The following is a 57,671-nucleotide window of genomic DNA, read 5'->3' on the forward strand; positions in this document are numbered from 1 at the left end:
TGAACCCCTAATTTAATACCTAAAGCCGCGTTTTGGTGTCAGCGGCTTTTTCTATGTTAAAATTAAATCTGTTAATTTATGGGCACTGTATAGTTGTTTTACATATTTTAATACTAACTTTATTCCTGTGGGAGGTGCCATATGAAAAAGGCATTCCGGGCTTTGTTTGTTTTGTTGTTTTTCTGGGTATCTCTCGGTTTGTATTTTACAAACCGTCTGATGTATATGAAAAAGAAGGACGAGGAATTAATTTTAAGGCGGGAAAAGGAAGCTGGCAGATATAATCCAGAAGAATTTGAGTCACTTCCAAAGCGTGATGTCGACATTTCCTCTCCATTTGGATATACCATTAAAGCTCTGCTTGTTGAACCGCACGATACGAATCGTTATGTGATTATTTCCCATGGTGTAACGGAGACCAAAATTAACTCGATTAAATATGCAAACCTTTTCTTAGAGCGCGGCTTTAACACCTTAATATACGACCACCGCCGCCACGGAGAATCGGGTGGAAAAACAACTAGTTTTGGCCACTATGAAAAGTTCGATTTAAAAACCGTTGTTGATTGGCTAAAAACGGAGATAGGCCCTCGCCTTGAACTTGGGATTCACGGTGAATCCATGGGTGCGGCAACAATGCTTTTGTATGCCGGACTATTAGAGGACGGGGCCGATTTTTACATTGCGGATTGTCCATTTTCTGATTTCAAGGATCAGCTTGCCTATCTTATTAAAAAAGACTTTAAAATCATCCCGGGCCTCTTACTGCCAATTGGGGATGCATTTTTACGCCTGCGCGACAAATATTCGATACGGCATGTTTCTCCGATTGCGGTCATCGAAAATATTAAACACCCCGTATTGTTTATCCATAGTAAAAAAGATGATTTTATTTTGCCTTCTATGTCAAAGGATTTATTTGAGCAAAAAAAGGGCCCAAAAATGCTTTATATTGCGGAAAATGGACGTCATGCCCAGTCTTTCAATGAAAATCGCGCTGATTATGAACGTGCGATTGATGAATTTTTGCAAAAATATGTGGACCATGCACTTCCAAGCTAAAATTTCTGATTATATTCTGGTTGCTTTTCCTTGTAATTCCATTTATTCTCATTGTTAAGACGAATTTTTATAAGGGGTGCTTAACATGTCAAAGGTCCAAATAAAGGTTAATGATAATGGTTCACTGAGAATTACCGGAGATGTGGAATTACTTGATGGCGAAGGCAATGTTTATTCTACTAAGCCATCCTTTTCTCTCTGCCGCTGTGGTTTGTCTAATAATAAACCATTCTGCGACGGCTCTCACAAAGGAAAGTTTGAATCACAAGTTAGAGTGAATAAGGAAGAATAGATAATTTGGGCGGCTTTCAGCTAAGCCGCTCTTTTTATATGTTACATATCAGTTAACCGAATATCAGCAATATCGGGAATCCGTATCTGGTGCACCTCTTCAAAACGGTCTACCACATGAAGCTTTTGCGTTAATTCATCCCAATAATGAATTTTACCAATTACCATTTCATAGTTTTGATTCCGATAATGAGTAATTGTAACAAACTGGTTAAACTCAATTGCTTCGGACAAGGTTTCGTTCATAAGCTCTAGCTGCTGCTCATCCATTTCCCTTTTCTGCTCGTATCGATCTTCTTTTACCCAATCCCTAAGTAATTTGACGTGTTCAGGAAGCATCATGGACGTCCATTTGATTTTTCCACGGTCACGAATCATAGGTATTTCCTTCTTTCATTACATTTTATGTCCCCCAACCAATGTCGCTCGATGTTTAGCGGTTCCGGCAGCCGTATAGGAAACAGCCCGGAGCAAAGAACCTGACCCAAAACGCCTGCGGATTGAATCAACCACATACCCAAGCTCCCGCCGCTTAGACGCCCCCATGTCAAACAAATCAAGCTGCAGTTCCCGGTCGTCGACAATATTTCCAATCGCGATTGAAATTTGCCTTACCGTTTTTCCACTATAATGTTCGTTAAATAATTCGAGGCAGACACGGTAAAGCTCCATTGTTACATTTGTTGGCTGTCCGATCGTTCGGGAACGATGAAAGCCGCCGCCAAATTCATCTTGACTATAGCCCACTCCTAGACTAATCGTTCTTCCCGCTTTTCGATGGGTACGTGCTCTTCTGGCGACCTCTTCACATATTTCTAACATGACGGCCTTAATCTCTTCTTCCTGTTTATAATCTCTTAACAAAATTTGACTCTTTCCAAAGCTGATTTGCCCTTCGATAATGGGTGCTCCTAAATCAGATAGGTCTACTCCCCAAGCATGATAATAAAGCTGGTTTCCCATAATCCCGAATTTCTTTTCCAGCTTTTTTAAATCATAACGGGCTAATTGGCCAACGGTGAAAATGCCCATGCTATTTAAAGTTTTTTCAACACGTCTGCCGATTCCCCACATTTCTCGAAGTGGTGACACGTTCCAAAGTTTTGTCTGAACATCCTCATATGTCCATTCCGCCACCCCTTTTTTCTTAGCATCAAGGTCAAGGCAAAGCTTTGCTAATAACATATTAGGTCCAATTCCAATGGCAGATGGCAGCTGGAATTCCCGCTCAATATCCTTTTTTATTTTTTTGGCAATGGTACAGGCATCGCCCCACAAATGAGCGGCACCATCCACTCTAATAAAGCTTTCATCAACACTATAGACGTGGATGGCTTCTTTTGGAACATAGCGGTTAAATACACGGGTAATTTCAGTTGAAATCCGTAAATAAGTGGCCATTTTTGGCTCGACAATTTTAATCTTGGGGTCATCTGGTATTTCAAACAGACGTGAACCCGTCTTAATGCCAAATTCCTTTTTTAAGCGAGGCGAAGCCGCAAGCACGATACTCCCTTGCCGCTTTTTCTCACCCACAACGGCTAAATAACAATTCAAAGGGTCAAGACCTTCCATAACAGCGGAACAGCTTGCATAAAAACTCTTCATGTCCACACATAAAATTTTATTTTTCGGCATTGCGCTGTAATCAATCATGACTTTTCCCTCACAATTTAAATATCGAACGTTTGTTCTTTAGTCTATTCATATTTTAAGCGAATATGCGTTCGTATTCAATGGAAATTTTTTGAGCGGTTTCCAATAGCGAAAAGCGTTATAATGAGGTGAGGTGTCGTTGATGGAGAAAAAATTAGTCGTCAAAATGATAAAAAATTGTTTTAAGCAATATTACGAAACGGATTCCAGCCCGATTAGCGAACAGGATATGGAGCTGTTAACAAAACGGATCCTTCAATTGAAAGAGGGAGAGCCCAAAGCGGATTTATATGAGGTTGTAAATGATGTGGTTTATGAATTTTTAACTAATTAAAATGAAGCCTCTTTAAAAAAGGGGCTTCAAATCATTTGTATATTAAGAAAGGATCTCACGGATATCCTCCTCGGTTAAAAGAGAAGTGTCCTTTTCGTCAGAAGAATGAATAATTTCTTCAATCAGGTGCCGCTTTTTATCCTGGAGTTCACTGATTTTTTCCTCGATTGTCCCACGAGTAACAAGTTTAATCACTTGGACAACATTTTTTTGACCAATGCGATGGGCCCGGTCGGCTGCTTGGTCCTCAACGGCAGGATTCCACCAAATATCATACAGGATGACGGTATCAGCTCCTGTCAAATTAAGGCCTGTCCCGCCGGCTTTCAATGAAATCAAGAAAAAGTCCCGTTCACCTTGGTTAAAGCGGCGGCAGATTTCTACTCTATCTTGAGAGGGAGTTTGACCATCCAGATAGAAAAAAGGCAGTCCCATCATGCTCAAATTTCGTCCGATTAATCCAAGCATTTTAGTAAACTGTGAAAAAATCAGGACCCTGCGCCCGGACATCCTGGACTCTTCCACAATTCTGAGCAGCATATCCAATTTTGCAGAGCTCCCTTTATAACCGTCAACAAACAGGCCTGGATGGCAGCAAATCTGCCGCAAACGGGTTAAACCAGCGAGAATTTTTATCCGATTTTTCCTAATCGTCTCCTTATCAAGATGCTTCAACGTATCCTCCCTTAATTTCGCCAAATAAGCTGCATATAGCTTCTTTTGGTCTGGAAGAAGCTCTGCCATTTCTAGGGATTCGAGCTTTTCAGGAAGCTCAGAAGCTACATCCTCTTTCATCCTCCGCAGCAAAAAGGGGCGCACTCTACGAGCGATCTTCTTCTTGGAAAGATGGCTAAATTCTCTTAATCCCTTAAATAATTCAGGAAAGACAACATGAAAAATAGACCACAATTCTTCTGGTGCATTCTCAACCGGTGTGCCGGTGAGAGCGAAGCGATAGTCAGACCTAAGTCTTTTTGCACTCCTTGCCGTTTGCGTGATCGGGTTTTTAAAGGCCTGTGCCTCATCAAAAAAGATGGTATGAAAGGATTGTTTCTCATACCATTGAATATCCCGCCGCAGCAGTGGATAGGAGGTGATGACTACATCCATTTCCATGGCCTCACCCTGAATCCTGTACCTTTCCCGCTGATTTCCGTCAACAACAATGGCTTGCAGTTCCGGAGCAAATTTCATTATTTCATTTAACCAGTTATAGGATAAAGAGGACGGACAAACGATTAGAACCGGCTGTTTTCGATTCCGAATAGAGATAAGCTCCGATAAAATAAACGTAATACTCTGCAGTGTTTTCCCAAGTCCCATATCATCCGCAAGAATTCCGCCAAAACCATAATGGGCAAGGGTCTTCATCCATCGATAACCGTGTTTTTGATAGTCACGCAGAATAGACTCCAAACTAACCGGCACCTCAAAGCTTAGATTGTTGGGATTTCTTAATGTCTCAAGAAACTGTTGAAAAGATTCCTCCAGCCTTAGCACCTTACTGTCATCCACCGAATCAAACAGCGAGAGTCCCTGCATAATGGAAACCTCAAAGATGTTTTCAATCTCATCCCTCTGGACAGGAAGTTCTTTTAAGAAACGCTGAATTTCTTCAAACTCTCTTGTCTCTAACGAGAGAAGACTGCCGCGCGGCAGACGGTAATATTTACGCTTTTCTTCTAATGCCATTAATACCTCTTTGATTTGCTGCTGAGAAATGCCATCGAGCTCGAATTTAAATTCCAGCCAATTTGTTCGTTCTTTTTTCAAGCTTACCCTGAGAGCTGGGGGGGCGGATCCTCTAAAGATTCGATTTCTTACTGCAGTCGTCGCATAAATTTGTACCTGCTTTTGCAGCTTTGGGACAACATGGTAAAGAAATTCATATTCTAATTCTTCATTGTGTAAAAAATAACCGCTGTCCGTTTTAACAAAGGAGCTTTCCTCCATTACTTCTAAAATTTGCTCTTCCTTTTCTTTATCCCTGATAATCCGAACGCCTGCAAAGACAGTGTTATCTTCCAAAGGATTAATCACGAGATTTTCATAATGAAACTCCAGCCCGGCCAGCAGACGATTTTTTACCCGATCTAAGTATAGTTTCGCTGTCAACGGCGTTTTCATAAACTTTCTAGCAAGGGCAGTTGATAACTGGACATGACCTAATCTTCTCAGACCTGGAACAACCTTTTCGAAAAAGGGCGCTATTTGCTCTTGGTGAATAAAAATTTGGTTCGTTCCTGAGATATCCAGCATCTTTTTAATCTCTTCCAAATGCTGACAATCCTCAGCATTTAAGTTAATTATTTTACCAGCAGACAATACGGAACCATAGGCATTTAAAACAACCATACGCGATAGCCCTTTTACCTTTAACCAATAGCCAGTGGTTTCAGCCTCCAAAAATTCAAACTGTAAGGGCGGCAATTCTTCTGTTATTTGTAAAGGATTAAAAGTAAACCCGTCATGTTCTAACTTTACGAGGGGCGCCCTCGTTAACAAATTTTGCAGCTGCTTCCAAGAAGACGGTGGAATCGGCAGCAGTTCTGCGTTGTTAAAAACGGAAGAATCTGCCCCATCATGGATTAGCTGAATGAGATGCTGAATAACCGAATCTGCCTCTGATTGAAAACAATGCAGGCTCGGATCATACAAAAACACGCTAGAAAGCTTGCATGACTGACCTGATTGGACTCCTTCAAGGAAACTCCTGATATGCTGTACTTTAGTCCGTTCAATAAACAGCTCAACTCCAAGTGAAGGATATCCCATATTATCGATGATAGGTTTAATAATAAACTCCAAATCAAGAACTGCTCTATTTTCAAAATGAAGCTGATGACCGCTCGGTCGTCTTTGTTTGCTTTGAAAAATATTCAGCATACCTTCAGCCAATTCCCCTTGGTTCACCTCAGCAGATCTAACCGGGCTGGTTCCTTTTATTTGAAAATCATGAATGGCTAACAAAACGGCGGCAATATGCTGACAATCCTTTTGAAAAGATGCGAGCTTAGGGCAACTGCATCTAGAAAGAAAATGCTCATCGTTTTCCTTTTCAATCACCACGTAAAAATTCTCTGTTCCGGAGACGGTTGCTTTATACCGCTCAGGTCCATATTGTTCAAACAATACTTTATTAGAGCGAAAAAATGCCTCCCCTCTTTTAAAGGAGACAGCCCCGCACAATTCTTTAATCATTTTTTGATTTATTTTAATACTCAAATCCCTGACTCCTTCCCGAAGACAGTTCAATCTATCTAAGAATTAATTCATTATACCATTTCTAAAAAAGAGAAATAAGAAAAGCGCAAGCGCCTTGGTCAGCCCCGATATAGGGCGACTTGTCGACTGGCCGGCGAAAGCAGGTCAAAGACTAGTCGCCCTTAATGCGTACAGAAAGCGATAGCTTTCTGTAGCCAAGCATAAGACGAGCCGGCCAAAAGGTTGCTTTTTAACCTTTTGGACGGATTGACCTAAATGTGGAGGCGACTGCCCTGGGACTCTAGGCTAAGACGGCCCCTGTAAGAAGGCTCTTTTTGCCTTCTTTAGGGGATGGCTTAGACTTGCGTCCCAAGGAGCCGCAACTGGATATGCTTATGACCTCGAGGGGCTAGGCGCTGGAGCTAGACAATTCTCAAAGTCAAAACTTTTATACTTTCTTATATCATGAAAAAGCTGCCTTCTTTTTCAAAAAGCAGCTTAATACAACTCTCTATTTAGAATTAAGCACTCGTTTTCCAATTCGCTCAAACAGCCGTGGGAATAGAACATAAACAACGCTTCCCATGTTCATCCAACGCGGTAGATTGATTTCCCTTGTTTTAGTCAGCATGCTATCAACTACTTTTTGAGCCACATAGCCAGGCTCCAGCATGAACTTCTGTACATTTTTCACGTAAGTGCCTTGTTTATCAGCAATATTAAAAAAGTTAGTCGCTATCGGTCCCGGATTTACCGATGTCACATGAACATTATAATCATCAAGCTCCATTCTTAGGGCATTTGTATAGCCGAGAACAGCATGCTTTGTAGCCGAATAAACACTCGACTTTGGCGTCGCCAGCTTTCCTGCCTGAGAGGCAATATTAATAATATGGCCAAAGCGGCGTTCCCTCATCTTCGGCAAGACCATGCTGGTACATGCCATTAAGCCAATGACATTAACATTAAACATCCCTTTCATTTCGTCCATCGTGGCTTCATGGGCTTCACGAAACACCCCAAATCCCGCATTATTAACGAGAATATCAATGTTACCTATTTGTTCAAAGATTTGTTCAAAGACCTCTTTAATTTGATCTGTATCTGATACATCAAGCTTGAACACATCCACTCGTATGTGATGGTGTTCCTCTAAGTTTACTTGAAGCTGCTCGAGTTTATCCACACTCCGTGCCAACAGAACAAGATTAGCGCCACTCTCAGCACAAAGCTTGGCAATTTCTGCGCCAATTCCGCCGGAAGCACCTGTAATGACAATATTTTTACCTTTCAATTGTTCCCTCACCATTTTAACACCTCATCAGAGTTACAGCCCTAACTACCTATACCCTTGCTTGATAGAAAACAGGCTTACTAGTACTACTAATAATTTCCTCGATAGATGATAAATAGTCAAGCTGGGCCACACTTTCCGATATCGTTAACATCAATTCACGCTGATAGACCGTTGGAAAAAGACGTTTACAGATTTCAAAGACTGTGAGCGGTTCTTCCTTTAGCCAGCTATACACTGTCATTGCACGTTCATGCTGCCGGGTGAGTCTCTTGTCAATTAGCTCGGCTAATTGAGTGACCTCCTCCCCATGACCTGTATAAACACATTGAATTGGGTAGGATAACAGTTTTTTCATAGAATCATTATGCTGGAGCTGCGGTTTCGGCCTTTCTGTTTCACCAGGCAGAGGGGGCTCTAGTAAGGGATTAGGTGAAATATGAGCTAAAATCAAATCACCAGCAATCAGGATTCCATCCTTTTCTCGAAAGAGCGCAATTTGACTTTGGGCATGGCCTGGTGTTTCTAAAATCCGCCATTCACTAAGTCCGATAGGATTCATTCCCTCGACTAAATGGCCTGTCAACGAGCGGTTACACGAATATTTAAAAGTATTACGCAGCTTAGATAGAAAAGGCAAAAATTCATCAGGTAAACCAAACTCTCTGTATGTTGCTTTAAAAAATTCTTCTTGTAATTGAAAAAAATCTTCGGTTGGATGGATCCATCGTTCATTTAGGGGGTGTCCGAATACCTCCAATGAATCAGAAAAAAATTCAAGCATCCCAACATGATCAGGATGATGATGGGTAAGAACAACTTGCTCAATATCCCTGGGGCTTAAATCTAATTCAGCAAGCTGCTCTTTAAAGGAATTCCAGCACTCATCTGTTTTTACTCCGGCATCCACAAGTGTTAAGCGCTCACCCTTTATCAAATAGACATTAACATCTCCCACTGGAAACGGCGTTGGCAATGTGATCTTCGCAATTCCATCTTTCCATTCTGTCATATAAATAAACTCCTTATTTTGGTTAAAAAATATATTTTAAAATAATGAACATTATGTGTCATTTAGTTTATTAATTAAATTTTAGCCATTTTTTTACTTAATGTCACTTTTAAAGAACCTTTATTGGAAAAAATGAAAAATTCTTATAATTAACCTTGACAAACAGGCTGTCTTCAAGCATAATCACTTCATTTCAATAGGAGGAGTAACAATGAAAAAGATTGCGATTATAGGTGCTGGATCCATGGCGGAAGCCCTCATCTCAGGCATCATTGAGAATGAACTAATTGATAAGAAACACATTTGGGTGACAAATCATGGCAATAAAAATAGATTGCAGCTCCTTGAGGAACGATATGGCATCTCTAGTACGTATGAGTTGAACACTCTTTTTGAAGGCGCAGATATCGTTATGCTTGCGATGAAGCCAAAGGATGCTGATAGCGCGGTTGACAAGATTCGCGAATATTTAACAGAGGACATGCTTATTGTTTCGGTTTTAGCAGGTGTATCAATGAGTACAATTGAAACACTAGCAAGAAAACCACTTTCAATAGCCCGGTCGATGCCTAACACATCGGCAGCAGTTGGAAAATCAGCTACTGCTATTGCCGTAAATGAACGGGTAACGAATGAGCAGTTAGAAACCATTAAGAGTCTTTTTGAAACGGTTGGTTTAGCAAAATTGGTTGAGGAAGAGCAGCTCGATGCTGTGACAGGATTGTCTGGAAGTGGTCCGGCCTATATTTATTATCTTATCGAAGCAATGGAAAATAGCGCAGATGAGATTGGCCTCGATAAGCAAATAGCCCAAGAACTAATCGTTCAAACTCTTATCGGTGCTGCTGAAATGGTGAAGAATTCCTCTAAATCACCTGAACAGCTGAGGCGCGAAGTGACAAGCCCTGGCGGAACAACTGAAGCGGGCATCCATGTTCTAGAGGAATACGGGGTACAGCAAGCATTTATTTCTTGTATAAAGGCTGCTACAGAGCAATCAAAAAAAATGGGAAAAGCATTAAGCTCGGAACTAAATGTAGGAAAATCCCTATAGAAAGGGGATTTTTTTAATATGAAAAGCACTAACCGAATTTTCGGTAGTGCTTTTTATTACTTAGACGGGATATTAAATTCTTTAAAATCCTCGGCAATGTCGGTCTCCGGAAAAACCTCTCGTGCTTCGCCAACAAGTTCGAGCCATGCCTGCCGGTCATACCTGGAGCTTATATGGGTGAGACACAATCGTTTGCAGTCAGCTTGAATAGCAATCTCTGCTGCCTGTCTTGTTGTCGAATGAAAATAGTCAAATGCAAGCTGCTCCTCCCCTTTTGCAAAGGTAGCTTCGTGTACTAAGAAATCAGCATCCTGAGCCAGCCACCGCGAATTTTCACAATAACGGGTGTCACCAAGGATGGTGACGATACGCCCCTTTTGGGAAGGTCCAAGAAACTTGTCCGGTTCAATGACCCTGCCGTCTTCGAGTGTGACCGTTTCACCATTTTTTATTTTTCTAAATATAGGTCCTGGCTGTACCCCCGCTTCCTTCAATTTGTCTGCAAGCAGTGTACCAGGTCTGTCCCTCTCAACAATCCGATAGCCGTAGGAAGGAATTCCGTGGTCTAACCGCCGTGCTTCCACTGTGAATTGCTCATCCTCGAAAATAATACCTTCGGAAATTTCAATTACAGATAATGGGTATTTCAAATACGTTTGACTTAAAGAAAGACTAATCTGAATATATTCTTTAATGCCTTTTGGTCCATAAACGGTAACTTCCGTTTCTCCACCTTGGAATGAGCGGCTAGATAATAACCCCGGAAGCCCATAGATATGATCGCCGTGAAGGTGGGTAATAAATATTTTTTCAATCCGCCGTGGTTTAATGGAGGTATGTAATATTTGGTGCTGTGTTGCTTCGCCAACATCAAATAGCCAGACCGCCCCCCGCTCTTCAAGTAATTTGAGGGCTATGGACGTAACATTTCGTAGTTTTGCCGGCATCCCAGCGCCTGTTCCTAAGAAAAATAAATCCAAATAAAAAGCTCCTCTCTTCTCCATTTTTCGTTATGAATAACTATATCACAAACTCTTTTTTTATGCTTACTTAGGACTAACTTCATTATCCGAAACAAAATATTTTGTTACATGCAATTCAATATATTTGCGAAACCTAAAAAAAACAGATAAATTATATAAAAGCAAAAAAATACATAACTAGGCTATGAGAAAAGAGGTTACAAAACGTGGAACAAAACATGACATCATTAATAATGATATTTGGAGCAACTGGAGATTTGGCCAAACGAAAATTATTCCCTTCACTTTACCGATTGTTTTCACGGAATAAGCTAGACAAATTTGCCGTGATTGGTGTTGCTAGAAGATCACTGTCCAATGACGAATTTCAGCAATCCGTTAGGGAATCGGTGATTTCGGCATTAGGGAACAAAGAGAACTTGGATGAGTTTGCTTCCCATTTTTACTACCAATCACATGATGTTGCAGACTCAAATTCATACGTATCATTAAAAAAGTTTGCAGATCAAATTGATGAGACTTATGACCTTGAGGGGAATCGAATCTTTTACTTGGCGATGGCTCCGGAATTCTTTGGTCCAATTGCCTTGCATTTAAAATCAGATGGGCTGACAGATGTAAAAGGTTATAAGCGCCTTGTGATCGAAAAACCATTTGGGCATGACTTAGAATCAGCCAAAACGTTAAATAAACAAATCAGAAGCGCCTTTTCCGAAAAAGAGGTCTACCGAATTGACCATTATTTAGGAAAAGAAATGGTACGGAACATAGAGGTAATTCGTTTTGCCAACGCTATTTTCGAACCGCTTTGGAATAACCGATATATTTCGAATATTCAAATTACGTCAAGTGAGACACTTGGGGTCGAAGAGCGCGGACGTTATTATGAAACAAGTGGTGCTCTTCGGGATATGCTGCAAAATCATATGATGCAAATGGTGGCATTGCTTGCAATGGAACCGCCAATCAGTCTTACCACCGACGAAGTAAGGTCTGAAAAGGTTAGAGTGTTTAGATCCCTAAGAACCGTCGAGGGTGAAGAAGTAAAGCAATATTTTGTCCGCGGCCAGTATGGTGAAGGAACCATTGATGATGTTAAAGTTCCTAAATACCGTGATGAAACAATGGTTGATAAAGAATCCAATACCGAAACCTTTGTAGCTGGAAAGATTATGATTGATAACTTCCGTTGGGCGGGTGTACCATTTTATATCCGTACGGGTAAAAGGATGGCTGCTAAATCAACGAAAATTGTTGTACAATTTAAAGACATCCCGATGAATTTATATTATCAACCTGAAAAAATGTTGAATCCGAATCTCCTAGTTATCCACATTCAGCCGGAAGAAGGTATCACGCTGCATCTAAATGCTAAAAAAGCGGGTGGACATCTTGATGCCCAAGAAGTAAAATTAAGCTTTGCCAATACGGGCATTCATGCGATGAATACTCCGGAAGGATATGAGAAACTCTTATACGATTGTATGAGAGGGGATGCCACCAATTTCACACATTGGGATGAAGTAGCATACTCTTGGGCTTTTGTAGATAAGATTTCAGCTGATTGGGAAAAAACGAAAGCAGAATTTCCTAATTATGAATCCGGAACGATGGGTCCTAAGGCAGCAGATGAACTACTCGAAAAAGACGGCTTCTTCTGGTGGCCTGTTACTGATTTAGAGGTTGATATTTGTAAATAATGCAAGATACGAAAAAAGCTCCCTTTGTTATGAGCAAAGTGGAGCTTTTTAGTGTTTGTCCTTCTTTTTTTCGGGAAACGAACGTAAAAAATCCTTATTAAAGCTGGTCCCCGTTCCAATATTTTCAGCTTGTTCATTATTATTGGAACCGGCACTTTCAATAATATTTTTTCCGTATTTTTCACGCAGGCTGGAAAGGGTTTTTAAGAGCGGCTCTTTCTTGGCATCTTTTTCAAAAGAAAATAAATCCAACTGTTTATAGGCATGATCCTGTTCCACCAGGTCATTCCCAGTTATCCCCAACAAACGGACAGGGTCGCCATTCCAAGCTTTTAAAAACAGCTGCTTCGCAATCGTGGAAATATCATTCTGATGATTAATCGGGTTAAGGAGTTTCATACTTTTGCTAATTGTCTTCCGGTCTTTATAACGGATCGTAATTGCCAAAGCCGATGCCATAACTGTTTTGCGCCTTAATCTCGTCGAAACAGTCTCCGACAATCCCTCAAGCACCTGGAACAGTTCTTGTTGATTGCTAATATCTCTAGGCAGTGTCGTGGAGTTTCCGATACTTTTAAATTCTGATACTGATTCAGGATCAACAAGTCGAAAGTCAATTCCATTAGCCCTTTCTTTTATCCGTAACCCATTAATTCCGAGCAGTGATTTTAGTTGGATTTCATTTCCTTTAGCTAGGTCTCCAATCGTATGGATTCCAATTGTTTGTAATTTTTCAGCAGTCTTTTTACCAACCCCATGCATTTCATTCGTATTCAAGGGCCACAGTACTGTAGGAATATCACGTTTCCGCATGATAGTTATTCCAAGCGGTTTTTTCATATCAGAAGCGGTTTTTGCTAAAAATTTATTCGGGGCAATCCCGATACTGCACGGTAAATCCAGTTGCTTTAAGATTCTTTTTTGGATACTTTCAGCAATTTCAATTGGACTTCCTAATGAAAAACTTTCGGTAATATCCATGTAACCTTCATCAATCGAGACAGGTTCTACAAGCTCCGTATATTGTCTAAGTATTTCAAACATGGCGGTCGATGCAGCCCGGTATCGTTCGAAATTCGGTTTCATCACCACTAGTTGCGGGCAAAGCTTTTTCGCTTCCCAAAGCGGCATGGTTGTTTTTACACCAAACTTCCTCGCTTCGTAGCTGCAGGTGACAATAATTCCTCTTCGCTCCTCAACGTTTCCCGCAATGGCAAGCGGTTTTCCCTTCAGTTCAGGATCATAAGCCATTTCAACAGAAGCGTAAAAGCTATTCATATCTACATGTAAAATAACTCGTCCGTTTTTCGGATACATTTCCTTCATGACGAACACACCCTTAAAACATTTGTTCTATTTTTTTATTATACCAAAAAAGGAGGCCGGTTGGCTCTCCTTCTGTTAGCTAGATTATTGATTCGTCACTTCGTCGATAATGGCAATAGTCATTTCAGCAAGCTTATATAATTCTTCAACCGACATACGCTCATTTGTTGTGTGAATTTCCTCATAACCAACAGCCAGGTTTACGGTTGGAATATTAAAGCCATTAAATACATTAGCATCACTACCCCCGCCGCTATGTTGAAGTTCACAGCTGCGGCCAATCTTTGCTGCCGCCTTGCGTGCGATTTCCACCACTTGGTCACCTTCGCCAAATTTGAAACCTGGATACATGACTTCGACATCGACTTCTGCCCTGCCGCCCATTTCCTCTGCAACGGTTTCAAATGCTTCCTTCATTTTGTTGACTTGGGCCTGCATCTTTTCAGGGATAAGCGAACGAGCTTCCGCTAAAATATCCACACGGTCGGCAACGATATTTGTAGCTTGACCACCTTCAAAACGGCCAATATTGGCAGTGGTTTCATGGTCGATTCTTCCTAATGGCATCCTCGCAATTGATTTCGCAGCTATCGTAATCGCAGAAACTCCTTTTTCAGGAGCTACACCGGCATGAGCAGTTTTTCCGTAGACGACCGCTTTTACTTTTGCTTGTGTAGGAGCTGCTACAACTACGTTTCCGACCAAGCCATCGCTGTCAAGGGCATAGCCATATTTTGCTTTTATTAATGATGGATCCATTGCTTTTGCACCATGTAAGCCCGACTCTTCACCGACAGAGATGACAAATTGAATTAAACCATGTGGAATATTTTGTTCTTTTAGCAGACGGACCGTTTCAAGCATCACAGCTATACCCGTTTTATCATCAGCACCAAGAATCGTCGTACCATCTGTAACAACATAGCCGTCCTTTATGGAAGGTTTAACTCCCTTTGCAGGTGTAACGGTATCCATATGACAGGAGAAATAAATAGGGTCTACTCCTTCTTTCACAGCAGGCAGTGTACAAATCAAGTTACCTGCTCCATGCCCCGTAATAGCCGTTGTATCATCCTCAAAAACATCGAGACCTAATTCAGTAAACTTTTCCTTTAACACTTTCGCAATTTCAGTCTCAAATTTTGTTTCTGAATCAATTTGGACAAGTTCCAAAAATTCATTCAAAAGACGTTCCTGATTAACCATTTATGACCCTCCAATTATGTACTCAATAAATCTAGCTGGAGCCCCTGGTCAAGGAGCTTCCGCTATTCTTATATCAGTATACCTCTTTATTTGTTATATCATCAAATGAAAGAGATAAGTGTTAATTTAGAGCGGGATATTACCATGCTTTTTGGCTGGCCGGGACTCTTGTTTTGTTTTTAGCATTTCCAATGCTTGAATAATTTTTATTCTGGTATCTCGGGGATCAATCACATCATCGACCATACCTCTGCTTGCGGCGACATAGGGGTTCGCAAATTTTTGACGGTACTCTTCAATTTTTTGCTGCCTTGTTAGCTCAGGATTTTTACTACTGCTAATTTCTTTTGCGAATATAATATTAGCTGCCCCTTGTGGACCCATTACGGCGATTTCGGCATTTGGCCAAGCAAATACTAGGTCTGCACCAATTGATTTACTATTTAACGCCACATATGCACCGCCATAGGCTTTTCTTAAAATAACTGTCAATTTTGGTACAGTTGCTTCGGAGTAGGCGAATAAAATTTTGGCCCCATGGCGAATGATTCCGCCGTGTTCCTGTTTTACCCCGGGGAAGAAACCGGTTACATCCTCGAATGTAATTATGGGGATATTAAAAGAATCACAGGTCCTAATAAACCTTGCCGCTTTATCGGATGAATCAATATCCAGGCCCCCCGCCATTACTTTTGGCTGATTGCAGACAAGTCCGACTGTTTCACCTTTAATACGTGCAAATCCAACAACAATATTTTTTGCAAAGTTTTGATGAATCTCCATAAAAGAGCCCCCATCAACTACTTGCTCTATCACCTTTCTAACATCATAAGGGCGGACGGCATCAAATGGCACAACATCCATTAAATCAGGACGGTAATCGTTCTCTTCCTCCACTTCTAGCACAGGCGGCTTTTCTCCATTATTCTGTGGAAGATAGCTCAAGACTCTGCGTACATTTTCCAAGACCTCTGCTTCTGTAGCGGCTTGAAAATGGGCGTTTCCACTAATAGAATTATGAACATTTGCCCCCCCGAGGTCTTCTGGGGAAATCTTTTCTCCCGTTACTGTTTCAATTACCTTTGGACCTGTAATAAACATTTGACTTGTTTTCTCAACCATAAAGACAAAATCAGTAATCGCTGGTGAATAGACAGCACCACCTGCGCAAGGTCCCATGATGACAGAAATTTGTGGAATCACCCCTGAGTATATGGCATTCCGATAAAAAATATGTCCATACCCATCAAGTGATACAACACCTTCTTGTATGCGCGCCCCGCCGGAATCATTTAAGCCCACAAAGGGTGTACCGTTTTTAGCTGCTAAATCCATAACTGCAGCAATTTTTTTGGCATGCATTTCCCCTAATGCACCGCCGAAAACAGTGAAGTCCTGTGAGAATAAATAGATCGGTCTGCCATTTACTTTTCCAAAGCCTGTCACAACCCCATCGCCTGGACCTTTTTGTTCATCCAAGCCAAAGTCGTTGGTTCGGTGTTCAATAAAAGGATTTAATTCGATGAAACTGCCTTTATCAACTAGCAGGTCGATTCTTTCGCGCGCTGTCAATTTCCCTTTTTCATGCTGCTTATCAATTCTTTCATCCCCGCCGCCAAGCTCTACTTCCCTGCGTTTATCATACAATTCATTGATTTTTTCATAAATGTCTATCATTACCCCTTCATCCCCTTTTTCTCGCAAAGCTCAAATAGTACACCAGCGGTGGATTTTGGGTGCATAAAAGCAATTTGTGCCCCTCTAGCCCCCAGTCTCGGCTGGTCATCAATCATCTTGATCCCATGTTCTTTTATATCAGCTATTCTTTCTTCAATGGACGTCACACCAAGAGCTATATGGTGAATTCCTTCACCACGTTTGGCAATAAATGCTGCAACCGGGCTTTCCTCTGTGGTTGGCTCTAGAAGCTCTATTTTGGTTTCACCTGCTTTTAGAAAAGCCACTTTGACTTTTTGGCTGTCAACCTCCTCGATCCCTAACAACGAAAGCTTTAGCACATCCGTATAAAATGGCAGCGTTTGCTCAAGAGACTTTACAGCAATTCCAATATGGTCGACTTTTTTAATCATGTTTTCCCCTCTGTTCCAAAATTAAAATAAATCAGACAATTACTTTATTCGTTACATATTTCATAAATCCTTCCTATTTTGCTTAGTAGTTCCGTTGTTCATTTGGGCTTTTCCTAGTAAAATAAGAATAAAGCTTATGAAAGTAAGAAAAGCGCAAGCGCCTTGGTCAGCCCCGACAAGCATAAGACGAGCCGGCCGAAAGGTTGCTTTTTAACCTTTTGGCCGGATTGGCTGTAGTCCATCGAGGGGCTAGGCGCTGGAGCCAGACAATTCTCAAAGTCAAAAACTTTTATACTTTCTTATCTCATAAAGAAGGAGGTTCTTAAATTGTCTAAAAAGAAAACAAGAAAAATTATCGTCTATCTAATGCTTTTTGCCATGTTGGCCTCAACCCTCCTATTAGGTATTGCAAGTTATTTATCCTAATAAAATAAGAAGGGACTGTTCGAATTTGAACAGTCCCTTCTCTTATTTTATTGCTCCATTTTCTTTTGCTAAAACTTCAAATGATTTATTTGAGGAAGTAACCAATATTTTTGTTCCAAGCGGGATTAATGGGAAAAGTGAGGATACCACCTCATTTTGGGTGCGGATACAACCTTGGGAGACATATTTACCGATGGAAGCTGGTCGATTGGTTCCATGGATACCATACGTACGGCCGTCTGTTCCTTTTGCATCAAACCCAATCCATCTAGATCCAAGTGGATTTTGGGGATCTCCTCCTAGAATATTTTTCTTACGATAATATGGATTCTTCGCCTTTACTGTAATCGTAAAAAGCCCCTCCGGCGTTAATTCTTGCGTTTTACCGGTGCCAACACTGACAATCGTTTGAACTTTATTATCACTGATAAGCGCTAGTTCATTTTTTGTTTTATTTACAATTAGGAAGGGGTCACCAGGCATAGGATTGGGCCCCAATGGCCAAAGTGGTGAGAGAAAAAAAGTCATGAGGAGAGGCGATAATAGTTTAATCAATCCAACCACCTGCTTTTTTTCCCTAGTTTGCCTCTGCCTTCTTCGTTTCATGCAGTTTTATTTTTTTTACATAAAAAGAGCTTTTGATAATAAGATACTCATTCATTTCATTGACTAATTGCAAGAGTGCTGCCCGAACTTCAAATTCCTCTCTTGTTTTAGGCAGTTCCATTTCTTCAAATTGTTTTTTCATCACTCTTAACTTATCGATATAAATATACGCTGTGTTCCCGGGATGGATATTTTCTGATAATTCCTCAAGAAAAGCTGCCACCATCATTCCCTGCTCCACAGTACTTGTGAGTGAAGTAACAATTGGTAAAACGCGTTCAATAATTTCAAATTGCTTTTCTCTCATTTTAAAATACTGATAATAAAGGTTGTCTTCACGGAGTATACGGTTTTCAAAATCTCTTAACGCAATCATTTTTGCCTCATCAAGCAGCTTGGCACTTTCAGTAATTTCTTTTCCATCCCAACTGCTTTCACCTTTTCTTAAGTAGCTTACCATTTCACATAAGATAATTTTAAAATTCCCCTCAATCTTCACTTGATATTCTCTTAGTTTTTTATCAGCACTCGGCATGTAAAGGTTAATGAGTAGTGCAACACCTATACCAACTGTAATAACTCCTAATTCATTAAAAAATAGCGTCCATGAAATATGGTGAGCCATAAAAATGTGTAAAATAATGACACTGCTGGTTACTACTCCGTCAGGCGCCTTCAACATAACGATTATCGGAATAAAGAAGAGCAGCATTACCCCAATAACAATCGGATGATAACCAATTCCCTCGAAAAAAAGTGCCGAAAAAGGCATTGCTAATACGCATGCTAAAAAACGATCCCACGCAGTACGAAGTGACCTTCTTTTTGTTACTTGGATACATAAAATTGTTAAAATACCTGCCGACGCGAAGTTGTTTAATCCCAGCTGATGTGCAATTAAGATTGAAACAGCTGTTCCTACTGCAGTTTTAATAGTCCGATAACCGATGCGAAATTTCATAAATTATCTCCTAGATTAGAATAAGAAAAGCGCAAGCGCCTTGGTCAGCCCCGATATAGGGCGACTTGTCGACTGGCTAGTGAAAGCAGGGTCAAAGACTAGACGCCCTTAATGCGTACAGAAAGCGATAGCTTTCTGTAGCCAAGCACAAGACAAGCCGGCCGAAAGGTTGCCTTTTAACCTTTTGGACGGATTGACCTAAATGTGGAGGCGACTGCCCTGGGACTCTAGACTAAGACGCACCCTGCAAGAAGGCGCTTTTTGCCTTCTTCAGGGGGTGGCTTAGGCTTCGAGTCCCAAGGAGCCGCAACTGGATATGCTTGTGACCTCGAGGGGCTAGGCGCTGGAGCTAGACAATTCTCAAAGTCAAAAACTTTTATACTTTCTTATCTAAAAATAAAAAGATGATCATAAAGACCATCTTTAGCATATCCCTATTAAAACATGTATTTCAAGAAAAATTGCTTTTAAAAGACCGATGTAAGGTTAACTTTTTACAATACTTTCTCTAAAAAGTCCTTTGCTCTGCTTGTACGAGGATCATTAAAAAATTCATTCGGTGAGCCTTCTTCTAATAATTTTCCTTCATCAAGGAAGATTATACGGTCAGAAACCTCACGAGCAAACCCCATTTCATGTGTGACGATAGCCATCGTCATTCCTGATTGGGCTAGGTCCTTCATAACGGTTAATACTTCCTTTACCATTTCTGGGTCAAGAGCTGATGTAGGCTCATCAAATAACATTAACTTTGGTTCCATTGCAAGAGCACGTGCGATCGCTACACGCTGCTTCTGACCACCTGATAGGTTATTTGGATAAGCAGCTTCTTTTTCAGTAAGACCCACTCTAGCAAGCAATTCCCGAGCTTTTGCTTCAGCTGTATCACGGGATTCCCCTTTAACTTTCATGGGGGCGTATGTTAAGTTCTCTAAAACAGTCAGATGCGGGAATAAATAAAAGTGCTGAAAAACCATTCCGATTTGTTCTCGAACTTTCATAATGTTCGTTTTTTTATCGGTAATCTCTTGATTATTAATCCATACTTTTCCTTTCGTCGGTGTCTCTAACAAATTTAAACAACGAAGAAAAGTTGACTTGCCCGAACCTGAAGGTCCAATGATAGAAACTACTTCGCCGCTATCTATACTGGTAGAAATATTTTTTAGGACTTCATTTTCCCCGAATTGTTTATAGAGGTTTTCAACTTTAATCACTGAATTTCATCCTCCTTTCAACCCATTTACCAGCCAGTGTAAGCACCATTACTAAAATCCAATAGATTAATCCAACAAATATAAGTGGTTCAAAATTTCGATAAGTATCAGCTCCCACCACTTGCGCACGGCGCATCAAATCTAAATATCCAATCGTCGATACAAGTGCCGATTCTTTCGTTAGGGTAATAAATTCGTTCATAAGAGCTGGTAAAATATTTTTTAATGCTTGAGGCAATATAAGGTCCTTCATCATAAGACGATAAGGAACTCCCAGCGCTTGGGCCGCTTCAGTTTGACCTTTATCAACTGCTTGAATTCCTGCCCTGATGATTTCTGAAACATAGGCTGATGAATTCAAACCAAATGCTAAAATTGAAGATAAAAATGGTGATATGTCATAACCTGTTAATTGCGGAATCGCAAAATAGATTAGCATTAATTGCAAAATTAATGGTGTACCACGAAAAATAGATGTATAAGCGTCACCAAACCAATTTAAAGCCTTTATACGTGAAATTTTAAATAACGCTAGAATAGTACCAAGGATAAAACCTAAAATAATGGAAATAATAACAAATTTTAATGTAACCCATATTCCTTCTAAAATAAAAGGAATATAAGGCACAATTTGGCTAAAATCCAAATTCATGCCTTACACCTCACTTCAATATTTTCTTTACCTTCATCAAGACGAACTAATGAATTGGGTCTTTACTAATTATTTTTGATCCTTTAACCATTTATCCTTCAATTCTTGAAGTTTTCCGTTCTCTTCAAGTTTTTGAAGTGCTTTATTTACATCACCAACTAAGTTGCTGCCTTTTGGAAAAGCTACAGCCATCCCTGGAGAACTAGATGTTGGATCATCAAAACCAGCCAATCCCTGTTCCTTCATGTATCCTGTTGCGACTGATTTATCTAAGTACGCTACTTGAACACGATCCGTTACTAGTTCTTGAATCAATGTTGTTGAATTATCTAAAGGCTTAAGCGTAAAATCAACTTTTTTCTGAAGAGTTTTAGCTCCTTCTTCCTGAATAGTTCCTAGCTGTACTGCAACGGTTTTTCCTTTTAGATCATCAATTGTTTTAATTGTAGAACCTTTTTTCGTTAAGAACATTTCACCAGAATGGTTATAAGCTGTAGAAAAATCAACATTTTTTTTGCGCTTTTCAGTTGCCGACATACCAGCAAGTACCATATCAACCCGCTTCGCTTGCAATGCACCGATTAGACCATCGAACTTCATATCTTTGATTTCTAGTTTATAACCTAATTCATCTGCAATGGCATTAGCAAGGTCAATATCAAATCCAATAACCTTTCCTGATGGATCTCTTGATTCAAATGGAGCAAAATCAGCTGATGTTGCCATTGTTAATACTTTCTTGTCAGCTGTTTTTTCCCCATTTGCCCCGTCCTTATTACTCTGACCGCAAGCAGACATAACAACTAAAGTAAGAATTAATGTTAAAAATAAAATAGTTCTTTTCATAGTGGAACCCCCTGTGTTATATAAATATTTGGTTATTTAAGATTGGATTTTTATTCAACAAAATGAATAATAACACACCCTGATTATTTTGAAAAGATGTTTTTCTAATATAAAAATATTCAAAAAATTTGGTATGCGAATATTATTTTATCCACCAAAAAAGCACCTCTCAAAGAAGAGGCACTTCAGAGGTCAGGTTTCCATTATCTATGCCTGACGAAATTCATTTTTCATTTTTTCAAGTACTTCTTTATTTGTGATTAAATCATATCCCGTAAGCGCAAGGGCCAAAGCACCTCTAGCTAGAATTTTGTGAGAGTTGTCAGTGATTGTTAGGTCGGCAAATTCTCTCGTATGTGCAATCAGCCCAGGCGAATCAAGACCAATATAAGGATGAATGGCTGGAACGACGTGACTAACATTTCCCATATCAATGGAACCATAAGATTCCTTCGCTTTCTCCACTTGCTTAACACCCGTTGTTAATAGATTGCTTGTAAATAATTGGGATAAGGTTTGATTCGTAACCATATTGTCATAGCTTAGCTCATAGTTTTCAATGTGAACATCTGCACCTGTCATTGACGATGCACCTTCTGCAATACTAATTACCTTTTGAACAACCTCGTTTAGGTAGTTTCGGTCTTTTGCTCGAACATAAAATTGAGCTATTGCTTTGTCTGGAACAATGTTGGCAGCTACACCGCCTTCTTTAATAATCCCATGGATTCTAACATCTGAAGTAACGTGTTGACGCAGAGCATTGATCCCGTTAAATAATTGAATAACGGCATCCAATGCATTAATTCCCTTTTCTGGCGATGCCGCTGCATGACTCGTTCTGCCACGGAAGTCAAATTGAATAGCGTCCATTGCTAACGAATCACCACTCTCATAGGATTCATCTGCAGGGTGTAAAATCATCGCTGCATCAATGTCGTCAAATACTCCTTGTTTAGCCATCGGTACTTTAGCGCCATTTGTTTCTTCTGCAGGTGTACCTAATACGATCACACGGCCGCCAATTTCATCCACGACTTTACTTAAGAGAACTCCTGCACCAGCACTCATAGTTCCAATCATATTATGACCGCACCCATGTCCAACCTCCGGCAAGGCATCATATTCAGACAAATAGGCAATAGTAGGTCCCTCTTTCTTACTATCATAAACTGCTTTAAAGGCAGTAGGACGGCCAACGATACCTGTTTCGACTGAAAATTGATGTTGCTCAAGGAATTCCACTAAAAGTTTCATAGATTCAAATTCTTCATCACCCAGCTCTGGTTGATAATACAAGATATCATTAATCTCCCATAATCTGTTTTGTATAGCTTCTAATTTATTTTTCAATAATTCCTTCATATGAAAACACCTCGGATTTTATGATTAAATTTACAAAACAATTAATAAATATACACTAAAAATTGTATTTAGACAATAAAAAAAGATCAAATCATTTCACGATTTGACCTTAATTTATTTACTCCTTATACTTCTTCACAATACTGATCAAATTCACTTTGAAGCTTTGCTACTACTGTTGCAGGATCAAAGCCCTCAATTTGATGTCTTTCAATCATAGTCAGTATCTTACCGTCTTTTAACAATGCAAAAGATGGAGAGGAAGGTGGATAACCTGTGAAATAGCTTCTAGCTGTTTCGGTTGCCTCCTTATCCTGCCCAGCAAATACTGTAACCAGATGGTCAGGGCGTTTATCATTATGAAGCGCATGTGCTGCTGCTGGGCGTGCAATGCCTCCTGCACATCCGCACACTGAATTAATCATCACTAATGTGGTTCCTTTTTGAGCAAAGGCATCCTCTACTTCTGCAGGTGTTTTAAGTTCTTTATACCCAGCAGACGCAATTTCTTGACGTGCCTGGTTAACTACATCATTCATGAAAAAGTTAAAATTCATACTCATCAAAACACACTCCTTATATTCCGTATATAACTATATAATAACAGTTAAAATGTGTTTTCTCCAAATGAAATGAAATCTGCTGAGCCAAAGCGTCTCCACGATTTGCACTCACCAATGCCCGTGTCCAGAATTTTCTTCACTAGTAAAGTTAACTTTTTGTTTCTGAAAAAAAGGTTTTAAATAATGTCTCTACAGCTGCAGCTACAGTCATTTCCCCAGAAATCACTTCATTTTCAAGCTTAGGAAGAGCACTTTTAACCTCTTTATGATGGTAAAAGAGAAATTGGAGCTGATCCGTTATCATTGAATAAAACCATTCCCTGGCTTGTATTCTTCTCCTTTCCTCAAAAACTCCTGAAGATTTTCCGGTTTTTGCAAAGGATTGAACAACACCCCAGATTTCGTTAATTCCCTCAAGAGTTATCGAAGAGCAAGTATAGGCCTTTGTATTCCAACCTTTTGTAGCTGGCTGAAGGAAGCGGAGAATTCGATTGTATTCCTGTCTAGTTTGTTCAGCTATCTGTTTATTCGCTCCATCAGCCTTATGAACAAGGATAATATCAGCTAGTTCCATAATCCCCTTCTTCATTCCTTGAAGTTCATCGCCTGCTCCTGTCAAAACAAGCAAAATGAAAAGATCAACCATATCTCTGATAATTACTTCGCTTTGGCCCACACCAACCGTTTCAACTATAATAATATCAAATCCGGCCGACTCACAAATTAACATTGCTTCTCTTGTTTTTCTGTGTACACCGCCCAGTTTTCCTCCTGTTGGCGACGGGCGAATAAAGGCGTTCTCATTTCTTGATAACTGTTCCATTCTAGTCTTGTCGCCCAGAATACTGCCGCCCGAGATACTTGAACTTGGATCAATAGCCAATACAGCAACCCGATACCCTAGGTTGCACAAATGTATACCAAAAGCCTCAATAAAGGTGCTCTTTCCTGCACCTGGAACACCGGTTATTCCGATACGAATTGATTTACCAGTTTTGGGCAGGAGCATCTTCAACAGCTGCTGAGCTTTTTGAAAATGCTGATCAGCATTACTTTCTACAAGTGTAATCGCTCGAGCAAGCAGGCTTCGGTCACCCTTTAGCACCCCATCATAAAGAACGTCAATGGACGGTTCTGTGGAATTTCGTTTTTGAAAGCGTACATTTTTTTCAAAAGAGACAGTTTGACTTTCAAGCTCCTTGCCTCGTCGCACGATGCTTAGACAGCTGTCAGAATTATTAGGGTCACTCCATTCCGGTTTATGATCCATTTATTGCGACACTTCCTCATAACCGAGTTTTATATAAATCTCCCTAATCACTTTTTGAGCAGCAACAGGAATGATGGTTCCCGGTCCGAAAATGGCCGCTGCACCATGGTCATATAAAAATTGATAATCTTGGGAAGGGATGACACCGCCGACGACAACCAGAATATCCTCTCGGCCCATTTTTTTTAGTTCATCCACTAGTTGAGGCAGCAGTGTTTTATGACCTGCTGCAAGCGAGCTCATGCCCACTACATGAACATCATTTTCAACGGCTTGAATAGCCGTTTCTTCTGGCGTTTGAAACAGCGGACTAATGTCTACATCAAAGCCTAAATCCGCGAAAGCAGTGGCGATGACCTTTGCTCCCCGATCATGACCATCCTGACCCATTTTCGCAATAAGGATTCTTGGCCGTCTCCCTTCATTCTCAAGAAAATCATCTGTCATTTTCTTCACTTCAATGATCTCTTCCTCATTGCTAAAGGCTGTACTATACACACCGCTAATGGAACGAATGACGGCTTTATGTCTTGTAGCCACACGCTCAATAGCTTCAGATATTTCACCAAGTGTTGCTCTAACTCTGGCTGCCTTAACAGCAAGTTCTAATAGATTTTGATCCCCTGTTTCAGCAGCTTTTGTTAATTCATTAAGTGCCGCTTCCACTTTTTGATTATCTCGAGCCGCTTTTAAAGCAGTTAATTTCTCCATTTGCTTTAAACGGACGGCAGTATTATCGATATCTAATATATCGATCGCTTCTTCCTTTTCAGGCCTGTAGCGATTAACCCCTATAATCGTTTCTTTACCAGAATCGATTTGCGCTTGTCTTCTAGCTGCTGCTTCTTCGATTCTCATTTTGGGAAGACCTGTTTCTATAGCCTTAGCCATCCCCCCAAGTCCTTCAATTTCTTCAATGTGGGTCCAGGCCCTTTTTACTAAATCATCTGTCAGTTTTTCGACATAATAAGAGCCTCCCCAAGGATCGATTACATGGGTAATCCCTGTTTCTTCTTGTAAAAACAACTGAGTGTTTCGAGCAATCCGGGCTGAGAAATCTGTTGGTAAGGCTATTGCCTCATCTAAAGCGTTCGTATGCAGTGATTGGGTATGCCCCATTGCTGCAGCATGTGCTTCAATAAGTGTCCGCATAACATTATTAAATGGATCCTGTTCGGTTAAACTCCAACCTGACGTTTGTGAATGAGTCCGTAATGCTAATGATTTTTCATTCTTTGGCTGGAAAGACTTCATCATTTTGGCCCAAATGAATCTCCCAGCCCGCATTTTGGCGACTTCCATGAAGTAATTCATCCCGATTGCCCAGAAAAAGGACAGTCTTGGGGCAAATGAATCGATATTGATGCCTGCTTTAAGCCCTGTCCTGACATACTCTAAGCCATCTGCAAGTGTATACGCTAATTCTAAATCCGCCGGAGCTCCCGCTTCTTGCATATGGTAGCCAGAAATACTAATACTATTAAACTTTGGCATGTATTTGGACGTATATTCAAAGATATCCGCAATGATCTTCATCGACATTTCAGGTGGGTAAATATACGTATTACGAACCATGTATTCTTTTAATATATCGTTTTGGATGGTTCCCGAAAGCTTTTCTTGGCTGACTCCCTGTTCCTCTGCCGTTACGATAAAGAAAGCTAAAATCGGCAAGACAGCCCCGTTCATTGTCATCGATACAGACATTTGATCCAAGGGTATTCCTGCAAAAAGTGTCTTCATATCAAGTATGGAGTCTATGGCAACACCAGCTTTCCCAACATCCCCAACTACACGAGGATGATCGGAGTCATAACCGCGGTGGGTAGCTAAATCAAAGGCTACTGATAATCCCTTTTGCCCCATAGCAAGATTTCGTCGGTAAAAGGCATTACTTTCTTCAGCAGTTGAAAAGCCTGCATACTGCCTGACCGTCCAGGGCCGATTCACATACATGGTCGGATACGGTCCTCTCGTATAAGGAGGCAGTCCAGGAAGGTCATCAATATGTTCTAAACCTACACGATCCTCTTTTGTATAAATAGGCTTAAGGTATATTTGCTCATTCGTTTCAAACAGCAAATCTTCAATGGAAGAAGAAATTTCATGATTAACTTTCTCTTCCCACTCTCTTTTTGTCATGAATTTTTGGTCAGCAAACAATGGAATACTTTGAAAATTAGGCTTTTGTTTCTTCAACCGTGTTCACCTCCATATCAGTAAGGATATCTGATAGAGTTTCATAGCAATTAGTCCCTGCATGAATGAACTGCTTAATACCCAAACTCTTCCACTGGGGCTGTTTTTCTATTTCAGGGAGCCCAGCTATGTAAAATATACGTTCAGGAAATTCAGATTTTAAAGCTGTTAAAATGTTTCTACCGGCTAGCTCGTACTGTTCATTTGTTCCACAAAAGCAGAAATAGGAAGTAGGAGTTTCTAGAACAAATTGTTTAGCATTTTCTAAAGTTAAGATTGGGTTGCTATCCACTGCTTTCAAACCACCAGCCGCTAGATAACCTTTCATAAAATCCAGCCTTGGTTTATGCTGCTTTATTTCGCCAAGACATATCATCCCTACTGATGGAATGGTGCCTATTTTTTCTTCGAGCTGCTTTGCCTTTCTTCGCAGCTTTTCAAAGGGCTCCGAAAGTCTCCGTGCTGGTATGGGTTCTATTTTGCTCAATGAATAGGTTCCATTTGTAAAAAAACTGTTCGTGTTCCTCGGCTTGGGATTTGGTTCAGGTTCATTTATATCGGCATAAACATTTGTTCCAATCATGTTTTGCCGCCTAGTTTGAAAATCTAAATTCCTTTTTAGATAAGTTGCTTCTATTTCATGCTGGAGCCAATTTGATTTTAAAACATTTAATATACCGCCCTGGCTATCAATTTGCTGGAAGAATTCCCATGCTTTTTCAGCGAGCTGACTCGTTAACTCTTCCACATACCAAGAGCCGCCAGCTGGGTCAATGACTTTTTCTAGATGTGCCTCTTGTTTTAAGAGCAGTTGGATATTTCTGGCGATTCTTTCTGAAAATGGTGTGGTAACTGTAAGACTATCAAAAGGAGTAACGTGTAAATATTGAACCCCTCCGATGACGGCCGCAAATGCTTCATTGCCAGCCCGCAGAAGATTGACATAGGGGTCATGTAAGGATTTTGTAAACGTAGAGGTTTCGGCAGAAATGACCATCCCCCGGGCTTCATCTTTGGCAGTGTAAAGTTCAGTTATTCGATTCCAAAGTATCCGCGCTGCCCGAAGTTTAGCAATTTCCATGAAGAAGTTACTTCCAATAGAGAATTGGAAGACCATTTTTTTTAAAATTAAATTAAGGTCCATTTCACCATCCTGGAGGATATCAAGATAATGTACCCCTTCCGCGATGGCAATTCCCAGCTCTTGAACGGCATTTGCTCCGCCATTATGATAAGGGGTTATATCAATGAGTATGGTGTTAAGGTGTGGAAACCTTTGACTAAACTTGTTTATATCTTTTTTCCATTCCTCGATAAACTCCCGTGAAACAGCCCCTTCCTCGGCAAATAGGGCAATCGGGTCTGAACCCATATAACCTGTTATTTTATCAGTCATATTTTCGTCCTCTGCCATTTTTGCTAATACATTTAGAATCGCTGAATGCCATCCTTTTGTATTAAGCGCTAATGGATATTGATGATAGAGGCCTGCCAAAACTCTCGTAAGGCTGTCATTTGTTTCCACTAATTCTTCCGATACCTTAAAGGAAATAGCAGTTTGCCCATTTTCTAGGGCTGCATGAAGCTTCTCTTTCAATTCTCCAGGTGATTGATAAGTTAACTGCTGTGCTACCTTCCACGTATTTGTCAAATATCCAAGCGGATAAATCCCTCGTCGGTAATCAGAGCCTCCTGAATAATTAGGAACTGGATGCTCACCTTTCCGTATATAAAGCGGTTTCAAAAAAATGTTTTCATATGTATGCCGGTGTAAGGATTCAATCTTTTTCCCTTTTAAGGAGGCTTCTGCTTTAGCCTGCCAATCATCAATTGTTTTCTGTAAAAAAGATTGATTTTTTATATTTTCCAACTCCATCTCCCCTTTCTTCCGAATTGCAGTAAAATTCAATTAATTATACTTATTTCTATTTTATGGTACAAATAGATTTCAAGCAATGAAAACCATTGTAAAAAATAGGTTAATCAATTTCTTCATCTTGTCGTTAATAACTTTAATAATAAAAACCGCTGCCCGTAAAGGCAGCGGTAATTTATTGCTAATAAATAGTTGTGGTTGCTTTTGATGTATTTTCAAGAATTTCTTTCACACGTTGTAAGAAACGGCCGCAAACTAGTCCATCCAATACCCTGTGGTCCAGTGACATACATAGATTCACCATATCACGGACAGCAATCATGTTGTTGTTTATGACAACAGGCCGTTTAACGATTGACTCCACTTGAAGTATTGCTGCTTGTGGGTAGTTAATGATTCCCATTGATTGAACGGAACCAAAGGAACCCGTGTTGTTTACTGTGAATGTACCGCCTTGCATATCCTCTGATTTTAGTTTACCTGTTCTCACTTTAACTGCAAGTTCTGAGATTTCTCGGGCAATTCCCTTTATGGTCTTTTCATCTGCATTTTTAATGACTGGAACGTAAAGAGCATCCTCAGTGGCCACAGCAATAGAAATATTGATGTCTTTCTTTTGAATAATTTTATCCCCTGCCCACATCGAATTAATTTGTGGAAATTCTTTTAACGCTTGGGCAACAGCTTTTACAAAAAAGGCGAAGAAAGTTAAATTGAAACCCTCTTTCTTCTTAAATTCGTCTTTTAAACCATTACGATATTCCACAAGATTAGTGGCATCCACTTCAATCATGGTCCAGGCATGTGGTGCCTCATGTTTGCTGCGAAGCATATTAGCTGCGATCGCTTTACGCACTCCAGTTACAGGGATTTCTATGTCTCCAGTTGTCATAGGAACTGCTGCCTGTTGAGCCGCCGGGGACGAAAGCGCTGCGGGCTGACTAGTGAAAGCTTGTGCTGCATCTTGTTTGACCTCTGGCCTTTGTCCTGATTCATTTATGGTATTAACCTTCTGGTCGGCAGTTGAAATATTACCAGATTCAATTAATTTCAATAGATCCTTTCTAGTAATCCTTCCTCCCGCACCGGTGCCAGACACTTTCGTTAAATCAATGCCATGTTCTTGAGAAATTTTTAAAACAGCAGGTGAATAGCGTGCTTTATTTTCTTGACCCGCTGCAGGTGCAGATTCTGTCCTACTTGTTTCTTCCGTATTTGGATTTACCGCCAGAGAAGGGTCCTGCGTACTGCTATCCTCCACTTCAATTGTACAAATAATCTCCCCTACGGCTAGTGTCTCTCCTTCTTCAGCAATCAGCTCTTTAATCACACCAGTAAAGGAGGACGGGACTTCTGCATTTACTTTATCGGTCATGACCTCGGCCAGCGGGTCGTATTTATTTACCATATCACCTACAGTTACTAACCACTTGCTAATAGTACCTTCGGTTACACTTTCCCCTAATTGAGGCATTTTAATTTGTTCAGTTGCCACTAGTTCCATACCTCCTTAATATTCCGCAAGCTCGCGCATTGCCTTTTCGACTTTGTCCGGATTAACCATAAAGAATTTCTCCATCGTAGGAGAATAAGGCATGGCCGGGACATCTGGTCCAGCGAGCCGCATAATAGGAGCATCTAATTCAAATAAGCAATGTTCCGCTATAATGGCTGAAACTTCACTTATTATGCTTCCTTCCTTATTGTCCTCTGTTATTAGCAGGACCTTGCCGGTTTTAGAAGCTGCCTCAATAATCGCCTCTTTATCAAGCGGATAGACAGTTCGTAAATCAAGGATATGAACAGAAATTCCATCCTGGGCTAATTTTTCTGCCGCTTGAAGGGCAAAATGAACACATAGACCATAAGTAATAACTGTAATATCTTCGCCTTCGCGTTTTATATCCGCTTTTCCTATTGGCAGCGTATAATCATTCGCTGGAACTTCACCCTTGATTAAACGATATGCCCGTTTGTGCTCGAAAAAGAGAACCGGGTCATTGTCGCGAATAGCGGCTTTTAATAGTCCTTTCGCATCGTATGGTGTGGAAGGCATTACGATTTTCAACCCTGGCTGATTAGCAAAAACCGCTTCGACTGATTGAGAATGATAGAGTGCTCCATGTACTCCTCCGCCGTAAGGGGCACGTATAACAATTGGACAGTTCCAATCATTATTAGAACGATAGCGAATTTTTGCAGCTTCAGAAATAATTTGGTTTACAGCAGGCATAATAAAATCAGCAAATTGCATTTCTGCAATTGGGCGCATCCCGTACATCGCTGCCCCGATTCCTACTCCTGCGATAGCTGACTCTGCAAGTGGTGTATCAATGACCCGTTCCTCGCCAAATTGTTCGTATAAGCCCTGGGTTGCTTTAAATACGCCGCCTTTCACCCCTACATCTTCACCAAGGATAAACACCTTGGGATCGAGTTCCATTTCTTCACGCATCGCCATTGTAATTGAATCAATATATGAAATAATCGCCATTTTACGTCCCCCTTACTCTTCCGTTTCCGCATAAACATATTTCAATGCATCTTCTGGTGCAGAATAAGGAGCATTCTCTGCATATTCTGTCGCCTCATTCACCAGTTTCATCACACGATCATTCATTTCTTTTTCCAGGTCATCATTTAAGACATTTGTTTCCTTCAAATAGGCTCCAAACGTCATTAACGGATCCTTTGTTTTTGCTTTTGCCACTTCATCCGGTGCGCGGTACGAACGATCGTCATCATCCGAAGAATGTGGAGTAAGCCGGTAAGAAACTGTTTCAACAAGGGTTGGACCTTCGCCACGGCGGCCCCGGTCAGCCGCTTCTTTTACAGCCTTATACACTTCCAGAGGATCATTACCATCAACGGTTACACCTGGCATCCCATATCCAATCGCACGATCTGACACCTTTTCACATGCTAATTGTTTTTCAATTGGGACTGAAATAGCATATTTATTATTTTCGCACATAAATATAACCGGAAGTTTATGCACACCTGCAAAGTTTGCTCCCTCATGGAAATCCCCTTGGTTTGAAGAACCTTCTCCAAAGGTAACAAATGTTACTAGATCTTTTTTCTCCATTTTTCCCGCAAGAGCAATTCCTACAGCGTGAGGAACTTGTGTGGTAACAGGTGACGAACCTGTTACGATTCTATTTTTCTTTTGCCCAAAATGCCCAGGCATTTGCCGGCTCCCTGAGTTCGGATCCTCCGCCTTAGCAAAACCGGAAAGCATCAATTCTGTTGGTGTCATCCCGAAAGTTAACACAACCCCCATATCACGGTAATAGGGAAGTACATAATCCTTCTCCCGGTCCAGAGCAAAAGCCGCTCCCACCTGTGCTGCTTCTTGGCCTTGACATGAAATAACAAATGGAATCTTTCCAGCACGATTCAATAACCACATCCGCTCATCAATGCGTCGGGCCAAAAGCATCGTCTCATACATTTCCAATACCTTTTGGTCGCTTAATCCTAAAACTACATGACGCTTCTCTGCCATTTATTTCTTACCTCCCGATTGTTCGATAGACACTAACAATTTATCAACACCTAATACTTTACATTTATTATGAATGAATGGCCTTCCCATCCACTGCCAAAGCTGCTTCCCCAATGGCTTCTGTCAAAGTTGGATGTGGATGAATGGTATGGGCAATTTCCCATGGTGTTGCATCTAATACCATGGCCAGCCCTGCCTCTGTGATCATGTCAGTTACATGTGGACCAATCATATGCACCCCTAGAATATCATCAGTCTCGGAATCTGCAACAATTTTTACAAAGCCATCTGAATCGCCGAAAACAAGAGCTTTCCCGATTGCCCGGAAGGAAAACTTACCTATTTTCAATTTATGGCCTTTTTCTTTTGCCTGCTCCTCAGTTATTCCTACACTGGAGACCTCCGGGTTACTATAGATGCACCTGGATACTAAGTTATAATTCATCGGCGATGGTTTTTCTCCTGCTATATGCTCAACTGCAATAATTCCCTCGTGTGAGGCAACATGTGCAAGTTGTAAACCGCCTATAACGTCACCTATCGCATAAATATGGGACTCTTTCGTTTGATAAAATTCATTGGTCACAATAAAGCCATTTTCAGCCTGGATATCGGTATTTTCAAGTCCTATTCCCTCTAAATTTGCTTGGCGACCAACTGAGACTAAGAGTTTTTCAGCCTTAAACTGTTTAAGAACGCCTTTAACCTCTGCTGAAATACTAACCTCTTGATCTTTAACAATTGTTTCAGGAAGCACCTTAGCACTGGTAACAAGGTTTATCCCCCTCTTTTTCAAGACCCGCTGCATTTCTTTAGAAATATCTTTATCCTCTGTTGGAATGATGCGGTCAGCAAACTCAATAACTGTTACATTTATTCCAAAATCAGAAAGCATGGAAGCCCATTCTATTCCGATAACACCGCCTCCAACAATAATGATTGATTTTGGCAAGGCTTCAAGCTGTAATGCTTCATCAGATGATATTACCAACCGACCATCGATTTCCAAGCCTGGAAGCGTTCTTGGTCTTGAACCAGTGGCAACAATCACATTTTTTGGAATCAGCATTTCGTTTTCCGTTCCGTTGTTCATTTCAACTGAAATAGTACCTGGCATCGGTGAAAAAATCGATGGTCCAAGGATTCGGCCAATCCCTTCATAGACATCAATCTTCCCCTGTTTCATTAGATGTTGGACGCCCTTATGTAACTGGTCAATAATCTTATTTTTTCTAGCTTGAACTTTTCTAAAATCTAATGAAACATCGCTTGTGATAACACCAAAATCCTCACCGCGTTTTGTTGTCGCAAATACCTCTGCACTTCTTAATAAGGCCTTGCTTGGGATGCAGCCCTTATGGAGGCAGGTACCTCCCAATTTTCCTTTTTCAACAATGGCCGTTTTTAAGCCAAGCTGTGAAGCGCGAATAGCTGCCACATAGCCGCCTGTTCCACCTCCAAGAATGACCAAATCATATTCTTGTGCCACTTATGTTTCCTCCCCATATTCATTAAATTTTTGCAGTAGAAAAGTTCCCTGGATATACCTTTACTTCCTCTTCACCGCTTAAAACCCGAAGTGCCCCTTCTGCCAAGGCTTGAAGTTCATTTTCCCCGGGTTGAACAATTACATCCGCAATCCAATTGACTCGATCGCTAATTGATTTCACAAATCCATTTCCAAAGCTGAGTCCGCCTGTTAAGATAATCGCATCCACCTTACCAGAAACAACCGCACTGCAGGCCCCTATCTCCTTTGCTACCTGATAGGCCATTGCCTCATAGATTAGCTCTGCCTCTTTGTCGCCTGCAGCAATTCTCTTTTCTACCGTTACTGCATCGTTTGTTCCAAGGTATCCAACAAGTCCACCATGCCCTACAAGTTTCTTCATCATTTCTTCCCGATAATATTCGCCTGAAAAACAAAGGGCAATTAAATCCCCTGCAGGCACCGTCCCAGCCCGTTCCGGACTAAAAGGTCCATCACCGTGTAAACCATTGTTTACATCAACAACTTTTCCTTGTTGATGGACACCGACGGTAATGCCACCGCCCATATGGGCAACAATCAAATTTAATTCACTGTATTCCTTTCCCAGTTCCTTTGCTACTCTCCTAGCAACTGCCTTTTGATTTAAGGCGTGAAAGATACTTTTTCTTTCAATTAAGGAAAAACCGGAGATCCTAGCAATTGGGGCGAGTTCATCAACAACAACTGGATCGACAATGAAGGCAGGGATATTTAAACCTGAAGCAATTTCATAGGCTATAATCCCACCTAAATTAGATGCATGCTGCCCGGCATAGCCAGATCTTAAATCCTTTAACATTAAATCATTGACCTCGTATGTTCCGCCTTCAATAGGACGAAGTAAGCCGCCACGTCCGCAAACAGCTGATAATTTTGATATATTAATTCCTTCATTATCCAGTGTTTCCAAAATTACAGTTTTTCTAAATTGATATTGGTCAATAATATTTGAAAAAGTATTAATGGTTTCTACATCATGACGGATTGATTTTTCAAAAATAGAAACTTCGTTATCAAAAACACCAATTTTAGTGGTTGTTGATCCTGGGTTAATGGTAAGTATCCGATCTTTATAATCTGGCAACGTCGTAACCTCCACTTTAAAACATCTATCTAAAGGCAAATGCGCTGAATCCAATTCAGCGCTTTGCCTTAACATCATGTTCCTGGTATGGTCCTTGTATTATCTTGAAATTCGATGACTTAAGATATGATGGCCATTTTGTAAAAATTGGCTTCTAGAATTACGAATTCGTGCGATTCTTTCTTCGGCCATTCTATCAGCAGCAACATAAGTTGGGATACCATCCCGCTTAGAAATTTCAATGACCTTTTCAATCGTTGTATAAAGCTGTTCAACCTTTTTCATTGCACGTTCTTGATTATATCCATAAAGCTCATCCGCCACATTGATAACGCCGCCAGCGTTTATTACATAATCCGGGGCATAGACAATACCCATTTCATGAATGATATCACCATGACGAGCGTCCTTTAATTGATTATTAGCAGAACCCGCAATTACTTTAGCCTTTAATTGAGGGATTGTGTCATCATTAATCGTTGCCCCTAAGGCACAAGGAGCATAAATGTCACACTCAACTCCATAAATATCATCCGGATCAACTGCACGGGCACCAAATGCTTGAATCGCACGATTAACTGCTTCTTTGTTAATGTCCGTTACAATAAGCTGCGCCCCTTCTTTATGCAGATATTCGCAAAGTGTATAAGCTACATTGCCAACTCCCTGCACTGCAACCACTCTTCCTTCAAGTGAATCCGTACCAAAAGCTTCCCTTGCCGCTGCTTTCATGCCGCGATATACACCAAAAGCAGTGACCGGTGATGGATTACCAGATGATCCAAATGCCGGAGAAATACCTGTAACAAAATCTGTCTCCTCGTGGATTAAATCCATATCCGCCACAGTTGTACCCACATCTTCCGCTGTAATGTACCGGCCATTTAAACCTTGGACGTAACGGCCGAAAGCTCTGAATAATTCCTCACTTTTGTCTTTGCGAGGATCGCCAATAATAACGGTTTTTCCGCCTCCGAGATTTAAGCCTGCAGCTGCATTTTTATAGGTCATCCCCTTGGCTAGACGAAGAGCATCTTCAATCGCTGCTTCCTCGGAGGCATATGTCCACATGCGGGTACCACCCAATGCCGGACCAAGTGTTGTATCATGAATAGCAATAATAGCTTTTAGACCTGATTGCTTATCTTGACAAAAAACTAATTGCTCATAATCATATTTCTCTAAATACTTGAAGATTTCCATGAAATTTCCTCCTCAAATGGGTAAAAATCTATTTATTTACACAACATAACGCTAACGCTAGTGAATACAGCTTGCTTTCTGCTGAATCAGCTCTAGATGTAAGCACAATAGGAGCGCTTGCTCCTGCAAGGACAGCGCCTACCTTTGCCTTAGCAAAATAAATTAATGATTTATATAACACATTCCCAACCTCGATAGTGGGTACCAATAAAATATCTGCTTTACCTGCTACATCGCTGATAATCCCTTTGTGTTCAGCAGCTAATTCAGAAATGGCATTGTCAAGGCCAAGCGGCCCATCAACAATGCAACCGGAAATTTGCCCCCGTTTATTCATCACTGTTAATGCAGCGGCATCAAGGGTTGCCTGCATATCGGGATTAACTGCTTCAACAGCAGCAATTACCGCTACTTTCGGCATTTCGATCCCGACTGATTTGGCAAGTGCAACCGTATTTTTTATAATTTGCACTTTTTGTTCTAAGTTAGGAGCAATGTTCATAGCTGCATCTGTAATTAAGAGTAGTTGACTAAAACCAGGGACTTCAAAGAATGCTGTATGTGATAAAACATTCCCGGTTCTGAGTCCATATTCCTTATTTAAAACCGCCTTTAAAAAGATATTGGATGGAATATTTCCTTTCATTAATACATTTGCTTGTTTGTTGGAAACAGCTTGAACCGCGGATTCTGCGGCACTGACCACAGAATCTGAATGAACAATTTTTAATTTATGATTATTCAATAGCTCCTGCTTTTGCAATTTAATCAGTGAAATGATTTTTTCTTGATCACCATAAAGTATAAATTCAGCAAGATTTCGATTTAACGCATCAAGTACGGCCTCAATGACTTCCGCCGTGTCTCCAGCAGCTACAGCAACCGTATTATAGCCATTGTGTGTTGCTTGGTTTATCAGTGAGTCTAGCAACAAGCTGTCATCAACCCTTTCTTCTCTTCCTCAAACCCACTTTAAAATATGCAAGTTTTATGCCATACCACATTTATGTAAACGTTTTATTTTCTTCGTCAGAACAATGCAATAAATTTCAGGCTGTGAAAATTATTGCGTGCTATTTTTTTCAAGATTGTATTTATCTAGTTTATAATAAAGGTTCCTTACCGATAAACCTAATGTTTTAGCTGTCATTGTTTTATTTCCGTTCAAACGTGAAAGAGTTTCCTGGATAATCCTTGCTTCGTATTCCTCCACCATTTCAGGCAAGGTCTTTTTTAAATTAAACGGTTCAGCGGATGACATTCCAGAAGATTCTATTCTTATCGTTTTATTTCTTAATTCCGGAAGATGGTTAATATCGATTAAGGTATCGTTATAATTCATAAAAATAATAGCCCTGCCAAGGATATTTTCTAATTCTCTCACATTTCCCGGCCAGTCATATTCCATTATTTGAGCTAGTGCTTCTTTCGTTACTCCTTCGACATTTCTTCCATAATCCCGATTAATTTTATTAATCAGTCTGCTGCATAAAACAGGGATCTCCTCTTTACGCTTCCTGAGCGGTGGAATCTGAATTGGCATGCGGTTTAATCGATAATATAAGTCTTCCCTAAACGAACCTTTAGCAATACCCTTTTCCAGATTTACATTTGTTGCAGCAATGATTCGGACGTTTATGTTGATAGGCTTTGTACCACCCACACGGATAATTTCACTTTCCTGCAGTACTCTTAAGAGCTTTGCCTGGGTATTGGCAGATAATTCCCCTATCTCGTCAAGAAAGATACTGCCGTTGTTTGCTTCCTCAAAAAGACCGCGTTTTCCCCCCCTTAGTGCGCCTGAAAAGGCACCTTCCTCATAGCCAAATAATTCACTCTCTAATAACGATTCAGAAATTGCGGCACAATTTACACGAATAAATTTATTGTATTTTCGATCACTCGCATTATGTATGGCATGGGCAAACAACTCTTTCCCTGTTCCCGATTCCCCTCGGAGCAGTACAGTTGCAGGAGTTTTTGCCCCCAGCTTTGCCTGTTCAATCGCAATTAACATTTCCTCGGATATGCCGATAATATCCTCGAATGTATATTTTGCTTCAAGAGTCCGGATAATTTGTCTAGCCCGATTCAATTCTCTGCTTAACGATTTCATCTCTGACATATCATGGATAACACCGACACTGCCTTTTAATTTCCCTTCTACAATAATCGGGGCTACATTGACAATTACCTCTCTTTTATTGGGGCCTACCCTCATTGGGACACCACGTACAGCCCTTCTTGTTTGTAAAACCTTCATATGCATACTTTCACCTTCAGAAATGTCAGCATTTGCAGGCTTTCCAATGACTTGATCTTTGGTAAGGCCAGTTAGTCTGGTGTAAGCTGGATTAATAAGGATTCCACGGCCATTCTCATCAACAACAGAGATAGCATCATCACTCGAATGAATAATGGCCTGAAGCATGGTTTGGATTTCCTGTAAATTAGTGATTTCCTCTGCTAAATTAACCACTTCTGTTATATCCTTAAAAACAGCAAATGCCCCCATTAATGTTCCATTTTCTTCAATAATCGGAATACGGGTCGTTATAATTTTTCGTCCATTACCTAATTCCATTTCCTGATTAGATTCCACTCTTCTTGTTTTCAAAATTAATAAAAGCCTGCTCGTCGGGATAACTTCTAGAACATCCTTACCAATTGCCTGCTCTTTGTTAACACCCATGATTTCTTCGGCTCTTTTATTAAAAAGGATCACTTGTCCTTTATTGTCGATAACCACCATACCATCATTGGCAGCGTTAAAAATTAGTTCCTGCTTATATGAATCATTTTGGAGCTTGGCCACAAGTTCTTCCTTTTCTTCCATAAGCTTTGATACCAAGAAGGCAACGCTCCCGGGAATTAATACCGTTTGCTTATTTTTGGCATTTCGAATTTCATGAAAAACTTCATCATTTCCTGTCACTTCAATAACGATATCAATACTTTCATTTAAATACGTCTGCCAGCTTGTCCCTGTATTAATTCCCTCTTTGCGTGCGAGGATAATTCCGGGTGCATTTTCGTTTCGATCGATAACAACTTGAACGTTAAGCACTTCGGATTCTTTTAAAATTTCTAAGATTGCCGTTCCACCTTTACCAGCTCCAACAATCATAATGTTCTGCATTTATTTTACCCCTTTTGGTATTAGGAAATTTTTTGCATTCACCAAAGAAAAATCTCTGCAATTCTCTTCATTACTAATATTATAACTAAAAGTCTCACCTTGACAATTTTCAACTATAAAAAAATATTTTGTTGAGATATAATGATATAGAAGTCAGAAAATTATCTAGTAATTGGAAGGATTTATTTATGATACGTATTATCGCTCTCATCATTTTAGTCATTCCAGGTGCATTAGCGGCTTTAGGAATTAAATTAATGCGTGATATGACATTCGGAATTCTGCAAACACCATTCCCAAATTTATTATTGCAATTCTTAACAGGATTGATTTTTTTTATCGGGGGTCTTGGATTTGTAGCCGGATTTATCTTTCACCGTGACCGTAAGCGTAATAAAGTCCAGCCTAAGTTTAAGAAATGATGATTCGTTCGTAGATTAACTTAAAAGGAGAGGCCGTTCTATTGAACAGCACTCCCCTTTTCAATTTGTAGATCGATTCGTTACAACTTGTTCTCATATTGTTTTCTAATCCGAAGAGCCTTAACGGGATCATCTGTTATTATAGCTGTACAATTAATATTAAAAAACCGGTTCATATCTATATCTTTGTTCACTGTATAGGGGCGAACTGCAATACCATTATCCATGGTATTAATAAGTATATTATCGGACATAGCAGAGTGTTTAGGATGAATCCCTTTTGCCCGTATGGATTGCGAATAAATCCAAGGCATATAAATTCCTTCAATAAACAGTGGTGCTGTTTCAATCTCTGGTGCAATCCTGTAGCTGTAAACTATACTATAATGATTAAAGGACGATATAATAATTCGATCACTCAGCCCATAGTTTCTAACCAATTGAACTACTTTTTCTTCCATTCCATCATAGGGAATGAGTCCATTTTTCAACTCAATATTACAGATTAATTTGTTGGTTTGGAGCCATTCCAATACTTCTGTTAAAGATGGGATCAGTTCTTTCTTTAACCCTTTTTTGTTCGCATTTAATTTTCTAATTTCTTTATATAAGAAATCCTTAACAAACCCGCTTCCGGTGGTTGTTCGATCCACTTTTTCATCATGGATCACGACTATTTCACCATCCTTCGTTAACTGAACATCAAGTTCTAATCCATCGGCACCAGCTTTTTCAGCTTCTATAAAAGCGCCCATGGTATTTTCAGCAAATGAAGCGGAATATCCACGATGTGCAAATATTTGTGTCATATTTTCACTTCCCAACATTAAATGGAGGAATATACATGAAACCATTACAATTATCAACAGAAACTGCCCTAAAGCTATCCCAAGAATTAAAAATACCGTTAGAACAGCTTATGCATTTACCTCAACATATTCTATTACAAAAACTAATGGAATTAGAAAAGAAGGAAAAAAATTAATCCGGGTAAAAAAATAACAAAGGCCTTCATTCACCGGAATGAAGGCCTCAGCTGCTTTAGTGATTTTTTCAAGAAGCCTTATGTTCAAGGCGTAATTTATCTGCTACCATGGCAATAAATTCACTATTAGTAGGCTTTGCTTTCGTCATACTGACTGTATAACCGAATAGAGAGGAAATGGAGTCAATATTCCCCCGGCTCCAAGCCACTTCAATTGCATGACGAATGGCCCGCTCTACACGGCTTGCTGTTGTATTATACTTTTTAGCGATATCCGGATATAGTACTTTGGTGATGGAACCTAGAAGTTCGATATCGTTGTAAACCATTGAAATAGCTTCACGCAAATATAAATATCCCTTAATATGTGCTGGAACTCCTATTTCATGAATAATACTAGTGATGCTTGCGTCAAGATTTTTTGGCTTTTGTTCAGACTGAGACCGATAGCTTACACTAGGAGCCTTTCTTGTAAAAGTATTCGTATTACCGCTAACTTGACGAATGTGGCTGCCGAGATTTTCCATATCAAAAGGTTTTAAGATAAAGTAGGAAGCACCTAGTTCAACCGCCTTTTTGGTAACATCCTCTTGACCAAATGCAGTTAGCATAATAACATTTGGAATGGTTCCTTTTTTTACATCACGTAAACGCTCAAGAACAGCTAATCCGTCAAGATGCGGCATAATGATATCCAACACAAGAACATCTGGGTCTACGGAAGCAAGCATATCTAAACATTCTTGACCGTTATGTGCTATACCGACAACTTCCATATCTTCTTGGGAGGAAATATAGTCCTCTAATAATCCAACTAACTCTCTATTATCATCAACAACAAATACCTTTATCTTTTTCAAATCCTGTTCCTCCCTCATTCAAATCGAGTCTCTATTTTCAATCGAACATTCAAATCGCTTTTATCTCTTAATTCTATTCTAAATTAGAAATTCGACAATGCAACAAAAATTCCTTTCATTTTTTAAATATTTGTTAAAATAGTGATAAAATCTTATCTTTTCTTTATTTTACTTCCTTTTTCGACTTAAATCGCATCGTTTCCAATTTATTACTGCCTTTTGTCGAATTTCCTTTATACAAAAAAGAAGCAAAATAGGTCATTACACCTATTTTGCTTTTGGATGGCTAGCTTCAGCACCCAGCGGCGAGACGACTTCGCCCTTCTCCCTACGATAAGTCAACATCGGATCGCTTATCGCTCTCCGTGTTTACTTTATCTCAGTCGAAGGGCTCCAGTCCATACGCCGCTAAACAGGTGCTTCCGCTTTTCTTATTTCAACTTGCTTTTTCTTTTGGTGTTTCATATATATTAATTCCAGCTTCATTTAGCATCCACTCAATATGGACTCCATAGCCGGATGTAGGATCATTGACGAAGACATGTGTTACAGCTCCGACAAGCTTACCATTTTGAATAATCGGACTGCCACTCATTCCTTGTACAATTCCTCCTGTCTTTTCAAGCAGCTTTGGATCGGTTACTTTTATCACCATGCCTTTTGTTGCCGGAAACTTTTGCGGGATTGTGCTAACAATTTCGATATCAAATTCTTCTACTTGATCACTATCAACCACTGTTAAAATTTTTGCAGGTCCTTCTTTTACCTGATCAGATAAGGCAATCGGAAGTGGTTTATCCAATATACCATTTTTTAATTCACGGTTTAATTCCCCGAAAATTCCAAACGGGCTGTTCTTTTGAATGTTACCAACAATTTCATGATCGGAAGAAAAACGAGCAAGCTTTTCACCTGGATCTCCATTACTTCCTTTTTCTATCGATGTTACAGTAGAACGGACAATTTGACCATCTTCAACGACGATTGGTTTTTTTGTATCCATGTCTGAAATTACATGTCCAAGGGCACCATATTTTTTAGATTGCGGGTGAACAAAGGTCATGGTTCCAATACCGGCTGCAGAATCTCTGATATATAGGCCAAGCTTATAAGTGTTCTCTCCTTTATCTTTCAAAGGAGTTAGTTTGGTGGTGAATTTTCCACTTTCTCGGCTTATTACTAAATCGAGGGGTTTACCATCTTGTCCTGCCGATTGGACAAAAGGAGCAACGTCTGTCATTTTCTCAATTTTACTGCCATTGATTTCTGTTATGATATCTCCAATTTTAATTCCTGCAATTTCACCTGGAGACTTTTTTCCATTTGCTGTGTTAATTAAATGGTGACCAACCACTAACACACCAACTGTATTTAGTTTTACACCAATTGATTGACCTCCGGGTAAGACACGGAAATCTTTTAAGACACGTACATCAACCTTTTTAATCGGGATTCCTGCATACTCTAGAAGCATTTCGTTCTTGCCGTGTTCATTTGCTTTAACAGATACCGACTTTTTTTCCTGATTAAGTGTGATATTTGAATTGTGAGAAGCTATGGTGGCTGTTACCGGTGCAGCCTTTTGGAACGTGTAATCTTGTCCTTCAAAAACAGTTATTGACTTTGGTATTGAAAGGTATTGCTGTAAGGGCTGAAAAAAAATAAGGCTAATTAATGAAACAAGGAGAATTCCACCAATAATCTTTCTAATTATTTCTAACTTCAAATCCTTCACTCTCCTCGCTTCTTTTCATTGCACTTATAAAAATGGCTACATCTATAATTTTGCCTCCTTGACAATCATTTATAACTTCGTTCAACATAAAAAAGCTACCCAATTTGGATAGCTTTTCATTTTATCTTATTTTTACCAGCTAATTGCAATAATTCTTCTGCATGTTTCTTCGTTAAATCCGTTATTTCCGTACCAGAAATCATTCGACCTATTTCTTTTATTTTCTCTTCTGTCTTTAATGGTGTAACAGATGTCTTTGTACGTCCGCCCTTTATAATTTTTGCAATAAACAAGTGAGTATCTGCCATTGCTGCCACTTGCGGTAAGTGGGAAATACAGAGAACTTGAGAACCTGTTGCGACCTTATATATCTTTTCGGCAATCGATTGGGCGACTCTACCGCTGACACCGGTATCCACTTCATCAAAAATAATGGATGTTACCCCTTGATGTCTAGAGAAAATACTTTTTAATGCCAGCATAATTCGTGACAATTCTCCACCCGATGCCACCTTTGACAATGGCTTTAAGGGTTCGCCAGGATTGGTTGAAATATAAAACTCTATATGATCGACACCATTTTTAGCAAAATGGTGCTGTTCGGATTCAATTCTTATTTCAAAAATAGTTTTCTCCATATACAGTTCTTTTAATTCTTTATGAATTAATTTTGTTAGCTTATTTGCCCATTTATGGCGGAGTTCTGTTAATTGTTGTGCTTCAAGGACCAAGTCTTTTTTGATAGACGTTAATTCCTTTTCGAGTTCTCCAATATGCGTTTCTTTGTTTTGCAATGTTTCAATTTCTTCTTCAATCTTGGCAGCATATTCTAATATTTCTGTAATGGTTTTTCCGTATTTCCGTTTAAGCTGATTAATTTCGTTTAAACGACCTTCAATTTCGTTTAATCTCTGCGGGTCATATTCTAGGCCGTCTAATTCATTTCTTAATGTATGTGCGGCATCTTCTAGTTGGTAAAAACTATTTGAAACTGAATCAGATAAATCTTTATAAGTTGAATCAAGTGCAGCAGCCTCTTCAAGTGAGCCCATGACCATCCCAATCCAATCTAGTCCCCTTTGTTCTCCCTTTAGAGCGTTATAGCCAGTTTGAATGGCCTCAAATACCCTTTCGAAATTCCCTAATCTTCTTTTTTCCTCAGACAATTCTTCATCTTCATTTGGTTTTAAATCTGCCTTTTGGATTTCATCTAATTGAAATTGAATTAGGTCCAGCCGATGTGCCGTCTGCTGGTCGTTCTCGCTCAAGGATTTAAGTTTATGTAAAGTCTGCTCAAAGCGGCGAAATACCTGTGAATATTCATTCTGAGCAGGATAAATTGCCTCTGCCCCGAATTGATCAAGTAATGTCAGGTGTCTTGTTTCATCCATAAGCTCTTGATGTTCATGCTGTCCATGTATATCTACAAGTGTTGCACCTATTTCTCTAAGAACTGAAATGGTCACGAGTTTTCCATTGATCCGGCAAACACTTTTCCCAGTTCGGGCAATATCACGCCGTAATATGACCATGCCCTCTTCAATCTCAATCCCAAATTCAAACGCTTTTGACTTAACTGGGTGGTTAGGATCATCTATTTGGAATAACCCTTCAATGATGGCTTTTTCTTCACCATGACGGACAAATTCAGCCGACCCTCTGCCACCCACTAATAAATGGATGGCATCGATAATAATGGATTTACCAGCACCTGTTTCACCTGTTAGAACGGTTAACCCTTTTTCAAACGAGATTGACAAGTCCTCAATAATGGCGAAATTTTTTATTGATAATTCTGCTAACAAGGTACTCTCCCCCCATTTAAAGCATGTCAAGGAACCGGTTTGTAATGACCTCGGTGTCTTCCGGTGTTCGACAAATTATTAACATGGTATCATCACCACAAATTGTTCCCAGTATTTCATCCCAGTCAAGATTGTCAATTAATGCACCTATTGCCATAGCGTTTCCAGGCAGGCATTTCATGACGAGTAAATGACCCGCGGAATCAATTCTGACAAATGCATCAATAAGCGATCGTTTTAATTTTTGTAAAGGGTTAAAGCGTTGATCTGCTGGAAGGCTGTATTTATAGCGGCCATCTGTTAATGGTACTTTAACCAAGTGCAATTCTTTAATATCCCTAGAGACGGTTGCCTGCGTTACGTTATATCCTGCGCTCTTTAATTCATCTACTAATTCATCCTGCGTCTCAATATCGTTGCTGGCAATAATTTCTCTTATTTTAATATGGCGTTGACCTTTATTCATTTTTTCACCTCGTAATATGAAAAGCGCAAGCGCCTTGGTCAGCCCCGATAAGCATAAGACAAGCCGGCCGAAAGGTTGCTTTTTAACCTTTTGGACGGATTGGCTGTAGACCATCGAGGGGCTAGGCGCTGGAGCTAGACAATTTCTCAAAGTTAAAAGCTTTTATACTTTTGTATCTAATAAAAGAACATCAGTTATGTCCTATCTACCAATATGTTAGCCCATTTCCAAAGGAATGTACATTTTTTTCTCATAAAAATACATTCACATGCAAAAGGATAGGCTATTTGCCTACCCTTCATCCTGTTTTGTGTGAAATTCCTTATGGGATTGCTCGACAATTTCAGCAGGCTGAATTTGCAGTTGATTAATCCCTACTTCTCGTTCATTTTCCCATCTTAGGTGAAGTAAAAATTCAATATTTCCATCTCCGCCTGTAATAGGGGAGTAGGATAAGTTTTTAACAACATAGCCTTCCTTGATGGAAAAGTTAATAATTTTTTCAATAACCTGTAAATGTACTTTTTCATCCCGCACAATTCCTTTTTTACCGACTTGCTCTCGTCCAGCCTCAAATTGCGGCTTAACCAAAGCAATAATATCACTGCCAGGAATTAATAATGTTTTTAAAACTGGTAAAATCAACGTTAATGAAATGAACGACACATCGATAGTGGCAAAGTTTGGCATTTCACGACTTAAATCTGCTGGTGTGACATATCGGAAATTGGTTCTTTCCATTACTATAACACGTTCATCCTGCCGCAGTTTCCATGCAAGCTGATTATAACCAACATCGAGGGCATAGGACATCTTTGCACCATTTTGCAATGCACAATCTGTAAACCCACCAGTGGAAGAACCAATATCCAATAAAACCTTATTTTCGACATTCACATCAAAGACCTTTAATGCCTTTTCCAGTTTTAAGCCACCACGACTCACATATGGAAGTACGTTCCCCTTTATATTTAAGGGTATATCTACTTTAACCTTCTCACCAGGTTTATCTAGTCGTTCCTCATTTGTATAAACTAAACCTGCCATAATCGCTCTTTTGGCCTTTTCCCGCGTCTCAATAAGTCCTCTTTCAACTAATAAAACATCTAAACGTTCTTTGTTTTTCATATTTATGCCCTTTGTTGTTTTTTTCTAGCCTGCGCTAAAATAGAAGTCCTCTTTACTGCTTCTTCTGTTGTTAAACCGATTTCCTCAAGTAAGGAATCCACATCTCCGTGTTCAATAAATCGATCTGGAATCCCTATTCTGTCTATAAGTGCATCGTGATATCCATGGGACCCCGCATATTCAAGGATTGCACTGCCAAATCCACCTTGTAAAACAGCCTCCTCAATGGTCAGGATAGGAATATGCTTATCAAGAAGTTCCGTTAGCATCCTTTCATCAAGCGGCTTTATAAACCTAGCATTAACAACCCTAATGGAGAATCCTTCTTTTTCAAGACTTTGTGCTGCCTCCAAAGCCATTGAAATGGTGGTGCCAAAGGTTAAAATCGCGGCATCTGTTCCTTCTTTTATTGTCTCCCAAGTGCCAATCGGAATGTTCTGGAAGTCTTCATCCATCTCAACCCCTAATCCATTCCCCCGTGGGAATCTCATCGCAATCGGTCCATCATTATAATTTAGTGCGGTATAAACCATATGCTGACCTTCATTTTCGTCCTTAGGCATCATTAAAACCATATTGGGAATATGCCTTAAAAAAGCTATATCAAATACTCCTTGATGTGTTTCACCATCGGCACCTACTAAACCAGCACGGTCAATTCCAATAAAAACATTTAAATTTTGCCTACAAATATCATGCAGCACTTGGTCATAGGCTCGTTGTAAAAAGGTTGAATAAATAGCCAAAAATGGCTTCATATGTTGAGTGGCTAGTCCTGCTGCAACAGTTGCAGCATGCTGCTCGGCAATCCCCACATCGAACATTCGGTCAGGGAACTCGCTGGCAAAACCTTCTAGCTTCGAACCTACAGGCATTGCTGGGGTAATTGCGACAATTCGCTCATCACTTCTTGCGAGCTTACGGACGGTTTCACTGACAACACTACTCCATGCAGGCGGTTGTTTTTTTGTAGGTTTGACAAAATCTCCCGTATCCATTTTATATGGTCCAGTTCCATGCCAAGTACCAATCTTGTCACTTTCAGCCGGTCTAAACCCCTTCCCCTTTTTTGTAATAACATGGAGAATCACAGGTCCGTCGGTCTTTTTTGCTGATTGGAGGCTTTCAAATAAAGTATCAAAATTATGACCATCAATCGGTCCTAAATAAGTAAAGCCCAGCTCTTCAAAGAACATACCGGAAACCACTAAATACTTCAGGCTATCCTTTACTCTTTCAGCCGTTGCAGCGAGTTTTCCACCAACAGCGGGGATTTTCTTTAACAGTACTTCAAGTTCATCTTTTACCCATTGATATTTTCCAGCCGTCCGTAATTGGCCCAATATATTATGGAGTGCGCCGACATTGGGAGCAATCGACATTTCATTGTCATTGAGGACTACAATCATATCTTTTTTCTCATGTCCAATATGATTTAGGGCCTCAAGCGCCATTCCGCCCGTTAAGGCACCGTCGCCAATTACAGGGACCACAAAGGAATTTTCCTTTTTTAGATCCCTTGCAATCGCCATACCCATAGCAGCTGAAAGAGAAGTGGAGCTGTGTCCCGTCTCCCAAACATCGTGCTCACTTTCTACCCGTTTCGGAAATCCGCATAATCCCTTAAATTGTCTTAACGTGTCAAATTCACTTGCCCTGCCAGTTAAAATTTTATGAACATAGGATTGGTGACCAACATCCCAAATAATTTTATCCTTTGGACTATCAAAACATCTATGCAAAGCGAGCGTTAGTTCCACCACACCTAAATTTGGTCCGATATGCCCTCCGGTTACAGATAATTTTTGAATTAAAAACTCGCGAATTTCTTGACTAAGAGCCTCAAGCTCCTGATTCGACATCCTTTTTAAGAAGGATGGGTCCTTGATTGATAATAAATCCATTTCTGGACCACTCACTTTCATTCTTTTTCGTTCTACATATATTATTCCTAGTATTTCTATCTCATCTGAAAAAATAGCCGCTAACACACTAAGTGATAACGGCAATTAACAACTTCTCTACAATGAGAACAATTAGAACATACTAATACTCAGCCTAAAAGCACGCTAGTGATCCCTTGATGCAACTAAATCCGTTATTTCGTTAAGAAAAATAGTATTTAAATCTGTCTTTTTTAAGTATTCTTTGGACAGCATAATCTGTTTCTGAAGGGCAGCTCGTGCCCCTTCCAAGGATAATAATTGTGGATAGGTGCTTTTATGGTTAACGGTATCACTGCCAACAGGCTTTCCAATTATTTGTTGATTGCCTACCAAATCTAGAATATCATCCTGTATTTGGAAAGCAAGTCCAAGGTGATGAGCAAAAGACGATAGGTTTTGTAATAAGCTTTCATTTGAACGAGCCATGATGGCTCCTGCAACCACACTGAATCTGAGCAGCTTACCTGTTTTGTGAATATGTATATACTCTAGTTCTTCAAGGGATAGAACTTTGTTCTCCCCTTCCATGTCAGCTACTTGTCCGCCTACCATTCCTTCAGCGCCGGCTGCTTTTGCCATTTCTATTACCAACCTCGTCTTTACAGAGGGTGGAGCAAAATCATCGGAAAGCATGTTTATTACTTCAAAACTATAGGTTAATAAAGCATCCCCAGCGAGAATCGCAATCGCATCTCCAAACACCTTATGATTGGTTGGTTTTCCTCTTCTCAAATCATCATTATCCATGCTGGGCAGGTCATCATGAATTAAAGAATAGGTATGAATCATTTCGATTGCGGCTGCAGCCGGAATGCCCTTTTTAGGGTCAATTCCAAAAGCATCTAAGGTTGCGAACAACAATAGGGGGCGAATTCTTTTACCGCCTGCTTCTAGAGAATAAATCATGGAATCCTTTATTACAGAAGGGGCATCCAGTTTTTCTACCAGCGCTCGAAGTTCCCGATTTAGCAGTTGTTGATATTCTTTTCTAAATGCGTCTAGTACCCTGGTTTTCAAGCCTAATCCTCCTCTGTAATAGAAAAACGCTCAGTACGTCCGTCCTCCGTAATAATTTGCGTAAGCTGTTCCTCAACAGTTTTTAATTTATCATGACATAGTTTTGAAAGTTCCATACCTTCCTTGTAGAAAGTAATCGCTTCTTCTAATGGAACATCGCCTTCTTCAAGCTTCTCAACAATTTCCTCAAGCTTTGTCATGGCCTCTTCAAAGGTTAAAGTTTTTTCATTTGTCACTATTTTCTCTCTCCTTTATTGTTTCCACTTTACAGAAAAGGCTTCCATCTGTTAATTGAATTTGAACTTGCTCATTCGCTTTAACCTGATTGACACTTTTAACGAGCCGGTTATCCTCTGTATAGGCTAAACTATATCCCCGCTCCATTATTTTAAGTGGGCTTAATGCCTGAAGTGTAGAAACAATCCGATCAAACTCTGTCTGTTTTTTTACATAAATTTGCGATACCGCTCGATTTAGATCCTTTTGCGTTCTGTCAAAACGTCTTTTAGCCTCCTGCAGTCCTTCGTTTGGATGTTTACGCTGCAATCGTTTTGACAAAATCTCATACTGGTCATTTTTTACTCCTGTTAATCGAGAGGTTCCACGTACCAGCCGTTCTGTTAACCGATCCACCTGCTCAAGCCTTTGCTCGTAAAGCCGGTGCGGATAGCGAAATGCATATGATTTTTGAACACGATTTAACCGTTCTTTTTCAAAATTAAACCTTCCGCTCATGACCCGGATTAGACGAGTTTGCCGCTGCAAAATTCGATCCATCAGCTCTTCAATATGCGGAACAGCTAATTCTGCTGCACCGGTTGGTGTAGGAGCCCGCATATCAGCAACAAAATCAGCAATCGTAAAGTCCGTTTCATGACCTACAGCTGAAATAATCGGAATCTTGGATAAAAAAATAGCACGGGCTGTCATTTCTTCATTAAAGGCCCATAACTCCTCAATAGAACCTCCTCCCCGTCCAACAATTAAGACATCAATTTCCTCCATGCTGTTGGCTTTTTCGATGGCCTTAACGATTGAAGGGGCAGCGTTCTCTCCTTGAACCAGAGCAGGAAACACAAGTATATTAGCAATGGGATAACGTCTTTTAATTGTGGTAATTACATCCCGTATGGCGGCTCCTGTAGGGGAAGTAATCACACCAACCGTTCTTGGATATAGAGGAATGTTTTTTTTGGTTTCAGGAGCAAATAACCCTTCGGCTTCTAATCTTTGTTTAAGTTGTTCATATGCTAGAAATAATTCTCCAATGCCATCAGGCTGCATTTCTCTAATATATATTTGATATTGGCCGCTTGGTTCATAGACACTGACTTCACCCTTAACAATCACTTTCATACCGTTTTCAGGTAAAAATTTCATAAATCGAGATTGTCCGGCAAACATCACGGCAAGAATTCGGGCTTTCTCATCTTTTAATGTAAAATACATATGTCCGCTCGAATGCTGTTTAAAATTTGAAATTTCGCCTCTTACATGGACCTCACGTAAATGGGGATCAGCATCAAATTTCCGCTTGATATATTTTGTTAAAGCATTCACAGATAAATATCTTTGTTCCTGCATGTGCAGCTCCTTTTGACGAAAGAATAAAACTGTCCTTATCTATTATACATTTAGCGAGATTTTTTGTCTGTAAAAAACAAATCGCTCCTAAATGTATAAGATAAGGACATCATTTACTTAATTTCGGACAAGACTCTCAGCAGCAGATTTCACAGTATTGTACATAAGCATGGTGATGGTCATTGGACCGACACCTTTTGGAACTGGGGTAATAAACCCTGCCTTTTCTGCAACCTCTTCAAACGCCACATCGCCACAAAGTTTTCCAGCTTCATTACGGTTGATACCTACATCAATAACAACGGCGCCATTCTTAACATGCTCCGCCTTAATAAAGTTCGGTATTCCTACTGCAGCGACAAGAATATCCGCTTGGTTTGTATGTAACGGCAAATCTTTTGTTTTAGAATGACAATAGGTAACAGTGGCATCTTGATTTAAGAATAATTGACCAACTGGCTTACCAACAATATTACTTCTACCCACTACGACTACATGCTTCCCTGGAATAGAAATACCAGTTTCCTCCAGTAACACCATAATTCCATAAGGTGTACAAGGTAAAAAGGCATTCTGTCCTGTCATCATTCTACCAATATTGATTGGATGGAAACCATCGACATCCTTTAACGGAGAGATGGATTCAATTACTTTCTTTTCATCAATATGCTTCGGCAGCGGCAGCTGTACTAATATACCGTGAATGTCATGCGTTTCATTTAATTCAGCAATTTTAGCTAATAGTTCCTCTTCGGAGACTTCTTCTGGCATTTCAATTAATAATGAATTCATGCCTAGTTCTTTACAGGCCTTTTCTTTGTTGGTCACATATGTCCTAGATGCATGATTATTGCCAACTAGAATTACCGCTAAGCCTGGTGTAACGCCACGATTTTTCAGGTTAACAACCTCTTCAGCAATTTCTAACCTTTTTTTTGCAGCTATTTCTTTACCATTAATAATCTGTGCTGTCATGATTTTTCCTCCCGTTGTCCCTATAAAATAATCGATTAATTGTTATGAAGTGTATCTTTTATCTTAGATAAAACACCATTAATAAACTTACTTGATTGGTCATCACCGTATATTTTTGCAATTTCTATCGCTTCATCTAATATAACATTGCCGGGAATTTCCTGACAAAATTTCAATTCAAATGCAGCCATTCTTAATAAGTTCCGATCAACAGTAGCCAATCGATCTAAAGTCCACTTTTCAAGGTTTCCGATAATAAGGTTATCGATTTCAGCCTTCTCTTCGACGACACCTAGAACTATCCGTTTTAGATAGTCATCACTCGGCTCGCCTTCCAAGACATGTTCAATTGCTAATGATGGTTCGGTGTTACTAACATCAATTTGAAAAAGTGCTTGTAACGCCTTTTCCCTAGCTGTTCTTCTTTTCATTCTACCGTTAACTCCTTTAGTCATATATTAACTTCTTCTTTTTAAATTTTGTTTATGAACTGGCACTAAGCACTTAAACCTAGCTTGCACATAAAAAGATAATAGCATAACTAAAATGGAATCGCACGGTATGTCTAAATATTTTATAAAAGAGCAGCCAGTATTTTAGTGATAGGTAATAATTTGTACCCATAATGGTTATTCACAAACTCAGGGTGAAAATAGAAGAACCAAAGGATTCGATACCTTTGGTTCTAAAAAACTTAAAGTTCAGTGTCAATTTCCTGTTCGTTCTTTTGGGTTTCAAATGCAATCCCCACTACGTGAATGTTTACTTCTTCTGCATCTAAGGCAGTCATATTCAACAAAGCTTGACGAATATTATCCTGAACCTTACCTGCAACTGCTGGGATGGACGTACCGAACTTCATTAAGCAATATACATCCACTTTAATTCCTGTTTCAGTAAGTTCTACCTTAACACCTTTACCGTGATTCTTTTTCCCAAGACGCTCTACAACACCTGTTGCAAAATTACCGCGCATCCCGGAGACACCTTCCACCTCGGATGCAGCGATTCCGGCAATCACTTCAATAACCTCAGGGGCTATTTCAATTTTACCATGTCCATTGTTTCCTTGATCCATTTCCAAGACACTAAATTCGCTCATTTTAAACACCTCCAGATATTAGACAGACTTCATCACATCATGCAACTCCAGAAATTTTGTATTAAAATTGCCTTCCACAAATTTCTCATGCTCTAACAATTTTAAATGGAACGGTATTGTTGTATGGATACCTTCCACAACAAACTCACTTAATGCCCGTTTCATTCTTGAGATCGCTTCTTCTCTGGTGCTGCCATAAGCAATGACCTTTGCAATCATGGAATCGTAGTAAGGTGGAATGGTATATCCTGGATACGCTGCTGAATCAATACGAACTCCTAACCCGCCTGGTGGTAAATACATCTTAATTTTTCCTGCTGAAGGAAGAAAGTTCTTTTCTGGATTTTCTGCATTAATCCGGCACTCAATGGCCCAGCCTGTAAAAGTAACATCCTGTTGTTTAAGAGTTAGTTTTTCTCCGTTTGCAACTCGGATTTGTTCTTTAATCAGATCAGTTCCAGTGACCATTTCTGTCACAGGATGCTCGACCTGAATTCTTGTGTTCATTTCCATAAAATAAAACTTGCGATTGCGGTAGTCATATATAAATTCTACCGTGCCTGCACCCGAATAATCAACTGCTTTTGCCGCTTTTACAGCTGCAGTTCCCATTTCTTCACGAATCTCACCATCTAAAGCCGGTGATGGCGATTCTTCCAACAGCTTTTGAAGCCGGCGCTGGATAGAACAATCTCTTTCACCTAAGTGAATCGTATTTCCATGTTTATCACCTAGCACCTGTATTTCAACGTGACGAAAATCCTCAATATACTTTTCTATGTACACACCAGAATTCCCGAAGGCCGTCAACGCTTCCTGCTGAGTGATATTAATTCCTTTTATTAATTCCTGCTCATTTTTGGCGACACGGATCCCTTTACCGCCCCCGCCTGCTGTTGCCTTAATGATGACAGGGTAATCAATTTGTTTAACAAGCTCAAGTGCTTCATCAATATCATTAATAATCCCTGTAGAACCTGGAACAATTGGTACTCCTGCTTCACGCATGGTTTCCCTGGCAATGTCCTTCGTGCCCATCTTCGTAATCGCTTCTGGGCTTGGTCCTACAAAGGTAATATTACATTCTCGACAGAGCTCTGCAAAGTCTGCATTTTCAGCAAGAAACCCATATCCCGGGTGAATGGCATCACACGAAGTCAATCTTGCAACACTAATTATATTTGTAACGTTTAAATAACTGTCTTTTGATGATGTTGGTCCTATGCAATAGGCTTCATCTGCGAGTTGAACATGCAGGGCATCACGGTCGGCCTCTGAGAAAACGGCAACCGATTCAATCCCCATTTCCCGACAGGCACGAATAATCCTGACGGCAATTTCTCCTCTATTTGCAATTAACAGTTTCTTTATCATCCTGTTATCGCTCCTTATTCTGGCTTGACTAGAAATAACGGTTGTCCATATTCTACTAATTGGCCATTTTTAACCAGTATTTCAACGATTTCTCCGTCTACTTCTGCCTCAATTTCATTAAATAATTTCATCGCTTCAACGATACAAACGATTGAATCCTTTGATACCCGGTCTCCTGCTTTTACATAATTGTCAGCATCTGGAGTTGGTGAAGCATAGAAGGTTCCAACCATTGGCGAAGTGATTTTGTGTAAATTGGATTGCACTGCTGCTGGTTCGTTTACTGTTGCTTTCACTGGTTCTGGTGCTGCTTCTTGAACATGAGCAGTTGGTACTGGCTGTGCAGCAGGAACAGATTGAACTGCTGCGTTAGCTGCCTGTGGTACTGAAGCTGGCTGAGAAACAATGGTCGTTTGACTATTTTTCTTCATTTGGATTTTTGATCCATCAATTTCATATACAAATTCATCGATACTGGATTGATCAACCAGTTTAATCAATTCGCGAATTTCTTGTACTTTTAACATTGAGTAACACTCCTTGTACAACTTTAATTAGGACTAACTACTAATACTATACGATAATAGCTAGTAAAAGTTCAATCATCTAAATTGAAAGGACCCTGACAATTTGATAATTGCTAATGCCTTCCCTTTTATATTAATCTTTTTTGCTTAAAAAAAGAAATTTTTACGGCTTACTTCCTTACAAATGATGATTTTTTCCTACTCATAAGGGATTTAACCATAAAAAAAAAGGAAAGCTTAACTTTCCTTTTTTATGGTTATTTACTTTGCAGGCTGATATTCAACGGCTACATAGTTTGTTTCATCGATCTCTTTTTTCACTTCTAGCATAATCTTATTAGCATCGGAAACAGATGGCTTCTTCTTGGCTTTTACTGTAACAATCACCTTTGACCCATCTGCTCTTACTAGAACATCTTCATAACCCATTGTTTTAATAAATGTTTCAAGCAATTCTTCACTTTGAGCTACTTGATTTAGTTTATCCATTTGATCTTTCACCTTACTTTTTTCATCAGGAGTAAGATCAGTTGAGGCTAATTGACTTGTTAATTCTTCCTGTTTTTGACTGCGTAGATCTTCAAGCTTCATGCGGAGTTCTTCAAATGCTCCATCACCAGCTACACTGGACACGACGGTTTTTCCACTATTTTCCTTTGTTTCGGTTGTAGTTTTACCTTGATTTTGATCTTTCGCCTTTTGTTGAACAGCTGCTAGATCGCTGCTTTTTTGCTCCGGTGATGTAATGTAATAAACTGATAAGACCACGACTAAACTTAACATTGTTAATAACCATACTGTTTGTTTTTTCAAAAGCATATTCTTTTCCCCCTTTATTTTTTAGGCATGACGGCCACTCGGTGGCTAGGTACTCCCAATGCCCTTGTAACTGCTTCCTTAATCCATTTTTTAACTTCAATATTATCTGCGCCTTTGGCTACTACTAGCACTCCGCGGATATCTGGTTTCTTAGTTTCTACGACAATAGGAACCTCTTTATCTCCATTACGGAGAATCACTAGCTGCTCGTCAGTCGAAGAATCAACTACTTTACGCTGGCCGCCTTCACGGTCTGTTTCATCGGTTGTTTGCGATTTTGTCACTGTATTTTTTTCTAGTACCTTCTTGTCGGTGGAATCAATCGTAACTACCACGGTAACATCATCAACACCCAGCATTGCCTCTAAAGCCTTCTTCATTTGATTTTCATATTTTTCCTCATAATCGGCGATGGCTTTATTCTCAGATGACTTTTTCAATCCAAAAGCGGGAACATCATCCGTTGCGACTTTTTCATTTGTTGCTGCTGGCTCTGCTTGTGTAGTCGAATTATCTTTAAAAACAATATTTCCTACAAGCATAAAGGCAGCTCCAATACACAGGACTAACAGCATATACTGGTATTTTCCGGGTTTCTTTTCGCCCTTATTTTCCGGTTTAAATATTTTTTTGAGCCATGATAACGGTCCTTGGTTGTTATCCATTATTCTTTTTAATCCCCCCTTCAATCGAAACTTCTACTGTTTCCTCTGTTACATTCCATTTCTGTGACAGAAATGAAGCAATTTTCTCTGTTTCTACTGTTGATCCTTCAGATGGAAGAGGTTTTTCGGTGTTTATTTCGATTTGTTTAATTGCTTCGACTGTCTTCACGCCGCTGTCTGGCTGTTTAAGAAGAACCGTAACCTTTTGGAGGTTTTCAGGGAATGCTTTGTCGCTTTCTGCGTTTACTGCTAGGTCAATTTTTTCTATCTCCAATCCGTATTGATTCATCAACTCCTCCTTAACATCCTTTTTTAGCTGGACAGCCATTTCTTCTAAAATATATGCATGTTGGGAGGCTTGTATTTCTTTTTTCTTTAAATCTATTGAATTTTTCATATTTTTTTCACCAGGAGCCTGATATGAAGGGATGGAGCTCATAGTTGTTTCAAAATCCTTGGAAATAAGCTTAAAGATTGGTGTAAGAATGATCGCAATCAAAAGCAGTCCTGTAACCATCTTGGTATATTTCTGCATACTGGAGTTGGGAAGAAGCATATCGATGACAGTGGCTAGCAGGATAAAAAGGATAATATTTGTTACCC

54 protein-coding genes (1 of these 54 running past the window's edge) are annotated in these 57,671 nt (G+C 39.9%); 8 read left to right on the top strand and 46 right to left on the bottom strand.

What is annotated here, in order from left to right:
- Positions 1-141 precede the first annotated feature (141 nt).
- Together AAHB15_RS19460 and AAHB15_RS19465 are read left to right on the top strand one after the other, a co-directional pair.
- A complete protein-coding gene (locus AAHB15_RS19460; protein WP_342043125.1) occupies positions 142-1,062 on the top strand; it encodes an alpha/beta hydrolase in 921 nt (306 codons plus the stop codon).
- Positions 1,063-1,147: 85 nt separating this feature from the next.
- Positions 1,148-1,354: a CDGSH iron-sulfur domain-containing protein gene (locus AAHB15_RS19465; RefSeq protein ID WP_098532463.1), complete on the top strand. Its 207-nt coding sequence runs from the start codon at positions 1,148-1,150 to the stop codon at positions 1,352-1,354.
- Between the two features lie 41 nt (positions 1,355-1,395).
- Here the strand turns inward: AAHB15_RS19465 and AAHB15_RS19470 are convergent, their stop codons facing one another.
- Together AAHB15_RS19470 and AAHB15_RS19475 are read right to left on the bottom strand one after the other, a co-directional pair.
- Complete coding sequence (locus tag AAHB15_RS19470) at positions 1,396-1,731, bottom strand: YolD-like family protein (RefSeq protein WP_335572400.1); 336 nt, start codon at positions 1,729-1,731, stop codon at positions 1,396-1,398.
- Between the two features lie 18 nt (positions 1,732-1,749).
- Positions 1,750-3,009, bottom strand: a complete 1,260-nt coding sequence (locus AAHB15_RS19475; protein WP_144563060.1) for a Y-family DNA polymerase — start codon at positions 3,007-3,009, stop codon at positions 1,750-1,752.
- 142 nt (positions 3,010-3,151) lie between these two features.
- Here AAHB15_RS19475 and AAHB15_RS19480 point away from each other — a divergent pair, with 142 nt between their 5' ends.
- Entirely contained in the window at positions 3,152-3,343 is a 192-nt protein-coding gene (locus tag AAHB15_RS19480; protein ID WP_098532466.1) for a YqzH family protein, read from the top strand.
- Between the two features lie 42 nt (positions 3,344-3,385).
- Here the strand turns inward: AAHB15_RS19480 and AAHB15_RS19485 are convergent, their stop codons facing one another.
- From AAHB15_RS19485 to AAHB15_RS19495, 3 genes are all read right to left on the bottom strand, one after another.
- Positions 3,386-6,568 (bottom strand): DEAD/DEAH box helicase, encoded by a 3,183-nt coding sequence (locus AAHB15_RS19485; RefSeq protein WP_335572399.1) that lies wholly within the window; start codon positions 6,566-6,568, stop codon positions 3,386-3,388.
- Positions 6,569-7,058: 490 nt separating this feature from the next.
- Complete coding sequence (locus tag AAHB15_RS19490) at positions 7,059-7,856, bottom strand: SDR family NAD(P)-dependent oxidoreductase (protein WP_335572398.1); 798 nt, start codon at positions 7,854-7,856, stop codon at positions 7,059-7,061.
- A 34-nt stretch (positions 7,857-7,890) separates the two neighbouring features.
- Positions 7,891-8,853: an MBL fold metallo-hydrolase gene (locus tag AAHB15_RS19495; protein WP_342043126.1), complete on the bottom strand. Its 963-nt coding sequence runs from the start codon at positions 8,851-8,853 to the stop codon at positions 7,891-7,893.
- A gap of 211 nt (positions 8,854-9,064) precedes the next feature.
- Here AAHB15_RS19495 and proC point away from each other — a divergent pair, with 211 nt between their 5' ends.
- Positions 9,065-9,907: a pyrroline-5-carboxylate reductase gene (gene proC, locus AAHB15_RS19500; RefSeq protein ID WP_335572396.1), complete on the top strand. Its 843-nt coding sequence runs from the start codon at positions 9,065-9,067 to the stop codon at positions 9,905-9,907.
- A 56-nt stretch (positions 9,908-9,963) separates the two neighbouring features.
- Here proC and rnz read toward each other — a convergent pair whose 3' ends face one another.
- A complete protein-coding gene (gene rnz, locus AAHB15_RS19505; protein ID WP_335572395.1) occupies positions 9,964-10,887 on the bottom strand; it encodes a ribonuclease Z in 924 nt (307 codons plus the stop codon).
- Between the two features lie 236 nt (positions 10,888-11,123).
- Here rnz and zwf point away from each other — a divergent pair, with 236 nt between their 5' ends.
- Positions 11,124-12,590, top strand: a complete 1,467-nt coding sequence (gene zwf / locus AAHB15_RS19510) for a glucose-6-phosphate dehydrogenase (RefSeq protein WP_335572427.1) — start codon at positions 11,124-11,126, stop codon at positions 12,588-12,590.
- Between the two features lie 48 nt (positions 12,591-12,638).
- On the opposite strand, the gene AAHB15_RS19515 is transcribed toward zwf, so the two are convergent.
- From AAHB15_RS19515 to mce, 4 genes are all read right to left on the bottom strand, one after another.
- Complete coding sequence (locus tag AAHB15_RS19515) at positions 12,639-13,916, bottom strand: DNA polymerase IV (RefSeq protein ID WP_342043127.1); 1,278 nt, start codon at positions 13,914-13,916, stop codon at positions 12,639-12,641.
- 84 nt (positions 13,917-14,000) lie between these two features.
- Positions 14,001-15,122: a tripeptidase T gene (locus AAHB15_RS19520; RefSeq protein WP_342043128.1), complete on the bottom strand. Its 1,122-nt coding sequence runs from the start codon at positions 15,120-15,122 to the stop codon at positions 14,001-14,003.
- Between the two features lie 126 nt (positions 15,123-15,248).
- On the bottom strand, positions 15,249-16,799 hold the full coding sequence (locus tag AAHB15_RS19525; protein WP_335574845.1) for an acyl-CoA carboxylase subunit beta: 1,551 nt from the start codon (positions 16,797-16,799) through the stop codon (positions 15,249-15,251).
- On the bottom strand, positions 16,799-17,212 hold the full coding sequence (gene mce, locus AAHB15_RS19530) for a methylmalonyl-CoA epimerase (RefSeq protein WP_335574844.1): 414 nt from the start codon (positions 17,210-17,212) through the stop codon (positions 16,799-16,801). The genes AAHB15_RS19525 and mce overlap by 1 nt, the downstream gene beginning before the upstream one ends.
- Positions 17,213-17,539: 327 nt before the next feature.
- Between mce and prli42 the strand changes: the two genes are divergently transcribed.
- The gene (prli42, locus tag AAHB15_RS19535) at positions 17,540-17,638 is read left to right on the top strand and encodes a stressosome-associated protein Prli42 (RefSeq protein WP_176541180.1); all 99 of its coding nucleotides are present in this window, start codon (positions 17,540-17,542) and stop codon (positions 17,636-17,638) included.
- Between the two features lie 42 nt (positions 17,639-17,680).
- Here prli42 and AAHB15_RS19540 read toward each other — a convergent pair whose 3' ends face one another.
- The 18 genes from AAHB15_RS19540 to AAHB15_RS19625 all read right to left on the bottom strand — a co-directional run bounded on the left by AAHB15_RS19540 (position 17,681) and on the right by AAHB15_RS19625 (position 39,658).
- A complete protein-coding gene (locus tag AAHB15_RS19540) occupies positions 17,681-18,166 on the bottom strand; it encodes a L,D-transpeptidase (RefSeq protein WP_335574847.1) in 486 nt (161 codons plus the stop codon).
- 49 nt (positions 18,167-18,215) lie between these two features.
- On the bottom strand, positions 18,216-19,205 hold the full coding sequence (locus AAHB15_RS19545; RefSeq protein ID WP_335574843.1) for an aromatic acid exporter family protein: 990 nt from the start codon (positions 19,203-19,205) through the stop codon (positions 18,216-18,218).
- Positions 19,206-19,699: 494 nt separating this feature from the next.
- Positions 19,700-20,422 carry an amino acid ABC transporter ATP-binding protein gene (locus AAHB15_RS19550; protein WP_098530097.1) on the bottom strand — a complete coding sequence of 241 codons (723 nt, stop codon included), beginning with the start codon at positions 20,420-20,422 and terminating at the stop codon, positions 19,700-19,702.
- A complete protein-coding gene (locus AAHB15_RS19555) occupies positions 20,415-21,074 on the bottom strand; it encodes an amino acid ABC transporter permease (RefSeq protein ID WP_098530096.1) in 660 nt (219 codons plus the stop codon). The genes AAHB15_RS19550 and AAHB15_RS19555 overlap by 8 nt, the downstream gene beginning before the upstream one ends.
- Positions 21,075-21,143: 69 nt before the next feature.
- Entirely contained in the window at positions 21,144-21,920 is a 777-nt protein-coding gene (locus AAHB15_RS19560) for a transporter substrate-binding domain-containing protein (RefSeq protein WP_335572978.1), read from the bottom strand.
- Positions 21,921-22,127: 207 nt separating this feature from the next.
- The gene (locus tag AAHB15_RS19565; protein WP_335572977.1) at positions 22,128-23,285 is read right to left on the bottom strand and encodes a M20 family metallopeptidase; all 1,158 of its coding nucleotides are present in this window, start codon (positions 23,283-23,285) and stop codon (positions 22,128-22,130) included.
- Between the two features lie 125 nt (positions 23,286-23,410).
- Positions 23,411-23,848: a BrxA/BrxB family bacilliredoxin gene (locus tag AAHB15_RS19570; RefSeq protein ID WP_335572976.1), complete on the bottom strand. Its 438-nt coding sequence runs from the start codon at positions 23,846-23,848 to the stop codon at positions 23,411-23,413.
- A 148-nt stretch (positions 23,849-23,996) separates the two neighbouring features.
- A complete protein-coding gene (meaB, locus tag AAHB15_RS19575) occupies positions 23,997-25,118 on the bottom strand; it encodes a methylmalonyl Co-A mutase-associated GTPase MeaB (protein WP_335572975.1) in 1,122 nt (373 codons plus the stop codon).
- A complete protein-coding gene (gene scpA / locus AAHB15_RS19580) occupies positions 25,119-27,260 on the bottom strand; it encodes a methylmalonyl-CoA mutase (protein ID WP_335572981.1) in 2,142 nt (713 codons plus the stop codon). It lies immediately after the preceding gene.
- A gap of 37 nt (positions 27,261-27,297) precedes the next feature.
- Positions 27,298-29,193: a methylmalonyl-CoA mutase subunit beta gene (locus tag AAHB15_RS19585; protein ID WP_342043129.1), complete on the bottom strand. Its 1,896-nt coding sequence runs from the start codon at positions 29,191-29,193 to the stop codon at positions 27,298-27,300.
- A gap of 181 nt (positions 29,194-29,374) precedes the next feature.
- Positions 29,375-30,688, bottom strand: coding sequence for a dihydrolipoamide acetyltransferase family protein (locus AAHB15_RS19590; protein ID WP_335572973.1), 1,314 nt, complete (start codon positions 30,686-30,688; stop codon positions 29,375-29,377).
- Between the two features lie 15 nt (positions 30,689-30,703).
- The gene (locus AAHB15_RS19595; RefSeq protein ID WP_342043130.1) at positions 30,704-31,687 is read right to left on the bottom strand and encodes an alpha-ketoacid dehydrogenase subunit beta; all 984 of its coding nucleotides are present in this window, start codon (positions 31,685-31,687) and stop codon (positions 30,704-30,706) included.
- Positions 31,688-31,699: 12 nt separating this feature from the next.
- Positions 31,700-32,701: a thiamine pyrophosphate-dependent dehydrogenase E1 component subunit alpha gene (locus tag AAHB15_RS19600; protein WP_098530088.1), complete on the bottom strand. Its 1,002-nt coding sequence runs from the start codon at positions 32,699-32,701 to the stop codon at positions 31,700-31,702.
- 67 nt (positions 32,702-32,768) lie between these two features.
- Positions 32,769-34,190, bottom strand: coding sequence for a dihydrolipoyl dehydrogenase (gene lpdA / locus AAHB15_RS19605; RefSeq protein ID WP_342043131.1), 1,422 nt, complete (start codon positions 34,188-34,190; stop codon positions 32,769-32,771).
- Positions 34,191-34,212: 22 nt separating this feature from the next.
- Entirely contained in the window at positions 34,213-35,316 is a 1,104-nt protein-coding gene (gene buk / locus AAHB15_RS19610) for a butyrate kinase (RefSeq protein WP_335572971.1), read from the bottom strand.
- Between the two features lie 99 nt (positions 35,317-35,415).
- Positions 35,416-36,519: a branched-chain amino acid dehydrogenase gene (gene bcd, locus AAHB15_RS19615; RefSeq protein ID WP_342043132.1), complete on the bottom strand. Its 1,104-nt coding sequence runs from the start codon at positions 36,517-36,519 to the stop codon at positions 35,416-35,418.
- 28 nt (positions 36,520-36,547) lie between these two features.
- Entirely contained in the window at positions 36,548-37,453 is a 906-nt protein-coding gene (yqiS, locus tag AAHB15_RS19620) for a phosphate butyryltransferase (protein WP_335572969.1), read from the bottom strand.
- A 129-nt stretch (positions 37,454-37,582) separates the two neighbouring features.
- Positions 37,583-39,658, bottom strand: coding sequence for a sigma-54-dependent Fis family transcriptional regulator (locus tag AAHB15_RS19625; protein ID WP_342043133.1), 2,076 nt, complete (start codon positions 39,656-39,658; stop codon positions 37,583-37,585).
- Between the two features lie 188 nt (positions 39,659-39,846).
- Between AAHB15_RS19625 and AAHB15_RS19630 the strand changes: the two genes are divergently transcribed.
- Positions 39,847-40,080 (top strand): DUF2627 domain-containing protein, encoded by a 234-nt coding sequence (locus AAHB15_RS19630; protein WP_098530082.1) that lies wholly within the window; start codon positions 39,847-39,849, stop codon positions 40,078-40,080.
- A gap of 80 nt (positions 40,081-40,160) precedes the next feature.
- Here the strand turns inward: AAHB15_RS19630 and AAHB15_RS19635 are convergent, their stop codons facing one another.
- Positions 40,161-40,889, bottom strand: a complete 729-nt coding sequence (locus AAHB15_RS19635) for a glycerophosphodiester phosphodiesterase (protein WP_335572968.1) — start codon at positions 40,887-40,889, stop codon at positions 40,161-40,163.
- 35 nt (positions 40,890-40,924) lie between these two features.
- Here AAHB15_RS19635 and AAHB15_RS19640 point away from each other — a divergent pair, with 35 nt between their 5' ends.
- A complete protein-coding gene (locus tag AAHB15_RS19640; protein ID WP_144563088.1) occupies positions 40,925-41,065 on the top strand; it encodes a YycC family protein in 141 nt (46 codons plus the stop codon).
- A 68-nt stretch (positions 41,066-41,133) separates the two neighbouring features.
- On the opposite strand, the gene spo0A is transcribed toward AAHB15_RS19640, so the two are convergent.
- The 17 genes from spo0A to spoIIIAF form a co-directional block, all read right to left on the bottom strand.
- Positions 41,134-41,925 (bottom strand): sporulation transcription factor Spo0A, encoded by a 792-nt coding sequence (spo0A, locus tag AAHB15_RS19645; RefSeq protein ID WP_098530080.1) that lies wholly within the window; start codon positions 41,923-41,925, stop codon positions 41,134-41,136.
- Between the two features lie 436 nt (positions 41,926-42,361).
- Positions 42,362-43,660 carry a SpoIVB peptidase gene (spoIVB, locus tag AAHB15_RS19650; RefSeq protein ID WP_446715887.1) on the bottom strand — a complete coding sequence of 433 codons (1,299 nt, stop codon included), beginning with the start codon at positions 43,658-43,660 and terminating at the stop codon, positions 42,362-42,364.
- A 116-nt stretch (positions 43,661-43,776) separates the two neighbouring features.
- On the bottom strand, positions 43,777-45,465 hold the full coding sequence (recN, locus tag AAHB15_RS19655) for a DNA repair protein RecN (RefSeq protein ID WP_335572967.1): 1,689 nt from the start codon (positions 45,463-45,465) through the stop codon (positions 43,777-43,779).
- 16 nt (positions 45,466-45,481) lie between these two features.
- Positions 45,482-45,931 carry a transcriptional regulator AhrC/ArgR gene (ahrC, locus tag AAHB15_RS19660; RefSeq protein ID WP_098530077.1) on the bottom strand — a complete coding sequence of 150 codons (450 nt, stop codon included), beginning with the start codon at positions 45,929-45,931 and terminating at the stop codon, positions 45,482-45,484.
- Positions 45,932-46,222: 291 nt separating this feature from the next.
- Entirely contained in the window at positions 46,223-47,059 is an 837-nt protein-coding gene (locus tag AAHB15_RS19665) for a TlyA family RNA methyltransferase (RefSeq protein ID WP_335572966.1), read from the bottom strand.
- A 2-nt stretch (positions 47,060-47,061) separates the two neighbouring features.
- On the bottom strand, positions 47,062-48,963 hold the full coding sequence (dxs, locus tag AAHB15_RS19670) for a 1-deoxy-D-xylulose-5-phosphate synthase (RefSeq protein ID WP_342043171.1): 1,902 nt from the start codon (positions 48,961-48,963) through the stop codon (positions 47,062-47,064).
- A gap of 165 nt (positions 48,964-49,128) precedes the next feature.
- A complete protein-coding gene (locus AAHB15_RS19675; protein ID WP_342043135.1) occupies positions 49,129-50,022 on the bottom strand; it encodes a polyprenyl synthetase family protein in 894 nt (297 codons plus the stop codon).
- 2 nt (positions 50,023-50,024) lie between these two features.
- On the bottom strand, positions 50,025-50,258 hold the full coding sequence (locus AAHB15_RS19680) for an exodeoxyribonuclease VII small subunit (protein ID WP_335572964.1): 234 nt from the start codon (positions 50,256-50,258) through the stop codon (positions 50,025-50,027).
- Complete coding sequence (gene xseA / locus AAHB15_RS19685) at positions 50,248-51,606, bottom strand: exodeoxyribonuclease VII large subunit (protein ID WP_335572963.1); 1,359 nt, start codon at positions 51,604-51,606, stop codon at positions 50,248-50,250. Before xseA ends, AAHB15_RS19680 begins: the two co-directional genes overlap by 11 nt.
- 117 nt (positions 51,607-51,723) lie before the next feature.
- Positions 51,724-52,581, bottom strand: coding sequence for a bifunctional methylenetetrahydrofolate dehydrogenase/methenyltetrahydrofolate cyclohydrolase FolD (gene folD, locus AAHB15_RS19690; RefSeq protein WP_342043136.1), 858 nt, complete (start codon positions 52,579-52,581; stop codon positions 51,724-51,726).
- A gap of 35 nt (positions 52,582-52,616) precedes the next feature.
- Complete coding sequence (gene nusB, locus AAHB15_RS19695; protein ID WP_335572962.1) at positions 52,617-53,012, bottom strand: transcription antitermination factor NusB; 396 nt, start codon at positions 53,010-53,012, stop codon at positions 52,617-52,619.
- A 263-nt stretch (positions 53,013-53,275) separates the two neighbouring features.
- Complete coding sequence (locus tag AAHB15_RS19700; protein WP_098530070.1) at positions 53,276-53,683, bottom strand: Asp23/Gls24 family envelope stress response protein; 408 nt, start codon at positions 53,681-53,683, stop codon at positions 53,276-53,278.
- An 18-nt stretch (positions 53,684-53,701) separates the two neighbouring features.
- The gene (gene accC / locus AAHB15_RS19705) at positions 53,702-55,057 is read right to left on the bottom strand and encodes an acetyl-CoA carboxylase biotin carboxylase subunit (RefSeq protein ID WP_098530069.1); all 1,356 of its coding nucleotides are present in this window, start codon (positions 55,055-55,057) and stop codon (positions 53,702-53,704) included.
- Positions 55,058-55,071: 14 nt separating this feature from the next.
- Positions 55,072-55,584 (bottom strand): acetyl-CoA carboxylase biotin carboxyl carrier protein, encoded by a 513-nt coding sequence (gene accB / locus AAHB15_RS19710; protein ID WP_098530068.1) that lies wholly within the window; start codon positions 55,582-55,584, stop codon positions 55,072-55,074.
- 261 nt (positions 55,585-55,845) lie between these two features.
- The gene (locus AAHB15_RS19715) at positions 55,846-56,403 is read right to left on the bottom strand and encodes a SpoIIIAH-like family protein (RefSeq protein WP_335572961.1); all 558 of its coding nucleotides are present in this window, start codon (positions 56,401-56,403) and stop codon (positions 55,846-55,848) included.
- Between the two features lie 14 nt (positions 56,404-56,417).
- Positions 56,418-57,068, bottom strand: a complete 651-nt coding sequence (gene spoIIIAG / locus AAHB15_RS19720) for a stage III sporulation protein AG (RefSeq protein WP_335572960.1) — start codon at positions 57,066-57,068, stop codon at positions 56,418-56,420.
- A protein-coding gene (gene spoIIIAF, locus AAHB15_RS19725; protein WP_251562168.1) for a stage III sporulation protein AF crosses the window boundary here: on the bottom strand, positions 57,061-57,671 show its 3' portion. It continues 19 nt past the right edge of the window; only the last 611 of its 630 coding nucleotides appear in the window; the start codon falls outside the window, past its right edge — the gene reads right to left on this strand; the stop codon is at positions 57,061-57,063. Before spoIIIAF ends, spoIIIAG begins: the two co-directional genes overlap by 8 nt.

It is taken from the genome of Bacillus sp. OTU2372 (assembly GCF_038440275.1).
GTDB classification, from domain to species: domain Bacteria; phylum Bacillota; class Bacilli; order Bacillales; family Cytobacillaceae; genus Neobacillus; species Neobacillus bataviensis_B.

What these genes read in the sequence shown, in the direction of transcription:
- AAHB15_RS19560 (WP_335572978.1), bottom strand. Translation starts at nt 21,920, where the DNA reads ATGAAAAGAACTATTTTATTTTTAACATTAATTCTTACTTTAGTTGTT.
- bcd (WP_342043132.1), bottom strand. Translation starts at nt 36,519, where the DNA reads ATGGAAATCTTCAAGTATTTAGAGAAATATGATTATGAGCAATTAGTT.
- AAHB15_RS19595 (WP_342043130.1), bottom strand. Translation starts at nt 31,687, where the DNA reads ATGGCGATTATTTCATATATTGATTCAATTACAATGGCGATGCGTGAA.
- xseA (WP_335572963.1), bottom strand. Translation starts at nt 51,606, where the DNA reads ATGCAGGAACAAAGATATTTATCTGTGAATGCTTTAACAAAATATATC.
- AAHB15_RS19480 (WP_098532466.1), top strand. Translation starts at nt 3,152, where the DNA reads ATGGAGAAAAAATTAGTCGTCAAAATGATAAAAAATTGTTTTAAGCAA.
- AAHB15_RS19520 (WP_342043128.1), bottom strand. Translation starts at nt 15,122, where the DNA reads ATGGTTAATCAGGAACGTCTTTTGAATGAATTTTTGGAACTTGTCCAA.
- AAHB15_RS19470 (WP_335572400.1), bottom strand. Translation starts at nt 1,731, where the DNA reads ATGATTCGTGACCGTGGAAAAATCAAATGGACGTCCATGATGCTTCCT.
- AAHB15_RS19515 (WP_342043127.1), bottom strand. Translation starts at nt 13,916, where the DNA reads ATGAAGGAAATGTATCCGAAAAACGGACGAGTTATTTTACATGTAGAT.
- AAHB15_RS19495 (WP_342043126.1), bottom strand. Translation starts at nt 8,853, where the DNA reads ATGACAGAATGGAAAGATGGAATTGCGAAGATCACATTGCCAACGCCG.
- AAHB15_RS19540 (WP_335574847.1), bottom strand. Translation starts at nt 18,166, where the DNA reads ATGACTTTTTTTCTCTCACCACTTTGGCCATTGGGGCCCAATCCTATG.
- AAHB15_RS19715 (WP_335572961.1), bottom strand. Translation starts at nt 56,403, where the DNA reads ATGCTTTTGAAAAAACAAACAGTATGGTTATTAACAATGTTAAGTTTA.
- dxs (WP_342043171.1), bottom strand. Translation starts at nt 48,963, where the DNA reads ATGGATTTATTATCAATCAAGGACCCATCCTTCTTAAAAAGGATGTCG.
- AAHB15_RS19600 (WP_098530088.1), bottom strand. Translation starts at nt 32,701, where the DNA reads ATGGCAGAGAAGCGTCATGTAGTTTTAGGATTAAGCGACCAAAAGGTA.
- folD (WP_342043136.1), bottom strand. Translation starts at nt 52,581, where the DNA reads ATGACAGCACAGATTATTAATGGTAAAGAAATAGCTGCAAAAAAAAGG.
- AAHB15_RS19465 (WP_098532463.1), top strand. Translation starts at nt 1,148, where the DNA reads ATGTCAAAGGTCCAAATAAAGGTTAATGATAATGGTTCACTGAGAATT.
- scpA (WP_335572981.1), bottom strand. Translation starts at nt 27,260, where the DNA reads ATGACAAAAAGAGAGTGGGAAGAGAAAGTTAATCATGAAATTTCTTCT.
- zwf (WP_335572427.1), top strand. Translation starts at nt 11,124, where the DNA reads ATGATATTTGGAGCAACTGGAGATTTGGCCAAACGAAAATTATTCCCT.
- AAHB15_RS19640 (WP_144563088.1), top strand. Translation starts at nt 40,925, where the DNA reads ATGAAACCATTACAATTATCAACAGAAACTGCCCTAAAGCTATCCCAA.
- proC (WP_335572396.1), top strand. Translation starts at nt 9,065, where the DNA reads ATGAAAAAGATTGCGATTATAGGTGCTGGATCCATGGCGGAAGCCCTC.
- accC (WP_098530069.1), bottom strand. Translation starts at nt 55,057, where the DNA reads ATGATAAAGAAACTGTTAATTGCAAATAGAGGAGAAATTGCCGTCAGG.
- spoIIIAG (WP_335572960.1), bottom strand. Translation starts at nt 57,068, where the DNA reads ATGGATAACAACCAAGGACCGTTATCATGGCTCAAAAAAATATTTAAA.
- AAHB15_RS19630 (WP_098530082.1), top strand. Translation starts at nt 39,847, where the DNA reads ATGATACGTATTATCGCTCTCATCATTTTAGTCATTCCAGGTGCATTA.
- AAHB15_RS19585 (WP_342043129.1), bottom strand. Translation starts at nt 29,193, where the DNA reads ATGGAGTTGGAAAATATAAAAAATCAATCTTTTTTACAGAAAACAATT.
- AAHB15_RS19700 (WP_098530070.1), bottom strand. Translation starts at nt 53,683, where the DNA reads ATGAGCGAATTTAGTGTCTTGGAAATGGATCAAGGAAACAATGGACAT.
- AAHB15_RS19635 (WP_335572968.1), bottom strand. Translation starts at nt 40,889, where the DNA reads ATGACACAAATATTTGCACATCGTGGATATTCCGCTTCATTTGCTGAA.
- AAHB15_RS19545 (WP_335574843.1), bottom strand. Translation starts at nt 19,205, where the DNA reads ATGAAATTTCGCATCGGTTATCGGACTATTAAAACTGCAGTAGGAACA.
- meaB (WP_335572975.1), bottom strand. Translation starts at nt 25,118, where the DNA reads ATGGATCATAAACCGGAATGGAGTGACCCTAATAATTCTGACAGCTGT.
- AAHB15_RS19570 (WP_335572976.1), bottom strand. Translation starts at nt 23,848, where the DNA reads ATGAGTATGAATTTTAACTTTTTCATGAATGATGTAGTTAACCAGGCA.
- mce (WP_335574844.1), bottom strand. Translation starts at nt 17,212, where the DNA reads ATGATTAAAAAAGTCGACCATATTGGAATTGCTGTAAAGTCTCTTGAG.
- AAHB15_RS19625 (WP_342043133.1), bottom strand. Translation starts at nt 39,658, where the DNA reads ATGCAGAACATTATGATTGTTGGAGCTGGTAAAGGTGGAACGGCAATC.
- AAHB15_RS19555 (WP_098530096.1), bottom strand. Translation starts at nt 21,074, where the DNA reads ATGAATTTGGATTTTAGCCAAATTGTGCCTTATATTCCTTTTATTTTA.
- nusB (WP_335572962.1), bottom strand. Translation starts at nt 53,012, where the DNA reads ATGAAAAGAAGAACAGCTAGGGAAAAGGCGTTACAAGCACTTTTTCAA.
- AAHB15_RS19490 (WP_335572398.1), bottom strand. Translation starts at nt 7,856, where the DNA reads ATGGTGAGGGAACAATTGAAAGGTAAAAATATTGTCATTACAGGTGCT.
- AAHB15_RS19475 (WP_144563060.1), bottom strand. Translation starts at nt 3,009, where the DNA reads ATGATTGATTACAGCGCAATGCCGAAAAATAAAATTTTATGTGTGGAC.
- AAHB15_RS19460 (WP_342043125.1), top strand. Translation starts at nt 142, where the DNA reads ATGAAAAAGGCATTCCGGGCTTTGTTTGTTTTGTTGTTTTTCTGGGTA.
- AAHB15_RS19525 (WP_335574845.1), bottom strand. Translation starts at nt 16,799, where the DNA reads ATGATAGACATTTATGAAAAAATCAATGAATTGTATGATAAACGCAGG.
- ahrC (WP_098530077.1), bottom strand. Translation starts at nt 45,931, where the DNA reads ATGAATAAAGGTCAACGCCATATTAAAATAAGAGAAATTATTGCCAGC.
- AAHB15_RS19665 (WP_335572966.1), bottom strand. Translation starts at nt 47,059, where the DNA reads ATGAAAAACAAAGAACGTTTAGATGTTTTATTAGTTGAAAGAGGACTT.
- accB (WP_098530068.1), bottom strand. Translation starts at nt 55,584, where the DNA reads ATGTTAAAAGTACAAGAAATTCGCGAATTGATTAAACTGGTTGATCAA.
- AAHB15_RS19565 (WP_335572977.1), bottom strand. Translation starts at nt 23,285, where the DNA reads ATGAAGGAATTATTGAAAAATAAATTAGAAGCTATACAAAACAGATTA.